This is a genomic window from Streptomyces sp. NPDC041796 (assembly GCF_055590785.1).
Genome location: NZ_JBVJAH010000011.1, coordinates 55,255 through 101,483, shown reverse-complemented (window position 1 = coordinate 101,483; position 46,229 = coordinate 55,255). Strand labels below are relative to the sequence as shown.

The 46,229-nt window shown below is 71.7% G+C and carries 39 protein-coding genes (1 of these 39 running past the window's edge); 26 read left to right on the top strand and 13 right to left on the bottom strand.

Annotation, left to right across the window (positions count from 1 at the left end):
• Nucleotides 1-142: 142 nt before the first annotated feature.
• Nucleotides 143-2,380 (bottom strand): transglycosylase domain-containing protein, encoded by a 2,238-nt coding sequence (locus ACZ6C1_RS23015; RefSeq protein ID WP_469243122.1) that lies wholly within the window; start codon nt 2,378-2,380, stop codon nt 143-145.
• Between the two features lie 566 nt (nt 2,381-2,946).
• Here ACZ6C1_RS23015 and ACZ6C1_RS23010 point away from each other — a divergent pair.
• Nucleotides 2,947-3,291, top strand: coding sequence for a WhiB family transcriptional regulator (locus ACZ6C1_RS23010; protein ID WP_058940833.1), 345 nt, complete (start codon nt 2,947-2,949; stop codon nt 3,289-3,291).
• Between the two features lie 327 nt (nt 3,292-3,618).
• Here the strand turns inward: ACZ6C1_RS23010 and bagB are convergent, their stop codons facing one another.
• Together bagB and bagA are read right to left on the bottom strand one after the other, a co-directional pair.
• Nucleotides 3,619-4,911, bottom strand: coding sequence for an ATPase BagB (gene bagB / locus ACZ6C1_RS23005; RefSeq protein ID WP_469243120.1), 1,293 nt, complete (start codon nt 4,909-4,911; stop codon nt 3,619-3,621).
• Nucleotides 4,908-5,870, bottom strand: a complete 963-nt coding sequence (gene bagA, locus ACZ6C1_RS23000) for an ATPase BagA (protein ID WP_469243118.1) — start codon at nt 5,868-5,870, stop codon at nt 4,908-4,910. Before bagA ends, bagB begins: the two co-directional genes overlap by 4 nt.
• A 299-nt stretch (nt 5,871-6,169) precedes the next feature.
• Between bagA and ACZ6C1_RS22995 the strand changes: the two genes are divergently transcribed.
• From ACZ6C1_RS22995 to ACZ6C1_RS22975, 5 genes are all read left to right on the top strand, one after another.
• Entirely contained in the window at nt 6,170-6,328 is a 159-nt protein-coding gene (locus ACZ6C1_RS22995; RefSeq protein WP_019992579.1) for a DUF4177 domain-containing protein, read from the top strand.
• Complete coding sequence (locus tag ACZ6C1_RS22990) at nt 6,325-6,795, top strand: RidA family protein (protein WP_469243116.1); 471 nt, start codon at nt 6,325-6,327, stop codon at nt 6,793-6,795. The genes ACZ6C1_RS22995 and ACZ6C1_RS22990 overlap by 4 nt, the downstream gene beginning before the upstream one ends.
• 579 nt (nt 6,796-7,374) lie before the next feature.
• Entirely contained in the window at nt 7,375-8,244 is an 870-nt protein-coding gene (locus ACZ6C1_RS22985; RefSeq protein WP_469243114.1) for an NUDIX hydrolase, read from the top strand.
• Nucleotides 8,241-9,071 (top strand): MBL fold metallo-hydrolase, encoded by an 831-nt coding sequence (locus tag ACZ6C1_RS22980; RefSeq protein ID WP_469243112.1) that lies wholly within the window; start codon nt 8,241-8,243, stop codon nt 9,069-9,071. Before ACZ6C1_RS22985 ends, ACZ6C1_RS22980 begins: the two co-directional genes overlap by 4 nt.
• Before the next feature lie 165 nt (nt 9,072-9,236).
• Nucleotides 9,237-10,121 (top strand): prohibitin family protein, encoded by an 885-nt coding sequence (locus ACZ6C1_RS22975; RefSeq protein WP_469243110.1) that lies wholly within the window; start codon nt 9,237-9,239, stop codon nt 10,119-10,121.
• Nucleotides 10,122-10,197: 76 nt separating this feature from the next.
• Here the strand turns inward: ACZ6C1_RS22975 and ACZ6C1_RS22970 are convergent, their stop codons facing one another.
• The gene (locus tag ACZ6C1_RS22970) at nt 10,198-10,872 is read right to left on the bottom strand and encodes a Crp/Fnr family transcriptional regulator (protein WP_014046869.1); all 675 of its coding nucleotides are present in this window, start codon (nt 10,870-10,872) and stop codon (nt 10,198-10,200) included.
• A 252-nt stretch (nt 10,873-11,124) separates the two neighbouring features.
• Between ACZ6C1_RS22970 and nth the strand changes: the two genes are divergently transcribed.
• The 3 genes from nth (at nt 11,125) to ACZ6C1_RS22955 (ending at nt 14,724) form a co-directional block, all read left to right on the top strand.
• Complete coding sequence (gene nth / locus ACZ6C1_RS22965) at nt 11,125-12,456, top strand: endonuclease III (protein ID WP_469243108.1); 1,332 nt, start codon at nt 11,125-11,127, stop codon at nt 12,454-12,456.
• 325 nt (nt 12,457-12,781) lie between these two features.
• Nucleotides 12,782-13,450, top strand: coding sequence for an NUDIX hydrolase (locus tag ACZ6C1_RS22960; RefSeq protein ID WP_469243200.1), 669 nt, complete (start codon nt 12,782-12,784; stop codon nt 13,448-13,450).
• A 74-nt stretch (nt 13,451-13,524) separates the two neighbouring features.
• Nucleotides 13,525-14,724: a MarP family serine protease gene (locus tag ACZ6C1_RS22955; protein WP_469243106.1), complete on the top strand. Its 1,200-nt coding sequence runs from the start codon at nt 13,525-13,527 to the stop codon at nt 14,722-14,724.
• A gap of 127 nt (nt 14,725-14,851) precedes the next feature.
• Here the strand turns inward: ACZ6C1_RS22955 and ACZ6C1_RS22950 are convergent, their stop codons facing one another.
• From ACZ6C1_RS22950 to ACZ6C1_RS22925, 6 genes are all read right to left on the bottom strand, one after another.
• Nucleotides 14,852-15,031 (bottom strand): hypothetical protein, encoded by a 180-nt coding sequence (locus ACZ6C1_RS22950; protein ID WP_469243104.1) that lies wholly within the window; start codon nt 15,029-15,031, stop codon nt 14,852-14,854.
• Nucleotides 15,032-15,180: 149 nt separating this feature from the next.
• Nucleotides 15,181-16,113, bottom strand: coding sequence for an alpha/beta fold hydrolase (locus tag ACZ6C1_RS22945; protein WP_469243102.1), 933 nt, complete (start codon nt 16,111-16,113; stop codon nt 15,181-15,183).
• Complete coding sequence (locus tag ACZ6C1_RS22940; RefSeq protein ID WP_469243100.1) at nt 16,110-16,604, bottom strand: phage holin family protein; 495 nt, start codon at nt 16,602-16,604, stop codon at nt 16,110-16,112. Before ACZ6C1_RS22940 ends, ACZ6C1_RS22945 begins: the two co-directional genes overlap by 4 nt.
• A 39-nt stretch (nt 16,605-16,643) precedes the next feature.
• Nucleotides 16,644-18,179 (bottom strand): Na+/H+ antiporter NhaA, encoded by a 1,536-nt coding sequence (gene nhaA / locus ACZ6C1_RS22935; protein ID WP_469243098.1) that lies wholly within the window; start codon nt 18,177-18,179, stop codon nt 16,644-16,646.
• Nucleotides 18,180-18,391: 212 nt separating this feature from the next.
• On the bottom strand, nt 18,392-20,347 hold the full coding sequence (gene acs / locus ACZ6C1_RS22930) for an acetate--CoA ligase (protein ID WP_469243097.1): 1,956 nt from the start codon (nt 20,345-20,347) through the stop codon (nt 18,392-18,394).
• 558 nt (nt 20,348-20,905) lie between these two features.
• Nucleotides 20,906-23,488: a bifunctional SulP family inorganic anion transporter/carbonic anhydrase gene (locus tag ACZ6C1_RS22925; RefSeq protein WP_469243096.1), complete on the bottom strand. Its 2,583-nt coding sequence runs from the start codon at nt 23,486-23,488 to the stop codon at nt 20,906-20,908.
• Between the two features lie 567 nt (nt 23,489-24,055).
• Between ACZ6C1_RS22925 and ACZ6C1_RS22920 the strand changes: the two genes are divergently transcribed.
• Nucleotides 24,056-25,315: a polysaccharide deacetylase family protein gene (locus tag ACZ6C1_RS22920; protein ID WP_469243199.1), complete on the top strand. Its 1,260-nt coding sequence runs from the start codon at nt 24,056-24,058 to the stop codon at nt 25,313-25,315.
• On the opposite strand, the gene ACZ6C1_RS22915 is transcribed toward ACZ6C1_RS22920, so the two are convergent.
• On the bottom strand, nt 25,303-26,289 hold the full coding sequence (locus ACZ6C1_RS22915; protein WP_469243095.1) for an ATP-binding protein: 987 nt from the start codon (nt 26,287-26,289) through the stop codon (nt 25,303-25,305). The two genes, ACZ6C1_RS22920 and ACZ6C1_RS22915, sit on opposite strands and share 13 nt — an antisense overlap.
• A 112-nt stretch (nt 26,290-26,401) precedes the next feature.
• Here ACZ6C1_RS22915 and ACZ6C1_RS22910 point away from each other — a divergent pair, with 112 nt between their 5' ends.
• Entirely contained in the window at nt 26,402-27,271 is an 870-nt protein-coding gene (locus ACZ6C1_RS22910) for a Fic family protein (RefSeq protein ID WP_469243094.1), read from the top strand.
• 453 nt (nt 27,272-27,724) lie between these two features.
• On the opposite strand, the gene ACZ6C1_RS22905 is transcribed toward ACZ6C1_RS22910, so the two are convergent.
• Nucleotides 27,725-28,555 (bottom strand): HAD family hydrolase, encoded by an 831-nt coding sequence (locus tag ACZ6C1_RS22905; RefSeq protein WP_469243093.1) that lies wholly within the window; start codon nt 28,553-28,555, stop codon nt 27,725-27,727.
• Between the two features lie 344 nt (nt 28,556-28,899).
• On the opposite strand from ACZ6C1_RS22905, the gene ACZ6C1_RS22900 reads away from it, so the two are divergent.
• The 8 genes from ACZ6C1_RS22900 (at nt 28,900) to ACZ6C1_RS22865 (ending at nt 34,157) form a co-directional block, all read left to right on the top strand.
• On the top strand, nt 28,900-29,172 hold the full coding sequence (locus ACZ6C1_RS22900) for a hypothetical protein (protein WP_469243092.1): 273 nt from the start codon (nt 28,900-28,902) through the stop codon (nt 29,170-29,172).
• A 21-nt stretch (nt 29,173-29,193) separates the two neighbouring features.
• The gene (gene ssd, locus ACZ6C1_RS22895; RefSeq protein ID WP_469243091.1) at nt 29,194-30,297 is read left to right on the top strand and encodes a septum site-determining protein Ssd; all 1,104 of its coding nucleotides are present in this window, start codon (nt 29,194-29,196) and stop codon (nt 30,295-30,297) included.
• Complete coding sequence (locus tag ACZ6C1_RS22890) at nt 30,294-31,445, top strand: TadA family conjugal transfer-associated ATPase (protein ID WP_469243089.1); 1,152 nt, start codon at nt 30,294-30,296, stop codon at nt 31,443-31,445. Before ssd ends, ACZ6C1_RS22890 begins: the two co-directional genes overlap by 4 nt.
• A gap of 11 nt (nt 31,446-31,456) precedes the next feature.
• Nucleotides 31,457-32,287, top strand: a complete 831-nt coding sequence (locus tag ACZ6C1_RS22885) for a type II secretion system F family protein (RefSeq protein WP_469243198.1) — start codon at nt 31,457-31,459, stop codon at nt 32,285-32,287.
• Entirely contained in the window at nt 32,284-33,045 is a 762-nt protein-coding gene (locus ACZ6C1_RS22880) for a type II secretion system F family protein (RefSeq protein WP_469243087.1), read from the top strand. The genes ACZ6C1_RS22885 and ACZ6C1_RS22880 overlap by 4 nt, the downstream gene beginning before the upstream one ends.
• Before the next feature lie 26 nt (nt 33,046-33,071).
• On the top strand, nt 33,072-33,278 hold the full coding sequence (locus tag ACZ6C1_RS22875; RefSeq protein ID WP_469243086.1) for a DUF4244 domain-containing protein: 207 nt from the start codon (nt 33,072-33,074) through the stop codon (nt 33,276-33,278).
• The gene (locus ACZ6C1_RS22870; RefSeq protein ID WP_469243084.1) at nt 33,265-33,630 is read left to right on the top strand and encodes a TadE family type IV pilus minor pilin; all 366 of its coding nucleotides are present in this window, start codon (nt 33,265-33,267) and stop codon (nt 33,628-33,630) included. Before ACZ6C1_RS22875 ends, ACZ6C1_RS22870 begins: the two co-directional genes overlap by 14 nt.
• A gap of 113 nt (nt 33,631-33,743) precedes the next feature.
• Nucleotides 33,744-34,157: an Rv3654c family TadE-like protein gene (locus ACZ6C1_RS22865; protein WP_469243083.1), complete on the top strand. Its 414-nt coding sequence runs from the start codon at nt 33,744-33,746 to the stop codon at nt 34,155-34,157.
• Here ACZ6C1_RS22865 and ACZ6C1_RS22860 read toward each other — a convergent pair.
• Complete coding sequence (locus ACZ6C1_RS22860) at nt 34,099-36,576, bottom strand: DEAD/DEAH box helicase (protein ID WP_469243081.1); 2,478 nt, start codon at nt 36,574-36,576, stop codon at nt 34,099-34,101. The genes ACZ6C1_RS22865 and ACZ6C1_RS22860 overlap by 59 nt on opposite strands.
• Nucleotides 36,577-36,655: 79 nt before the next feature.
• Here ACZ6C1_RS22860 and ACZ6C1_RS22855 point away from each other — a divergent pair, with 79 nt between their 5' ends.
• The 7 genes from ACZ6C1_RS22855 to topA all read left to right on the top strand — a co-directional run.
• Nucleotides 36,656-37,009, top strand: coding sequence for an STAS domain-containing protein (locus ACZ6C1_RS22855; protein ID WP_003967428.1), 354 nt, complete (start codon nt 36,656-36,658; stop codon nt 37,007-37,009).
• A 551-nt stretch (nt 37,010-37,560) separates the two neighbouring features.
• Nucleotides 37,561-38,019, top strand: a complete 459-nt coding sequence (locus ACZ6C1_RS22850) for an ATP-binding protein (RefSeq protein ID WP_469243080.1) — start codon at nt 37,561-37,563, stop codon at nt 38,017-38,019.
• Between the two features lie 236 nt (nt 38,020-38,255).
• Complete coding sequence (locus ACZ6C1_RS22845) at nt 38,256-40,646, top strand: sodium-translocating pyrophosphatase (RefSeq protein WP_469243079.1); 2,391 nt, start codon at nt 38,256-38,258, stop codon at nt 40,644-40,646.
• 190 nt (nt 40,647-40,836) lie between these two features.
• Nucleotides 40,837-41,502: a small secreted protein gene (locus ACZ6C1_RS22840; protein WP_469243078.1), complete on the top strand. Its 666-nt coding sequence runs from the start codon at nt 40,837-40,839 to the stop codon at nt 41,500-41,502.
• A 76-nt stretch (nt 41,503-41,578) separates the two neighbouring features.
• Nucleotides 41,579-43,117 (top strand): DUF7059 domain-containing protein, encoded by a 1,539-nt coding sequence (locus ACZ6C1_RS22835; protein ID WP_469243077.1) that lies wholly within the window; start codon nt 41,579-41,581, stop codon nt 43,115-43,117.
• A gap of 812 nt (nt 43,118-43,929) precedes the next feature.
• Nucleotides 43,930-44,127, top strand: coding sequence for a hypothetical protein (locus ACZ6C1_RS22830; protein ID WP_469243076.1), 198 nt, complete (start codon nt 43,930-43,932; stop codon nt 44,125-44,127).
• A 276-nt stretch (nt 44,128-44,403) separates the two neighbouring features.
• Nucleotides 44,404-46,229, top strand: the 5' portion of a protein-coding gene (topA, locus tag ACZ6C1_RS22825; RefSeq protein ID WP_469243075.1) for a type I DNA topoisomerase. 1,060 nt of this gene lie beyond the right edge of the window; the window shows 1,826 of its 2,886 coding nt (coding positions 1-1,826); the start codon lies at nt 44,404-44,406; its stop codon lies off the right edge, out of view.

Here is a 46,229-nt window from a genome sequence, read left to right as displayed (position 1 = left end):
CGTCCCCCCCCCCCCCCCCCCCCCCCCCCCCCCCCCCCCCCCCCGTCGCCCCCTCCTCCCACACCCCCCCCCCCCCCCCCCCCCCCCCCTCCCCCCCCCGCCCCTCTTTCTGGTGAGCGTGTCATCAGCGTCTGCGTCTGCGTCAGCGCCAGCCGCCGTTGCCGCCGCCGCGCTGGTTGCCGCCGCCGATCAGGTCCGGCGGGATGGTGATGCCGTCCCAGGGATCGTCGCCGCCCGGCTTGTCGTCGTCACCGCCGTCGTCACCGTCACCGCCGCCCGGCTTGTTGTCGCCGGGCTTGCCCTTGCCCTTGCCGTCCTTCGGGGCATCGGGAATGTGGACCTCGGCGAAGGGCGGCGCCTCCCGGCCGTCGAGCGCGCCGGTCATGGCGTCCCGCCAGATCGGGCCGGGTACCTCACCACCGAAGACGGCACCGTGGTACCGGCCACCGATCCTGATGGAGAACATCTCCACGTCCTGGCTCGGGCTGCCCACCCATACGGCGCCGGACAGGTTCGGGGTGTAGCCGACGAACCAGGCGTTCTTGCGGGCGTCCGTCGTACCCGTCTTGCCCGCGTTGTCGCGGCTGGTCAGGCCGGCCTTCTCACCCGTACCGGAGTCGACCACATCGCGCAGCAGCGAGTTGATGGTGTCGGCCGTCCGCTCCGACATCGCCTTGGTACAGCTCGTCTTCGGGACCTCGAGGCTCTTGCCGTCCGCCGTCTTGATCGACTCGATGGCGGTCGGGGTGCAGTACGTGCCGCGGTTGGCGAACGTGGCGTACGCGTTCGCCATGTTCAGCGGCGAGATGCCCTTCGAGCCGAGCGAGATGGCGGGCACCTCGGGCAGCTTCTCGTCGTTGCCCTGCACCACGCCCAGCTTGTTGGTCATCTCCACGACCGGGCACATCCCGATCTCGGCGATCATCTGGACGAAGTAGGTGTTGACCGACTTGGCCATCGCGTCCTTGAGCGCGTACGGGCCGACCTCCGACTCGTTCTCGTTCTCGACGTTGTCCCCCTGGTTCACCCAGGGCTTTCCGCTGCACGTCGACACGGACGACGGGTAGGGCATCTGGTACGGCGACGAGTACACCTGGGTCGGCGGCTTGCCCTGCTCCAGGGCGGCGGCCGCCACGAAGGGCTTGAACGTCGAGCCGACCGGGAAGCCGAAGTTCGAACCGCCCATGCGCTTGTTGACCGAGTAGTTGATCTGGGTCTCGTTCTTCCCGAAGCCGTACGGCCTCGACTGAGCCATCGCCATGATCTTGCCGGTGCCGGGCTGAACCATCGTCACCGCGGTGGCGACCTTGTCCGTCTGGTAGACGTGGTTGCTGATCGACTCCTGCGCCGACTTCTGCGCCTGCGGGTCGAGCGTGGTCTTGATCGTCAGACCGCCGCGGTTCCAGACCTTGCTGCGTTCCTCGCGGTTCTTCCCGAAGACCGGGTCGGAAAGGAAGACCTCGCGTACGTAGTCGCAGAAGAAGCCGGCACCGTCGACGGCCGTGATGCAGCCGTTCTTCGGCTTGCTGACCTTCAGCTTGATCGGGATGGCCTTGGCCCGCTCGGCCTCCGCCTCGCCGATGTCACCGACGGCGGCCATGCGCGACAGGACGACGTTGCGGCGCTTGGTGGCCTCCTGCACGTCGTTGACCGGGTCGTAGCGGCTCGGCGACTGGACGATGCCGGCCAGCATCGCCGACTCCTCCAGGGTCAGGTTCTTGGCCGGCTTGGAGAAGTACCGCTGGGCCGCGGCCTCGATGCCGTACGCCTGCTGCCCGAAGAAGGTGATGTTGAGGTAGTTCTCGAGGATCTTCTTCTTCCCGAGCTCCTCCTCGACCTGGATCGCGTACTTCAGCTCCTGGATCTTGCGGCCGAGGGTCTGCTGGGTGGCCTGGGCGACTTTGTCGGGGTCGTCGCCGGCCTCCTCCACGAAGACGTTCTTCACGTACTGCTGGGTCAGCGTCGAGGCGCCCTGGGCGACCCCGCCCGACTGGGCGTTCCGGTTGAGCGCGCGCAATACGCCCTTGAGGTCGATGGCGCCGTGCTCGTAGAAGCGCGAGTCCTCGATCGCGACGATCGCCTTCTGCATGTACGGGGAGATGTCCTTGAGGTCCACGACCGTGCGGTCACGGGAGTACACCGTGGCGATCTGCCCGCCCTGCGAGTCCAGGATCGTGGTGCGCTGGCTGAGCGGGGGGCGCTTGAGGTTGGCCGGGATCTCGTCGAACCCCTGGACCGTGCCCTTCGCCGCCAGCCCCAGCGCTCCCGCGGCGGGCAGGGCGATGCCGGCCAGTACGGCTCCGGCGAGCACGCTGACACCGACGAACTTGGCGGCCTGCTGGGCCCCGGTCAGGCCACCGCCCGAGCGCTTCTTTGGCATGGGGCAAGCCTAATCCGTCGGTAGTGGCGTTCCGAGGGAGCGGGTGGGTTACGGGATGTTCGCGTACCAGGTTGTGACATGGGCGCACGACCGGAGCGGTCCGGGAGCCCGAGGGCGCCTCGGGGCCTCCTCGGGGACTCCTCCGCGGCTCCGGGGCTCCGCGGCTCCGGGGCTCCGGGGCCTTCGAAGGGGCTCCCTCCTCGTTTTCCGGACACACGTACAGGCCTTGGCCTAAGCTGGTCACACCTGTCACAGCAGTCGCGCCCCCCGGTATGACCCGCGCGTTCCCGAGCCGCGCGGGACCATGTCCGTTTCCCCCTCATGCGTCAGCACGTGCCCTTTGTGGCTCACCCAGAACGCACCGCACTGCGTCATTTATTACGCATGTCCAGCGCTCACTCCCCTGGGTGATCTGCCGCGTACGCATAGTCCGTTCGGACCATTCAAGATTGGGCCCGAAGGGGGTGTTGCGCTGTGCCCACCTTCCGTAACGTCCTCAACTGGTGGCGGTGAATATGCCGCTGCCGCCGTGGGGGAGCCTCGATTCGGGAGAGGACGGCGCCGGTATGGGCTGGGTAGCTGACTGGAGTGCGCAGGCCGCCTGCCGCACTACCGATCCGGATGAACTGTTCGTACAAGGAGCGGCGCAGAACAGGGCCAAGGCCGTGTGTACCGGATGCCCGGTGCGGACGGAGTGCCTGGCCGACGCGCTGGACAACCGCGTCGAGTTCGGCGTGTGGGGCGGCATGACGGAGCGCGAACGCCGCGCACTGCTGCGCCGGCGGCCGACCGTCACGTCGTGGCGTCGGCTGCTGGAGACCGCGCGTACCGAGTACGAGCGGAGCGCGGGCATCCTGCCCGTCGCGCTGGACGACGACGAGACGTACGAGACGTACGCGGCAGTGGGATAGCCGTGGGACGGACGAGGTAGCAGCAGCAGGGGGACAGGCACGAGTCGTTCCCCGCAGGTCAGCGGCGCCCCGCGCAGTCGGCGGCGTCTTGCACGGCCAGCCGTGCCGTGTGCTGCCCAGTCAGCGGTGCGCTGCCCGGTTCAGCCGCTGCCCGCGCTGCGCGGTCAGGGCGTCTTGCTCAGTAGCTGTGCTTTGCGCGGCAGCGGTGCCTTGCGCCGTCAACAGTGCCCTGCACCGTCAACAGTGCTTGCCCAGTCAGCGGTGCGCGGTCAACAGCGCACTGCCTGGTTCAGCGGGCCCGGTGCCTCAGCGGTGTGCCGTGCGCGGTCAGCCGTGCCCTTCCGCGAGTCGGTCGCCGATGGCGCGGAGGCCCGACAGGTCGTGCACGTCGCCGGGGAGCGCCGGTACTTCCGTGACGGCCACCTCGGGGTGGAGCGCGGTGAAGCGGTCGCGCGTGCGCTTTTCCCGCGCGAGCACCTGCATCCGTTCGGCGTGCAGGCGAAGTAGACCCGCTGTCAGTTCCGCGACGGCGGGCGACGTGGTGTCGGCGGAGCCGACGGTGGCGGTGGCGACGCCGGTCGTGACGTCCGTGCTTGCTGCTGTGGTTTCGGGGGCCTCGGGCTCGGGAGAGGTGGTCTCGGGGCCACGAACACCAGTCTTCCCGGCCGCCTGATCCACAATGCGGCCCTCTTCAAGATTTTCCGCGGCGGCCAGCGCCCGCTCGGCGGACAACCGGACGGCCCCGCTGCCGTGTACGCGGTTGAGCACCAGCCCGGCCAGCGGCATCCGCTCCGCCGCCAGCCGCTCCACGAAGTACGCCGCCTCCCGCAGCGCGTCCCGCTCCGGCGCGGCCACCACGAGAAAGGCCGTGCCCGGGGCCTGGAGGAGCCGGTACGTGGCGTCCGCCCGCGTACGGAAGCCGCCGAACATGGTGTCCATCGCGGCCACGAACGTCTGTACGTCCCGCAGCAGCTGACCTCCCAACAGCTTGCCCAGGGTGCCCGTCATCATCGACATGCCGACATTCAGGAACTTCATTCCCGCCCGGCCGCCCACCTTCGCCGGCGCCATCAGCAGCTTGATGAACTTCCCGTCCAGGAACGACCCCAGCCGCTTCGGCGCGTCCAGGAAGTCCAGCGCGGATCGGGACGGCGGGGTGTCGACGATGATCAGGTCCCACTCCTCGCGCGCCCGTAGCTGTCCCAGCTTCTCCATCGCCATGTACTCCTGCGTGCCCGCGAAACCGGCCGACAGGGACTGGTAGAAGGGGTTGCCGAGGATGGCCGCCGCCCGCGCGGGCTCCGCGTGTCCCTCGACGATCTCGTCGAAGGTGCGCTTCATGTCGAGCATCATGGCGTGCAGTTCGCCGCCGCCCTTGATGCCGTCGACCCGGCGCGGAACGTTGTCGAGCTGGTCGATGCCCATCGACTGGGCGAGCCGGCGGGCCGGGTCGATCGTCAGGACGACGACCTTCCGCCCGCGCTCTGCCGCCCGTACGCCCAGGGCGGCCGCCGTCGTCGTCTTGCCGACACCGCCCGCGCCGCAGCACACGATGATGCGCGTCGCCGGGTCGTCCAGCAGCGGATCGACCTCCAGGCCGGGAGCCCCTTCGAGAGTCATGCACCCACCCCGAGCTTCCTGAGTTCCTTGGCCAGCCGGTAGAGACCGGCGATGTCCGCCCCTTCTCCGAGGAAGGGCAGTTCGTACGTCGGGACCTGAAGCTTCGCCAGCGCCTCCCGCTGCTCCCGCTCCAGCTCCACCCGCTGGGCGTGCTCGACGGCCTGGTCGAGGAGCGGGCCGACCAGCCGGGCCGAACCGCTGAGGCCCGCCGCGGCGAGCGCCTTGGTGATGTCCTTGCGGTGGTCGCCGGCGGCGGCCCGTACCGCGTCCTCGTCCAGTACGTGCGGGCGGACCATGTTGACCACGACGCCACCCACCGGCAGGTCCGCCTCACGCAGCTCGGCGATGCCGTCGGCGGTCTCCTGGACCGGCATCTCCTCCAGGAGGGTCACCAGGTGGACGGCCGTCTCCGGCGACTTCAGCACCCGCATGACCGCCTGGGCCTGATTGTGTATCGGGCCGATCTTGGCGAGGCCCGCCACCTCGTCGTTGACGTTCAGGAAGCGGGTGATCCGGCCGGTGGGCGGGGCGTCCATGACGACGTAGTCGTACACGAACCCCCCGTGTTTCTCCCGGCGGCGTACCGCCTCGCACGCCTTGCCGGTCAACAGGACGTCCCGTACGCCCGGCGCGATGGTGGTGGCGAAGTCGATGGCGCCGAGCTTCTTGAGGGCGCGGCCCGCCGAGCCGAGTTTGTAGAACATCTGGAGGTAGTCGAGGAGTGCGCGCTCGGCGTCGATGGCCAGCGCGTACACCTCGCCGCCGCCCGGCGCGACGGCGATCTTCCGCTCCTCGTACGGGAGCGCCTCCGTCTCGAAGAGTTGTGCGATGCCCTGTCTGCCCTCGACCTCGACGAGGAGGGTCCGCTTGCCCTCGGTCGCGAGGGCGAGCGCGAGGGCGGCGGCGACCGTCGTCTTACCGGTACCGCCCTTGCCGCTGACGACCTGGAGCCTGCTCACGTATTCGAGCCTAACCAGTAGTGCTGTGGGCCAGTCGCCCCCGGGTCGGTTTGGGCGGGTCAAGGCCGGGAGCCTCTCGTGCCCGAAGGGCGCCGGGGGAGAGGCGAGAACCGACTCCGGCGCGGAACGCGGGCGGCTGACGGCGGCGCAGACGGCGCATGGGGCGCAGACGGCACGTGCGGCGCAGACGGCACGTGCGGCGCATGCGGGGGGCGGCATCGGGAGGCGCTGCCGCCGCCCCGCTCGGGCTGGGGTGCCTGAGCAGGAGGCTGCCTTTGGCAGCGGCTACAGTCGGCTCCATGACCAAGTGGGAATACGCGACCGTGCCCCTTCTCGTGCACGCGACCAAGCAGATTCTGGACACCTGGGGCGAGGACGGCTGGGAGCTCGTCCAGGTCGTTCCCGGGCCGAACAACCCCGAGCAGCTCGTGGCGTACCTGAAGCGGGAGAAGCCGTGACCGGCCGCGTGGAGGCGACGCTCGCCGAACTCGGCCTGACCCTGCCGGACGTGGTGCCGCCGCTGGCGTCGTACCAGCCGGCGGTCCGGTCGGGCGTGTACGTGTACACGGCGGGCCAGCTTCCGATGGTGGACGGCAAGCTTCCGGTCACCGGCAAGGTGGGCGGCGAGGTCACCCCGGAGGAGGCCAAGAAGCTCGCGCGGATCTGCGCGCTCAACGCACTGGCCGCCGTGAAGTCGGTCGCGGGTGACCTGGACCGGATCGCCCGGGTCGTGAAGGTCGTCGGGTTCGTCGCCTCGGCGTCGGACTTCACCGGCCAGCCGGCCGTCCTCAACGGCGCCAGCGAGCTGCTGGGCGAGGTCCTGGGCGACAAGGGCGTCCACGCGCGCAGCGCCGTGGGCGTCGCGGTGCTCCCGCTGGACGCGCCGGTCGAGGTCGAGATCCAGGTGGAGCTGGTCGAGGACTGAGCGGCCTGTTCCGCCGGCCCGTGCGTCGGCCGGGCGCGCCCGGTGGGCCCCGGCCCTCCTCGGCGCGTGCGACGGCCGGTGTGTCGCCTGGCGCCGGGCTGGGTACGTCGGTCCGGTGCGTCGCCTGGTGCCGGGCCGGGTACGTCGGTCCGGTGCGCCGCCTGGTGCCGGGCCGGTACGTCGGTACGGTGCGACGGCCGGTACGTCCGGCGTGTGGGTCGGTTCCGTGTGTGGGCCAGTACTCCCGGCGCGTGCTCCGACCAGTGCGACGGCCGGGTACGTCGGTTCTGCCGGTCCGTGCGTCGGCCGCTAGGCCCGTCGCGTGGGTCGGTTCCGTTCCGCGTGTGGGGCGGGTGCGCCTGCTGCTCCGTGTGTCGGCCGGTGGTGCGCTGCGGTCCGGGGCCGCGGGGCCGTAGTCCGTGGGCCCGTGGCTCGTGGTCCGGCCGTACCCGCATCGGCGCCGCGTCGCGGGGGCGCGGGCCGGCCGCTTCCGGTCCCGTGCCCACGGCTGGGCGCGGGGCCGTTGCCGTAGCCACCTTTCCTCTCGAACATCTCGGCGGATGCGCATAGCATCCGGCCATGCCCAATGGTCAGTGGTACCCCCCGGAGTGGCCCGACCGCATCCGCGCGCTCGCCGGCGGCACGCTCACGGCCGTGACCCCGCGACGGGCCGCGACCGTCCTGCTGCTGCGCGACGGCGCCGGTGGGCCCGAGGTGCACATGTTGCGCCGGCGTACGTCGATGGCCTTCGCGGGCGGCGCGTACGCCTATCCGGGTGGCGGCGTCGACCCGCGCGACGAGAATCCCGTGCGGTGGGCGGGTCCGGCGCCCGCCGAGTGGGCGGCCCGGCTCGGCGTCGACGAGCCGGCCGAGGCGCAGGCCATCGTGTGCGCGGCGGTGCGTGAGACGTACGAGGAGTCCGGCGTCCTGCTCGCGGGCCCGACCGCCGACTCCGTCGTCGCCGACACGAGAGGCGACGACTGGGAGGCCGACAGGGCCGCTCTGGTGGCCCGTGAGCTGGCGTTCGCGGACTTCCTGGACCGGCGGGGCCTGGTGCTCCGCTCCGACCTGCTGGGCGCCTGGGCGCGCTGGATCACCCCCGAGTTCGAGCCCCGCCGCTACGACACGTGGTTCTTCGTGGCCGCCCTCCCGGCCGGCCAGCGGGCCTCCAACGCCTCGACGGAGGCCGACCGTACCGTCTGGATCCGCCCGGCGGAGGCCGCGGCGGGGTACGACCGCGGCGAGCTGCTGATGATGCCGCCGACGATCGCCACGCTGAGGGCCCTGGAGGGGTACGGGACGTCCGCCGAGGCACTGGCGGGGGCCCGGGACCAGGACCTCACCCCCGTACTGGCTCAGGCGCGTCTGGAGGGTGACCAGGTGGTGCTGAGCTGGCCGGGGCACGAGGAGTTCACCAAGCGGGTCGCCACGGGAGGTGGGGACGCATGACCGACGCAGCTTCCCTGCCCGGGCAGCCGCGTGGCGCCGTGGTCTCCGGCCCGGCGACCGAACGCGCCGTCAACGTCCTCGCGCCCAACCCGTCCGCGATGACGCTCGACGGCACCAACACCTGGATCCTCTCCGAGCCGGACTCGCCGCTCGCCGTCGTGGTCGACCCGGGCCCGCTGGACGAGACGCACCTGCGGCGGGTGATCGACACGGCCGAACAGCTGGGCAAGCGCGTCGCGCTGACGCTCCTCACGCACGGGCACCCGGACCACGCCGAGGGCGCGGGGCGGTTCGCCGAGCTGACGGGAACGGCCGTACGCGCGCTGGACCCGGCGCTGCGGCTCGGTGACGAGGGGCTGACCGCCGGGAAGGCCGTCGAGGTCGGCGGCCTCGAGCTGCGCGTCGTTCCGACGCCGGGGCACACCGCCGACTCGCTCAGCTTCCATCTGCCCGCCGACGGGGCGGTGCTGACGGGCGACACCATCCTCGGGCGCGGTACGACGATGGTGGCGCACCCCGACGGGCGGCTCGGGGACTACCTGGACTCCCTGCGGCGGCTGCGCTCGCTGACGGTCGACGACGGCGTCCACACCGTGCTGCCGGGCCACGGTCCGGTCCTGGAGGACGCCCAGGGGGCGGTCGAGTACTACCTGGCCCACCGTGCCACCCGGCTCGCCCAGGTCGAGACGGCCGTCGAGAACGGGTACCGGACGGCCGCCGAGGTCGTCGCGCACGTGTACGCGGACGTGGACCGGTCCCTGTGGCCGGCGGCCGAGCTGTCGGTGCGGGCGCAGCTTGAGTACCTGACGGAGCACGGCCTGATCTGAGGAGCCGCACGGCCCGAGCTGCGGGGCGGCACCGACCTGAGGGGACGGCACCGAACCGCGGGGCAACACAGCCCGACCTGGGGGGCGCGGTCTGGGTCCGGGGCGGCGATGGCCCATGCTTTACGCTCCGCTTACTTCTGTGCTCCGTCCCTGGGGGGATCTTCCGTGTTCGTCCTGTCCATCCTGTTGCTCATCGCCGCCGTGGTGCTGTTCTTCGTCGCGCGCGGCACCGAACGCCGCGGTCTGAGGCTCGGCGCCGCCGGTGCGCTGATCGCGGGCCTGTTCGCCGCCGTGACCAGCTGCGTACATGTGATCAGCGCGTACGAGGTCGGCGTCCCCGTCACGTTCGGCAAGGTGGGCGCGCCCATGACGTCGGGCATGAACCTCACGTCGCCGTTCACCAACGTCACCACCTTCTCCACGCGCCCGGTCGACCTGAACCTGTCCGACAAGGACGTCGTGGAGGTCCGTTCGTCGCAGGGCGGCGTGATGTACGCGGAGGTGACCGTGAAGTGGGCGGTCACCCCGGCCAAGGCGGTCGAGCTGTACAAGCTGGCCGGGAGCGAGGAGGCCATCCAGCAGCGCCTGGTCTTCCCGGACAGCCGCGAGATCATCCGTAACGTCTTCGCCCGCCACACGAGCGAGGAGGGCTACGCCTCCGCCCGTGAGCAGATCAACACCGAGATCGGCGATCTGATCAAGGAGCGGCTGGCTCCGCGCGGCATCGACGTGACGACCGTGAATCTGCGCAACGTGAAGCCGTCGGACCAGCTCCAGAGCCAGATCGACCGCAAGATCCAGCAGCAGCAGGCCACCGAACGGGCGACCGAGGCCGCGCGTACGGCGAAGGCGGAGGCGGAGCGGCGCCGGATCGAGGCGGAGGGCATCGCGCGGGCCAACAAGATCCTCAACGACTCCCTGACCGACAAGGTCCTGCTGAACCAGTGCATCGACGCCTACAAGGAGGCGTCCGCCAAGAACCCGGTGTACGCGGTCCCCTGTGGCGGCGGCAACGGCAACCCGCTGATCGTGGACGGCACGAAGAACTGACCCGGGCGGGTACGCGTACGACGAAGGGCCGCCCCGGTTCCCCCGGGGCGGCCCTTCCGCGTGTGCGGTGCGCGTACTAGCGCGAGCGCTTGGCGAGCCGCTCGACGTCCAGCAGGATCACGGCGCGCGCCTCCAGGCGCAGCCAGCCGCGGCCCGCGAAGTCGGCGAGCGCCTTGTTGACCGTCTCGCGGGAGGCGCCGACGAGCTGGGCCAGCTCCTCCTGGGTGAGGTCGTGCACGACGTGGATGCCCTCCTCGGACTGCACGCCGAAGCGGCGCGACAGGTCCAGGAGCGCACGGGCGACTCGACCCGGTACGTCGGAGAAGACCAGGTCGGACATCTGGTCGTTGGTCTTGCGCAGGCGGCGGGCGACAGCGCGCAGCAGGGCCGTGGCGACCTCGGGGCGGGCGTTCAGCCAGGGCTGGAGGTCACCGTGGCCGAGGCCGAGCAGCTTGACCTCGGTCAGGGCGGTCGCGGTGGCGGTACGCGGGCCCGGGTCGAAGAGGGACAGCTCGCCGATCAGCTCGCCGGGACCGAGGACGGCGAGCATGTTCTCGCGCCCGTCGGGGGACGTGCGGTGGAGCTTCACCTTGCCCTCGGTGACCACGTAGAGCCGGTCGCCCGGGTCGCCCTCGTGGAAGAGCGCGTCGCCACGGGCGAGCGTCACTTCACTCATCGAGGCGCGGAGCTCCGCGGCCTGCTCGTCATCGAGCGCCGCGAAGAGCGGGGCGCGCCGCAGAACGTCGTCCACGAGTTCTCTCCTATGTCGACCTGCTCAGGGACGTTGGGTCCCATGATGCCGGACGGTAAAACAGTGCGATCAATCACAACAAGTTTGACGCACTGGCACGCGTGTCCGTACGGCAGGGCCCCGATTGGGTCGTGATCGACCATGGTCGGGGCGGATGTCGGCGGTGGCGCTTAGGCTGGCCGGGTGTCCAATTCGCCGGTGAGAGCGCAGGCCGAGGGGGCCGGGAGAGTGTCCGGGGAACAGAATTCCGCTGTGGGCGAACACGTGTCGCCCGTGTCGACGAATGCCGCAAAAGCGGGCAAACCGACGAAGGGGACCAAGGCGGTCAAGGCGACCAAGCCGCCCAAACCGACCCGGTCGGCCGATGCGGCCGCGCCGCCCGAGCCCGTCCCGACGCCAGGGACCCCCGGGGCCGCCGAGCCGGCTGCGGCCCCTGCCGGGCAGGCTGAGCCGGCCGAGACCGCCAAGCCGGCCAGGGCGACCAGGACGCCTGCGACCGCCAAGTCGACAAAGGTTGCCGAGGCGGCCAAGGCAGCGAAGGCGACCAAGTCCGCGAGGGCAGCCAGAGCGACCGGGACGACCGGGACGCCTGCGACCGCCAAGGCGGCCGGGCCGACCACGGCGACCAAGTCGACAAAGGTCGCCAAGCCACCCACGACCACCAAGGCAGCCAAGACCGCCACGGCGACCAAAACCGCCAAGGCCGCCACGGCGACCGAGACCGCCAAGACCGCCAAATCAGCGAAGACCGCCAAGCCGGCCGCGACCACCCCGCCCGGCAGTGCGCCGCAGAAGGCGCCGCGGGCCTGGAAGGCGGAATCGCACCTGGCGATGGTGCGCCGAGCTCGCAAGATCAACCGCGAGCTGGCCGATGTGTATCCGTACGCCCATCCCGAGCTCGACTTCCGCAACCCCTTCGAGTTGCTCGTCGCGACCGTCCTGTCGGCCCAGACGACCGACCTGCGGGTCAACCAGACGACCCCCGCGCTGTTCGCGAAGTACCCGACACCGGAGGACATGGCGGCGGCGGTTCCGGAGGAGCTGGAGGAGATCATCCGGCCCACCGGCTTCTTCCGCGCCAAGGCCAGGTCCCTGCTGGGCCTGTCCGCCGCCCTGCGGGACAACTTCGGCGGTCAGGTCCCCGGCCGCCTGGAGGACCTGGTGAGCCTGCCGGGCGTGGGCCGCAAGACGGCGAACGTGGTCCTGGGCAACGCCTTCGGCGTACCGGGCATCACCGTGGACACGCACTTCGGCCGGCTGGTCCGGCGGTGGAAGCTGACCGAGCAGGAGGATCCGGAGAAGGTCGAGGCGGAGATCTGCGAGATCTTCCCCAAGTCCGAGTGGACGATGCTCTCGCACCGGGTGGTGTTCCACGGCCGGCGCATCTGCCACTCCCGGAAGCCCGCCTGCGGCGCCTGCCCGATCGCGCCGCTGTGCCCGGCGTACGGGGAGGGCGAGACGGACCCGGAGAAGGCGAAGAAGCTCCTGAAGTACGAGAAGGGCGGCTACCCGGGCCAGCGACTGGCCCCGCCCCCGGACTACCCGGGCCGCCCGGCGGCGCCCCTGGGGGCCGGTGACGAATGACGGAACGAATCAGTGGCTGAAACGCGTTGTGAAGCCGGGGGTGCCTATGACGCGCGCTGAAGAACACACGCACAACCGCGGGACCAACCGCCCGGCACCGCCGGCCGGTGCCCGGCCGACCCCGCCACCCGGCATCGAACCCACCGCCCCCCGCACCCCCCACCGCGGCCCCGCCCACCCGGAGCGCCCCGTCCCCACGCACCCCCGGGGCACCGCCCCGACGACCACCCCCGCGACCGCCACCGCCGCACGGGCCTCCACCGCCTCCGCTGCCTCCGCCGCCACCGCTTCCCGCCCGCAGCCGCCCGCCCGCGGCCGGGACGGGCTGGCATCGGTCACCGTGACCGAGGAGGGGCTGCCCGAGTGGCTGGAGCCGGTCGCGCGGGCGGCGCGGACCGTGGCGCCCGAGCAGCTCAGCCGGTTCCTGCCGCCCGAGCGCGGCGGCCGCCAGTCCGCCGTGCTCATCCTCTTCGGCGAGGGCGACCACGGCCCCGAGCTGCTGCTCATGGAGCGCGCCGGCAGCCTCCGCTCGCACGCCGGGCAGCTGTCCTTCCCCGGGGGCGCCCTCGACCCCGAGGACGGAGACCCCGACGCCGACGGGCTGCTGCGCGCCGCGCTGCGTGAGGCGGAGGAGGAGACGGGCCTCGACCCCGCCGGCGTACAGATCTTCGGCGTGCTGCCGCGGCTGTACATCCCCGTCAGCGGCTTCGTCGTGGCGCCGGTCCTCGGCTGGTGGCGTTCCCCGAGCCCGTTCCGTGCCGTCGACCCGGCGGAGACCGCCCGGGTCTTCACCGTGCCCGTGGCGGATCTCACGGACCCGGCCAACCGCGCCACCACCGTCCACCCCAGTGGACACCGCGGCCCGGCATTTCTGGTCGAATCGGCTCTGGTCTGGGGTTTCACCGCCGGAGTGATCGACCGGATCCTCCACTTCGCAGGCTGGGAGCGCCCCTGGGACCGGGAGAAGCAGGTCCCGCTCGACTGGCGCTCATGACAGGCTGACGCTGTGCTCCGCAGCCGAACGGGGCGACTGGGGCGACCGGAGACGAATCTGCGAGGCTAATGACGGTGAACGTGCTGGACATTCTGCTGCTGGTCGCCGCCGTGTGGTTCGCGATCGTCGGGTACCGCCAAGGTTTTGTCGTCGGCATCCTGTCGGTGATCGGCTTCCTCGGCGGCGGCCTCGTCGCGGTCTATCTCCTCCCGCTCGTCTGGGGGCCGCTGACGGACGGCGCCAAGGTGTCGACGACCGCCGCGATCATCGCGGTCGTCATCGTGATCGTCTGCGCCTCCGTGGGCCAGGCCTTCACCACCCACCTCGGCAACAAGCTGCGCCGTCACATCACTTGGTCACCCGCCCGCGCGCTGGACGCCACCGGCGGCGCCCTCGTCAACGTGGTGGCCATGCTGCTCGTCGCCTGGCTGATCGGCTCCGCCCTGGCCGGTACGTCCCTGCCGACGCTCGGCAAGGAGGTCCGGAATTCCAAGGTGCTGCTCGGCGTCTCGCGGGTGATGCCCGCCCAGGCCTCCACCTGGTTCGCCGACTTCTCCTCCGTACTGGCGCAGAACGGCTTCCCGCAGGTCTTCAGCCCGTTCGCCAACGAGCCGATCACCGAGGTCCGGGCCCCCGACCCGGCGCTCGCGGGCAGCCCGGTGGCCGCCCGCGCCAAGAGCTCCATCGTCAAGGTCGTCGGCACGGCGCCGAGCTGCGGCAAGGTCCTCGAAGGCACCGGTTTCGTCTTCGCCGAGCGCCGCGTGATGACCAACGCCCACGTCGTCGGTGGAGTCGACGAGCCGACCGTCCAGATAGGGGGCGAGGGCAGGCGGTACGACGCGAAGGTCGTGCTGTACGACTGGCAGCGCGACATCGCCGTACTGGACGTACCGGACCTGGAGGCGAAGCCGCTCCGGTTCACGGACGCGGACGCGCGCAGCGGCGACAACGCGATCGTCGCCGGCTTCCCGGAGAACGGCGCGTACGACGTCCGCTCGGCGCGCGTGCGCGGCCGGATCAACGCCAACGGCCCGGACATCTACCACCGAGGCGAGGTGCGCCGCGATGTGTACTCGCTGTTCGCGACGGTCCGCCAGGGCAACTCCGGCGGCCCGCTGCTCACCGCGGACGGCAGGGTGTACGGGGTGATCTTCGCGAGGTCCCTGGACGACCCGAACACCGGCTACGCCCTGACGGCGGACGAGATCCGCCAGGACATCGAGCTCGGCCGGACCGCCAACCAGCAGGTCGACAGCCAGGGCTGCGCCCTCTGACCGGCCGCCGCCCGGCAGGGCCCCGGCATCGGTGATCCGGGGACTTGCCGGAACGGCGACGCCCGATCAGCGCCCAGCGGCGCGTACGCCGGAGCAGCGTCGAGCCGCGCGTGCGCCGGAGGCGCGTTCAGTCGCGTGTATGCCGGAGGCGGGCCGAGACCCAGCGGGCTCGGCGGCGGAGGATGCGGGAGATCCCGAGTCGGGGATCCGGCCCCTGACCGGTCGGTGGACCGCTCCTCGGGGGAATCGGCGCAGAGGCCGAGCGGCGGTTCCGTGCTGAGTCAGCGTAGTCGTGCGTCCAGCCCATACCCCGACGTCTGCCCGGGCCCCAAGGTCGGTAACCGCCCCAGGGGCCGCCAATTGGCCTATGCGCCGGGCAATTGGCTGTTCGTCATACGAGCTGTTCGTCGTGCGGCTGTGTGCCCCCCCAGGCGCGGGGACGGGCACGGCGGGCGACTACCGGTCCGGCTCGGGGTCCTTGAGCCAGTTGATGAGCTCGGTGGAGAACGCCACCGGGTCCTCCTCATGGGGGAAATGGCCCAGCCCGTCGAACAGCCGCCACCGGTACGGAGCTTCCACGTACTCGCCGGAACCCGCCGCGCTGCGCGTACGCATCGCCGGGTCCAGGGAGCCGTGCAGGTGCAGTGTGGGAACCCGCACCGGGCGCTTCATACGGCGGTTGAACTGGATCCCGTCAGGACGGGCGAGGGACCGCACCATCCACCGGTACGGCTCGATCGAGCAGTGCGCGGTCGACGGGATGGCCATCGCCCGCCGGTACACGTCGATCGTCTCCTCACCCAGCTCCTGGCCCGGCCCCGACCAGTCGCGGATCAGCCGCCCGACCAACGCCGCGTCATCGGCCACGAGCTGACGCTCAGGCAGCCACGGCCGCTGGAAGCCCCATACGTACGAGCCGGCGCGCGACTGCGAGAAGTCCGCCAGCATCGCCGAACGCCACCGTCGCGGGTGCGGCATCGACGAAACGGCCAGCCGGCGCACCAGCTTCGGCCGCATCACCGCCGCCGTCCACGCCAGGTACCCGCCCAGGTCGTGCCCGACCAGCGCCGCGTCCGGTTCGCCGAGCGACCGCACCACGCCCGTGATGTCGAGCGCCAGGTTCGCCGGGTCGTATCCCCGAGGCGTACGGTCACTGCCGCCCACGCCGCGCAGGTCCATCGCGACCGCCCGGAACCCCGCGTCGGCGAGCGCGGGCAGCTGGTGCCGCCACGTCCACCAGAACTGCGGGAATCCGTGCAGCAGCAACACCAGCGGGCCGTCGCCCATCTCGGCGATATGGAAGCGCGCCCCATTGGCCGCCACGTCGCGATGTGTCCAGGGACCATCGATACGTACGGGACTGCCGGAATTGCTCTCAGGGACGGTCATGCAGACGAGCGTGCCACAACCTCGGCCTCGTCCTTGACCGGAAGGGCGGGACGAATCGGACGCCCGGCGGCCTCACGCGGGTGCGGCTTGGCGTTTCCGAACACGGCGGCGGTCCGCTTGGCCGAGGCCATGGACCGCTCCGGCGGCTTGACCTTCTTGAACTTGGTCACCGCGAGCAGCGCCAGCAGCCCGGCCAGCACCAGGTACGCGCCGCCGACGATCAGGAAGGACCAGGCGAGCCCGAGTCCCAGGTTGTGGATGCCGTACGCCGCGGCGAAGCTCAGCACGGGAAGCGAGAAGAGCGCGAAGACGCCCGCGACGCTGAGGGCCGCACCGCCCATCACGCCGCGCTTGACGTCCTGTCGCAGTTCGGCCTTGGCCAGCGCGATCTCGTCGTGCACCAGTGCGGACATCTCGGCGGTCGCCGAGGCGACCAGCTGGCCGAGACTGCGCTCCGCACCAGGTCCACCATTGTCGGCGGGGTAGCTCATCGTCTCGCTCCCTCTTCTCTCCTACGGTCCGACCTCAGATCATGCCGGACGGTCGCGGTCTGTGCGCGATCCCCCTGCCACATCGGCCCGCCCGGCCGTCTCCGCGTCCGTCTCCGTGTCCGCCTCCGCGTCCGTCTCCCCGCCCGTTTCGGCAGCCGTTTCCGGGTCCGTTCCGTCGGCCGTCCCCCTCTCCACAGCCGTCTTCGCGGCGGCCTCCTCGGCGAGTCGCCGGTGCTCGGCGGCCTTGTACTCGTGGATCTCCGCCATCCGCAGGTGGTACGCGGGGTCGTGCTGCTCGTAGATGTCCGGAATGCCGTCCATGTCTTCGTCCCGCTCCTCCTCCTCGAGGAGCGCCCGGTACTTGCGCACCCGCAGCTTCAGCAGGATCGCGGCGAGGACGGCGGCGATGAGCGAGCCCATCAGGACCGCCGCCTTGACCTGGTCGGTCAGCCCGGCGTTCCCGGCGAAGGCCAGCTCCCCGATGAGCAGCGAGACGGTGAAGCCGATGCCCGCGAGGGTGGCGACCGCGAAGAGGTCCGCCCAGGTGAGGTCCTGGTTGAGCGACGCCCGGGTGAAGCGGGCCGCCAGCCACGTACCCCCGAAGATCCCGAAGGCCTTGCCCACCACCAGGCCCAGCACCACACCGAGGGTCTCCGGCTTGGTGAAGACGTCGGCCAGTGCGCCGCCGGAGACGGAGACGCCCGCTGAGAACAGTGCGAACAGCGGCACCGCGAAACCGGCCGACAGGGGCCGCACCAGATGCTCGATGTGCTCGCCCGGGGATTGTTCCTCGCCCTCGCGGCGCGTGCAGCGGAGCATCAGGCCCATGGCGACGCCGGCGATGGTGGCGTGGACGCCGCTGTTGTACATCAGGCCCCAGATCACCAGGGCGAGCGGGATGTACACGTACCAGCCGCGTATACCGGTGCGCAGCAGCACCCAGAAGACGACCAGGCCGGCGAAGGCGCCCGCGAGCGCCGCGAAGTTCAAGTCGTTGGTGAAGAAGATCGCGATGATCAGGATCGCGAACAGGTCGTCGACGACGGCCAGGGTGAGGAGGAACGCGCGCAGCGCGGACGGCAGTGAGGTGCCGATCACGGCGAGGACGGCGAGCGCGAAGGCGATGTCGGTGGCGGTCGGGACCGCCCACCCGGCCGTCGAGCCGCCTCCGCCGACGCTGACGAGCGTGTAGACGAGCGCCGGGGCGATCATTCCGCAGAGCGCGGCGATCACCGGGAGCGCGGCCGCCTTCGGGTCGCGCAGTTCGCCCGCGACGAGCTCGCGCTTGAGTTCGATGCCGGCGACGAAGAAGAACACGGCCAGCAGCCCGTCCGCCGCCCAGTGCTGGAGGGACAGGTCCAGGCCGAGGGCGGCCGGGCCCATGTGGAAGTCGCGTACGGACTCGTAACTGCCGCTGATCGGGGTGTTCGCCCAGACGAGGGCGGCGACGGCGGCGAGGAGGAGCAGGACACCGCCCACCGTCTCCGCCCGCAGCGCGTTCGCAATGTACGTCCGCTCGGGGAGCGAGAGACGGGCGAGGAACGTGCGCGGGGGGCTGGAGTTCGGCGCGGCCACGGTGGCGGACCTCCGGTCGGTTCGGCGGGCATGACGAAACGCATTGCCGACCAGACTTCCCGGCGCACCTTGAGACTCGTGTTCATCGTGTTGACGCGGCTCTTACCGTACCCGGTGTACGCGAGGGCATATCCGGTGAAAGCCACTTTATGTGTGAAGAGGGCATCCGGCGCGTCGTCGACGGATGCCCTCTCCTGTGGGGCCGAGCCGGGTCAGTCCTCGCTGGAGGCCGTCGGCAGTTTGGACTGGATCAGGTCCATGACGGACGAGTCCGTCAGCGTGGTGACGTCACCGAGCTGCCGGTTCTCCGCCACGTCCCGCAGCAGTCGGCGCATGATCTTGCCGGAGCGCGTCTTGGGCAGCTCGGCCACCGGCAGGATGCGCTTGGGCTTGGCGATCGGGCCGAGCGTCGCGCCGACGTGGTTGCGCAGGTCGCCCACGAGCGCGTCGTCCTCGCTGGCCGTGCCGCGCAGGATCACGAACGCCACGATGGCCTGACCGGTCGTCTCGTCCGCCGCGCCCACGACCGCCGCCTCGGCGACCTTCGGGTGCGACACGAGAGCCGACTCCACCTCGGTCGTGGAGATGTTGTGGCCGGAGACGAGCATGACGTCGTCGACCCGGCCGAGCAGCCAGATGTCGCCGTCGTCGTCCTTCTTGGCGCCGTCACCGGCGAAGTACTTGCCCTCGAAGCGGGACCAGTAGGTGTCGATGAACCGCTGGTCGTCGCCCCAGATGGTGCGCAGCATCGACGGCCACGGCTCGGTGAGGACCAGGTATCCGCCCCCGCCGTCGGGGACCTCGTTCGCCTCGTCGTCGACGACGGTGGCCGAGATGCCCGGGAGCGGGCGCTGGGCGGAGCCCGGCTTGGTCTCGGTGACGCCCGGCAGCGGCGAGATCATCATCGCGCCGGTCTCGGTCTGCCACCAGGTGTCCACGACCGGGGTCCTGCCGCCGCCGATGTTCTCCCGGTACCAGATCCACGCCTCGGGGTTGATCGGCTCGCCGACCGACCCCAGGACCCGGAGGCTCGACAGGTCGAACTTGGCGGGGATGTCGTCTCCCCACTTCATGAACGTACGGATGGCGGTGGGAGCCGTGTAGAGGATCGTGACGCCGTACTTCTGCACGATCTCCCAGAACCGGCCCTGGTGCGGGGTGTCCGGGGTGCCCTCGTACATCACCTGCGTCGCGCCGTTGGCCAGTGGCCCGTACACGATGTACGAGTGGCCGGTCACCCAGCCGATGTCGGCGGTGCACCAGTAGACGTCGGTCTCCGGCTTGAGGTCGAAGACCGCGTGGTGTGTGTACGCCGCCTGGGTGAGGTAGCCGCCCGAGGTGTGCAGGATGCCCTTAGGCTTACCCGTCGTACCGGACGTGTAGAGGATGAAGAGCGGGTGCTCCGCGTCGAACGCCTCGGGGGTGTGCTCGGCCGACTGGCGGGGGACGATGTCGTCCCACCACACGTCACGGCCCTCGGTGAACGCGGTGTCCTGGCCGGTGCGGCGCACCACCAGGACGTGCTCGACCTGCGGGCACTTGGCGACGGCCTCGTCGATGGCCGGCTTGAGCGCGGACGGCTTGCCGCGCCGGTAGCCGCCGTCGGCAGTGATGACCAGCTTGGCGTCGGCGTCCTGGATGCGTGAGGCGACGGCATCGGCCGAGAACCCGCCGAAGACGACCGAGTGCGCGGCACCGATGCGGGCACAGGCCAGCATGGCGACGGCGGCCTCGGGGATCATCGGCATGTACACCGCGACCCGGTCGCCCTTGCGGACGCCGAGCTCGGTCAGCGCGTTGGCCGCCTTCGAGACCTCGTCCTTGAGCTCGGCGTAGGTGATGGCGCGGCTGTCGCCCGGCTCGCCCTCGAAGTGGATGGCGACCCGGTCGCCGTGCCCGGCCTCGACGTGCCGGTCGACGCAGTTGTACGCGACGTTGAGCGTGCCGTCGGCGAACCACTTCGCGAAGGGCGGGTTCGACCAGTCGAGGGTCTCGGTCGGCTCGGTGGCCCAGCTGAGGCGCCGTGCCTGCTCGGCCCAGAAGCCAAGCCTGTCCGCCTCGGCCTGCTCGTACGCGTCCGCCGTCACATTGGCGTTCGCAGCCAGCTCGGCGGGCGGTGCGAACCGCCGCTCCTCCTTCAGAAGGTTGGCCAGGCTCTCGTTGCTCACGACATCTCCCATTCCCGGGGCGTCCGATGTGTCCCAGCCCATAGCTCATCAGCCAGATGCCCGGGTGACAAGAGCTTCCAGCCGATTGGTTTAGACCTGTTGGCGGGTGGCTCGTACGGGTACCGGCTGACGGGGTGAACGGGACCAGGTGGTCAAGTGGCCCCTCCTCCCCGGGCGGTGGGGAGAAGGGGCCACCGACCACTCCCACGGATGCGGCCCGCCGGAGGTTCACGGTGCCGACGACATGCGGCCGGTTGGCGGCTTGGCCGGGTGCTCGGTCGGTCGAGTGATCGGTCGGGCGGTCGGCCCCTCGGCCAGTCCGTCCCTCGGCTGTTCGGCCGCTTGGCCGCTTGGCCGCTTGGCCGAGTGATTCGGTTGGCCGGGTGCTCGGTCGGTCGAGTGATCGGTCGGGCACCGGTTGGCTCGGGTGGCCGACAGCCGGCGGTCGGCGGGCGGGGTCGATGGTCGGGGCCGACGGCCAGGCCGACGGCCGGGTGGCCGATCTGCGGGTCCCGGCGCGGGCGGGTGGCCGATCGGCAGGTCCCGGCGCGGCGGCGGTCAGGCGGGTGCTCCCTCCTTCGACGAGGGCCGGGACGGCGGCCGGTTCGGCGAGTGGGAAGAGGAGGGAGGCACGGGGGACGTGGGGAAGGGGGTGACGGCCGTGTCGGCGGTGCAGAGGAAGGAACGGCTCGGCTTCGCGAGGGCCGTCGGGGCGACCCAGTGGAAGACGGAGCTCTCCCCGCCCGTACGCGTGCCGTCAGCCCGAGCGGTGTCCGCCGGCATGCCGTCCGCCCGTGTGCCACCGCTCGTACGCGTATCGGGGTCCGACAGCAGGTACGCCTGCGCCTCACCCACGTGGAAATACATCCCGTGCAGCTCCAGCGTCCCCTCCGCGAGGCGCCGCGCCACGGCCTCGTACGCCTTCAGATGCTCCAGTTGCTGGACCACGTTGGTCAGGCACAGTTGCTCGGCCGCGTCGGCGGGCAGTCTGCCCGTGCTGTCGCCGGACGGGCCGCCGGACAGCCGGGCCCAGGTGCGGTGCGTGCTCTTCATCCGCTCCAGGCTCGGCATCCCGTGCCGGAGCCAGCGCCGCAGCGGTGTCTGGGGCGCCGTGCGGGGCGCGTCCGGGTCGCAGCTCAGCAGGGTCTGCATCGCCCCGCAGTCGGAGTGCCCGCACACGGTGATGGACTGCACGCGCAGGACCTCCACCGCGTACTCGATGGCGGCCGCCACGGAGTCGTCCCCGCTCTCCGCGCCCGGCATCGGCACCAGATTGCCCACATTGCGCACGGTGAACAGGTCGCCCGGACCGCTCGCCGTGATCATGCTGGTGACGAGCCGGGAGTCGGCGCACGTCAGGAACAGCTGCGACGGCCGCTGGCCCTCCCTCGCGAGCCTGGCCAGCTCTTCACGCACCAGCGGGGCCGTGTTGCGCTGGAAGGAGCTGAGCCCGCTCGCCAGTTGATGCCCCTTCATGTGCAGCTTGGGCTCGGCCGCGGTGTGTTCCCCGCAGTGGTGGTTGCGCCAGGGCGTCCATGGGCGGCAGCAGGCGTGGGTGCCCGCGCCGGGCTCCGCGATCCGTACTCCGGTGCGGCCGGTCATCTCGACCTGCCCGCCCCGGGCCACATGGGACATCTGCCAGTCCTGGAGGGTCTCGTAGGCCGCGTGGTCCATGAACGAACCGTCCAGCTCGACGACGGCGCTCGCCCCCTGGGGAATCTGGTGCAGCGCCCGGCTCAGCCGGGGCACGGCCAGGAAGGTGAGCTGCCCTCGGACCTTGACGTGTTCCACGTCCCCCTTGGTCTCCTTGGTGATCCGTGTCCTGGTGAGCCGGTGCATGGCGACACCGCTGGCCACGACGATGCCGAGCGCCACGCCCTCCAGGATCCCGATGAGGACGACCCCGGACACCGTCACGGCGTAGACCAGCACCTCCCGGTGGCGGGTGACGCTGCGGATGTGGGTGATGCTGACCATCTGGATGCCGATGGCCATGACGAGGGCGGCGAGCGCGGGCAGCGGGATCAGGTCGATCACCGGTACGAGGACGAGGGCGGCCAGCACCACCCACAGGCCGTGCAGCATCGTGGAGTGCCGGCTGACCGCGCCCGCCGACACATTCGCCACGCTGCGCACGGCGACGCCCGCGACCGGCAGGCCGCCGAGCGCGCCGGAGACGATGTTCGCGGCCCCCTGCCCCCTCAGCTCCCGGTCGAGGTCGGAACGCGGCACATGGACCGTGGTGTCCTTGCGGGCGGCCACCAGCTTGTCGACGGCCACGGCCGACAGCAGGGACTGGACGCTGGTGACCAGCGTGATGGTCAGGACGCCCACGGCGATGCCCAGGACGGGCCCCTCCGGCAGCCCGGGAAGCGCGTGACTGCTCCAGGAGGGCAGGTCGACGCGGGGTACGCCGATTCCGGCGGCGACGGCCAGCACGGTCGCGGCGGCCACGGCCGCGAGGGCTGCGGGCACCTTCCGAAGGCCACCGCCCAGTCGTCCGGGGAGGCGCGGCCACACCAGCAGGACGACGACCGTCGCCACGCTCACAGAGACCGCGGCCGTGTGCAGGCCGGCCAACTGGGCCGGCAGCCCGAGGACGTTGTCCACGGCGGAACTCTGCGGCGTACCGCCGAGGACCACGTGGAGCTGGGCGAGGGCGATGGTGACACCGATGCCGGCCACCATGCCGTGCACGATCGCCGGCGACACCACGAGCGCCGAGCGGGCCACCCGCAGCGCCGACAGGGCGAGTTGGGCGAGCCCGGCCATGACGGTGATCGCGCAGGTGGTGCGCCAGCCGTACTTCTGGATCAGCTCGGCGGTGACCAGCGTCAGCCCGGCGGCCGGGCCGCTGACCTGCAGCGGTGAGCCGCCGAGCCGGCCGGCGACGATACCCCCGACCGCGGCGGCCACCAGGCCGGCCTGGAGGGGCGCGCCGGTGGCGAGGGCGATGCCGAGCGAGAGCGGTAGGGCGATGAGGAAGACCGCGAGGGAGGCGGAGACGTCGGCACCCGCGACGGGGAACCGGCGCCCGCCCCCGGACGACGGCGGGCTGTGCGGCCGCTTGAATCGTGGCCTCGCGGCGGCGCGGAACGTACGGCCGGGGCGGTTCGTGCGGGCCGGGATGCAGGCAGTCATGATTTCCCGTCTCCTCCGGGGCGGCGCGGTCGCGGTTACGTGCGGGTCGAACGAACGTGGGGTCGCGGCCGTGGGTCACGGCGTGCAGCGGCGGGAGTGTGCCAACTCTCTGTAAACAGATCGTAATGCAGAGTAAAGACTCCGGCATTATTTTCGATGCAAATAGGGCAATGTTTCACCTCATTCAGTGATTAGTCGTTCTAGTGCGGCTTGTCGTATCTTTATACCGCCTTCCGTGGTGCGACGTTGACGGCGCTCTCAGCAGAGACCTCCGTGGACCACGAGAAGGGTGGGCGGAAGATGGCCGCCACGAAGAAGACCGGCAGGCACGGGCGCCCCGCCCGGCGGACCCCCGCCCGCGCCGGCGCCCCCCAGCAGAGCACCGCGCACGGGCCTCTCACCCTGAGCACCGCACCGGCCCGGACCGCCCTGGGTGCGACCGCACCGGCCCGGACCGCCCTGGGTGCGACCGCACCGGCCCGGACCGTCCTGGGCACGACCGCCCCGGGCAGGCTCGCCCCGCGCAGGATCACCCTGGGCGCGACCGCCCCGGGCGGGCGGCGGCCGATGCGCTCGGTCGCCGTCGCGGCCGGGGTCACGGCGGCGCTGGTGGCCGGGCTGGCCGGGTGCAGCGGCTCGGATGACGCCGCCGAGGGCGCGGCCGGCCCCAAACGGGTCGGAGCACCCAAGAGCGCGGTCCGGCTCATCGGCGACGGGTCGACCGCCTACACCGGCGCCCAGCCCGGACTGCGCAAGCAGGAACCCCTCAAGCCCGGTGAGAGGCCCCCGCAGTTCGTGGTCTTCTCGTGGGACGGCGCCGGCGAGGACAGCCAGAAACTCTTCTCGCACTTCCGCGAAGTCGGCAAGAAGTACGGCGCGACGATGACGTACTTCCTCAGCGGCGTCTATCTGCTGCCCGAGCAGAAGTCGACACTGTACGTTCCGCCCGGCCACGCCCCCGGCCGCTCCGACATCGGCTTCAACGACACCGAGGGCATCCGCGACACCGTGCGCGAACTGCGCGGCGCGTGGCAGGAGGGCAACGAGATCGGCACCCACTTCAACGGCCACTTCTGCGGCCCGGAGAGTGGTGTCGGAACCTGGTCGGTCGAGGACTGGAAGAGCGAGATCTCCCAGGCCAAGTCCTTCGTGAAGAACTGGAAGACGAACTCCGGGCTGACGTCCGAGAAGCCGCTGCCCTTCGACTACGACACGGAACTCATCGGCGCCCGCACCCCCTGCCTGGAGGGCCGGGAGAACTTCGTGCGCGCGGCCAGTGAGTTGGGCTGGCGCTACGACACCAGTGGTATCAACAACCAGGTGTGGCCGGGGAAGGACAGGGGCCTGTGGGACCTCTCCCTCCAGATGATCCCCGTTCCGGGACGGGCCTTCGAGACGCTGTCCATGGACTACAACTTCCTGGTCAACCAGTCCGGGACGACCAAGGGCGCGCCGTCCATGCACCAGTACTGGGGCAACCAGTTCCGTGACGGGATGCTCCAGGCCTTCGAGCGCGCGTACAACGGCAACCGCGCCCCCCTGATCATCGGCAACCACTTCGAGTCCTGGAACGGCGGCACGTACATGCGCGCCATCGAGGAGACCATCGCCAACGTCTGTGTCCGCAGCGAGGTGCGGTGCGTGTCGTTCCGGCAGCTCGCCGACTGGCTGGACGCGCAGGACCCCGCCGTCCTGGCCAAGCTGCGGACCCTGAAGGTCGGCGAGGCCCCGAAGGACGGCTGGACGGCCTTCCTCGCCGCCCAGCCTTCCGCGGCCCCGGCGGCAGGCGCGGCCGCGCCGCCCGCCGCCCCCCGTCAGGCGGGCTGAACGGCGCCGAGCCCCTCACCCAGTACGAAGCCGGGGTCGACCTGCGCCGCCAGGTCGGCACCCGTCTTCGCGTTGCCCCAGCTCTCCGCGTTCTTCAGGTGGAAGTGCACCATCTGGCGTGTGTAGCGCTCCCAGTCCCGGTGCCGGTACGAGTCGTCCGCGGCGTTCTGCAGCGACTGCAGCGCCATCCGGTTCTCCGCCTCCAGCAGCTCGAAGCGCGCCGGACGGCCCTTCTCCATCGAACGGACCCAGTCCGAGTGGCCGACCGTGACGAGCAGGTCGTCCCCGATCTCCTCGCGCAGGAAGTCCACGTCCTCCATGCCCTGCACCTTGTTGCCGACGACCCGCAGCTCGACGCCGAAGTCCCGCGCGTACTCCTTGTACTGGCGGTAGACGGAGACGCCCTTACGGGTCGGCTCGGCCACCAGGAACGTCATGTCGAAGCGGGTGAACATCCCGGACGCGAACGAGTCCGAGCCGGCCGTCATGTCGACGACCACGTATTCGTCGGGCCCGTCGACCAGATGGTTCAGGCACAGTTCCACCGCGCCGACCTTCGAGTGGTAGCAGGCCACGCCCAGGTCGGACTCGGTGAACGGCCCGGTCGCCATCAGCCGGATGTCGCCGTCGTCCAGGCGCACGGGCCGGGCGCACGCCTCGTAGATCGGGTTGTCCTCGTCCACGCGCAGCAGCCGCGAGCCCTCGCCCGGCGGCGTCGTCTTGATCATCGTCTCGGCGGACGGGATCCGTGGGTTGGTGCCGCGCAGGTACTCCTTGATCAGCGGCAGGTGGGCGCCCATCGCCGGCAGCGCGGCTGCCTCTGTCTCGTCCAGCCCCAGTGCGGCTCCGAGATGCTGGTTGATGTCGGCGTCCACCGCGAGGACGGGGGCCTCGTTGGCGACGAGGTGGCGGATGAAGAGCGAGGACAGCGTCGTCTTGCCGCTGCCGCCCTTCCCTACGAAAGCGATCTTCATATTCAGGAAGCGTAGCGGTGCGTAGTGGCGCCCTTGCGTCAAGTTGCCGAGATGTATGACGAAGGCCACTCCAAGGTGGGGCCTCGGCGTCGGGCGCGTAGCCTCGCTACCTATGAGTACGAATCCCGCTGACCCCCTGGTCGCGCTGGGGGCGCTGCCCGGAGTGCCCGATGCCGTGGACTCCGTTCGCAAGGCCGTCGACCGGGTCTACGGGCACCGCGTGATGCGGCGCCGCAGCAATGAGGTGACCTCCGAGGCGGCCCTGCGCGGGGCCCGCGCGTCGGCGGCTCTGTCGGGTGCCGACTGGGCGCTGGAGGAGGTGCGCCGGCGCACCGACTTCGGTGGTGACGAGGAGGCGCGGACGGTCGGTGCCGCGCTGCGCCTGGGTGCCGAGGCGGGGCAGTTGCTGTCGATCTGGCGACAGTCGCCGATGCGGGTGCTGGCCCGGCTCCATCTGGTCGCGGCGGGTGATCCGGGGCGGCGGCCGGGTACCGAGGCGGCGCCGGAAGCGGTGGCGGACTCGATGGTGGACTCGATGGGCCGGCCGCGGCGGGACGGGGAGCCCGTCGACGAGCCGCTGATCGAGGCCCCGCTGCCGGATGCCACCGAGGTCGCGGGCCGACTGGAGGGGCTGGCGCAGCTGATCGTGGCGGGCAGCTCGGCTCCGGCGCTGGTGATGGCGGCGGTGGTGCACGGTGAACTGCTGGCGCTGCGGCCCTTCACCTCGTACAGCGGACTGGTGGCACGGGCGGCGGAGCGCATCGTGCTGATCGGCAGCGGGCTGGACCCCAAGGCGATCTGCCCGGCCGAGGTCGGCCACGCCGAGCAGGGACGCGCGGCGTATGTCGCGGCGTTCGAGGGTTATCTGTCCGGCACCCCGGAAGGCATGGCGGCGTGGATCGCGCATTGCGGTCGGGCCGTCGAGTTCGGCGTCCGGGAGTCGACTGCGGTGTGCGAGGCGCTCCAGCGCGGAGCGGCGTAAAAGCCGACTGAGGAAGGATTACGGGAGGCCGGGCCGGCGGGCCACCGTGGCCGGGCTGAAAGGCGAGGTGTCCGGACGGGGGTGCGGCGGGCTGAAAGGCCCGGGGTCCGGACAGGGTTGCGGCGGTACCGCTGGGCGGTACCGCCGCTGGCACGTCCGCCGAGTTACCATGCGTCCTCGATATGTGCCCATCAGGCGGGGAACTTTGCCCGACGCCTGGTGCGGCTGGCCCGTAATCGACGGGTCGACGTCGCGTGGGTGCTCAGCTTTCGTGCTGTTCGGTCCGTGGGGCCTTCTTGCTCAACAGGTAATCCTTTCGGATGTCCTCGGTCTCGCGGGCCGTTAAGTCCTTTGTACTACCGTCCGGGGTGATGCGAAAGCCCTGACTCCACTTTTTCCTCCAAGGGCGGAATGCCCGTTAAGTGCTTCTGCCTGCGGCTTCGTGGAGCGGGGTCACGCCGACTGCCGACGCCGGTTGGCGTACCAGACCAGGCCGGCGGTGGCCGCCGCCGCACCCACCGCCGCGGCCGCCACGAGCGCGGGGCGTGGCGGCATCCGGAAGGCGGGCAGGCGCTGCTTCAGCCGGACCGGGCGGTTGAAGACGAGGACAGGCCAGTCGCGCGCGGCGGCCTCGCGGCGCAGCGCGCGGTCCGGGTTCACCGCGTACGGGTGACCCACGGCCTCCAGCATGGGCAGGTCGGTGGCCGAATCGCTGTACGCGTAACAGCGGGACAGGTCGTACCCCTCTGTTTCGGCCAGTTCGCGAATCGCCTCGGCCTTGGTGGGCCCGTAGGCGTAGTAGTCCACCTCCCCGGTGAAGCAGCCGTCGTCGCCGACGATCATTCGCGTCGCCACGACCCGGTCGGCCCCGAGCAGCTCGCCGATGGGTTCGACGACCTCGGCGCCGGAGGTGGAGACGATCACCACGTCCCGGCCGGCGGCGTGGTGCTCCTCGATGAGGGACGCCGCCTCGTCGTAGATGATCGGGTCGATCAGGTCGTGCAGCGTCTCCGCGACCAGCTCCTTGACCTGCTGGACGTTCCAGCCCTTGCAGAGTGCGGAGAGGTACTCCCGCATCCGCTCCATCTGCTCGTGGTCGGCGCCGCCGGCCAGGAAGACGAACTGGATGTAGGCAGTCCGCAGTACGGCGCGGCGGTTGATCAGGCCGCCTTGGTAGAAGGACTTGCTGAAGGTCAGGGTCGATGACTTCGCAATGACCGTCTTGTCCAGGTCAAAGAAGGCTGCTGTGCGCGGCAAGGAGTGGTTTTCCACGAGCCCGAGCATAGGTGCCCGCCATTCGGCGTACGCTGGCGCGTGTGGGTTTGCCTGAGAAGGCTCTCGGGTACACCATGGAAGTCACGGATCGTTCGCGACCGTGCTAACCCGGTCCGGCTCCTCCCCCCCCGAGTCGGCCGGAGAGACGACCCCCGCTCTCCCCCCCGGCGGGGGTCGTCGCATGTCCGGATGCGTTTTCGCCCGTTCCTGGCGGCTCTGACCGATCATTCCGCCCCCCTTGTGTCGCGCCGGGCCGGCTGCCCGCCACACCCCTCACCATCACTCAGCGTAGCGGATCTGCTGCTCTGTGGAAGTCGCTGGTTAGGGCTACGGGGATATTCACAACCGGTGAGTTGTCCACAGTTTTAGAGCAAGATCCACTTTTTTTCCGGAAGTCGTACACCGTGATTCCGGCCGCGAAGTCCGCGGTTGAAGGAATCGCGGATCTAACGGCCGATGAGGGCGGGGCGGGTACCTCGCGCGGACCACGGCGGGACGAGCCGACGGTCGCGCCGATCACCGCCGCGCTGATCACCGTCGATCACCGCCGATCGCAGGTGATTGAGGCGATTGAGGCGCCTCAGGCGATCGAGGCGATCCCAGGCGAGCGAGGCGATTCCCGGTGAGACAAGGGAGGGGGCGGAATCATGGCCGGATCGATCACGTCCGACCGGGCACCGACCGTCGAGGGGCAGCGGGCCGGCCCGCTGATCGTGACCGAGGACGCGGAGCTGCTCGACGATCTGCTGCGGCTGTGTGCCGCGGCGGGCGCGCACCCGGAGGTGTACCACTCGGTGCCCGAGCGCGGATCGGGCTGGGACGCGGCGCCGCTGGTCCTGGTGGGCGACGACGCGGCGGCTCGGTGCCGGGGTGCGACACGTAGACGTGACGTGCTGCTCGTGGGCCGGGACCAGGACGATCCCGGGGTGTGGCGCCGCGCGGTGGAGATCGGCGCGGACTGTGTGCTGCGGCTCCCCGACGCCGAGAGCTGGCTCGTCGACCGCATCGCCGACGTCGTCGAGGGCGCGGGGCGGCGGGCGCTGACCGTCGGGGTGATCGGCGGGCGGGGTGGTGCCGGGGCGTCGACCCTGGCCTGCGCGCTGGCCGTCACCGCGGCGCGTGAGGGGCGGCGGACGATCCTCGTGGACGGCGACGCGCTGGGCGGAGGCCTCGACGTCCTGCTGGGCGGTGAGCAGGCCGAGGGGCTGCGGTGGCCGGATCTCGCGGCTTCCAAGGGCCGGGTCGCCGGTGGGGCGCTGGAGGAGTCGCTGCCTTCGCTGTGCGGGCTCCGGGTCCTGAGCTGGGACCGGGGCGAAGCGGTGGAGATCCGCCCGGAGGCGATGCGTTCGGTGCTGGCGGCGGCGCGCAGACGCGGCGGTGTCGTGGTGGTGGACCTGCCGCGCCGGACCGACGCATCCACCACGGAGGCGTTGGCGCAGCTGGACCTGGGGCTGCTCGTGGTGCCCGCCGAACTGCGGGCCGTCGCGGGGGCCAAGCGAGTGGCATCCGTGGTGGGCACGGTGCTCCGCGACCTGCGGGTGGTGGTGCGCGGCCCGTACGCCGCCGGGGTCGACGACCAGTGGATCGCGGGCGTCCTCGGCCTGCCGCTCGTGGGGGAACTGCCCTGGGAGCCGGGCCTGATGGCCGCACTGGACGGGGGCGCCCCGCCGGGCGACAGCGCGCGGGGGCCGCTCGGGCGGTTCTGTACGGCGTTCCTGGAGCGGGCGCTGGCCGAGGGGAGCGGGTCATGACGGCGGGGCTGTTGGAGGCCGTCCGGCAGCGGCTCGTGGAGAGCGGCACGGAACCGACTCCCGCCGGCGTGGCGGCGGCCCTGCGTGCGCAAGGGCGGCTGCTGGGCGACACGGAAGTGCTCGGGGCGGCCGCGGAGTTGCGGTGCGAACTGGTGGGGACCGGTCCGCTGGAGCCGTTGCTCGCCGATCCGGCGGTGACGGACGTGCTGGTGTCGGCACCGGACCGGGTGTGGGTGGACCGCGGTGCGGGACTGGAGCCGACGGGCGTCGCCTTCCCGGACGCGGCGGCGGTACGCAGGCTGGCGCAGCGGCTGGCGGCGGTGGCGGGACGGCGGCTGGACGACGCCCGGCCGTGGGTGGACGCGCGGCTGCCGGACGGGACGCGGCTGCACGCGGTGCTGCCACCGGTGGCTGTCGGTTCGACCTGCCTGTCGCTGCGGGTGGTGCGGCCCCGGGCCTTCTCCCTGGATGACCTGACGGCCGCGGGGACGGTTCCGCCGGGTGGGGACGAGGTGCTTCGCGCGCTGGTCGAAGCCCGGGTGTCGTATCTGATCAGTGGCGGTACGGGGTCGGGGAAGACGACGCTGTTGTCCACGCTGCTGGGGCTGGTGGGTGAGCGGGAGCGGATCGTCCTCGCCGAGGACTCGGCCGAGTTGCGGCCCGACCACCCGCATGTGGTGCGGCTGGAGGCCCGGCCGCCCAATCAGGAGGGCGCGGGCCTGGTGACGCTGCGGGACCTGGTGCGCCAGGCGCTGCGGATGCGGCCCGACCGGCTGGTGGTGGGCGAGGTGCGGGGCGCCGAAGTGACGGATCTGCTTGCTGCTTTGAACACTGGCCACGAGGGCGGCTGCGGGACCGTGCACGCCAACACCGCCGCTGATGTGCCGGCTCGCCTGGAGGCGCTGGGGACGGCCGCCGGGCTCGACAGGGCGGCGCTGCACAGCCAGGTGGCGGCCGGGTTGTCGGTCGTGGTCCACCTCGCGCGCGACCGGACCGGGCAGCGCCGGATCGCAGAGGTGCATGTGCTGGAACGGGACGCGCGGGGATGGGTCGTCACGGCTCCCGCACTGCGGTGGGGGGCCGAGGGCTTTCGGTACGAGCGCGGCTGGGAGCGACTGCGGTCGCTGATCGGGGGTGTGCGGTGGTGACGGGACAGCCGATGTACGCGGCGGTGTGCGCGGGCGCGGCGGCCTGGCTGGTGATGGACCGGGGGCGGGGGGCGCGGCGGGCGCGGTTGCTGTTCGCGGGCGGCGGTGACGTGCCGGTCGCGGGACCGTGGTCCTGGAGGCGGTGGGCGCCAGTGGTCCGGGGGCGGCGGGAGTGGCTGTGCCTGGTGGTGGCGGGCGTTCTGGCGGCGCTGGCTGAGTCGGTACTGCCGTTGGTCGCGGGTGCGTGTGCCGTACCGCTGGTGGGACGGCGGTTGCGGGCCCGCGAGCGTGCCCGGGACCGGGAGCGGCGGGCGGACGCGGTGATCGCCCTGTGCGGGGCGGTGGCGGGTGAGTTGCGCGCGGGGTGGCAGCCCGGTCAGGCGTTGCTCTGGGCGGCCCGCACCACTGGCGGGCTCGGCGGGGAGGAGGCTGCGGTCCTGGCGGCGGCGCGGTTCGGGGGCGACGTACCGGAGGCGTTGCGGCGCGCCGCGCGGGAGGACGGTGCGGACGGTCTGCTGGGTCTGGCGGCCTGCTGGCAGGTGGCCGTGGACGGCGGTGCCGGTCTCGCGGCGGGCCTGGACCGGCTGGAGGCGGCGCTCCGGGAGGGGCGCGACCGGCAGGAGCGGCTGAGGGCGCAGCTGGCCGGCGCCTGGGCGACGGTGGGGATGCTGGCGGTGCTTCCGGTGGTGGGGCTCGCGATGGGCTGGGCGCTCGGCGCCGATCCCCTGCGGGTGCTGTTCCACACCCCGGCGGGGCTGGGCTGCCTGGCCGTGGGTGGGCTGCTGGAGGCCGTGGGCCTGTGGTGGGCCGGCCGGGTCGTCCGGGCCGGGGAGGGGCCATGAGTGGGCAGTTCCTCCACAGCCTGGGGGTGGGCGGCGCCGTGGCGGCCGGTGTGGCATGGCTGGCCTGGACGGTGGCGGCGCGTCGGCGGGAGGGCCGGGTGCGCCGGCGGATCGCCGCGCTGCTCGGGACGGAGTACGGGCGGCGCCGATCCCGGCGGCCGGGGTGCGGGGCGTGGGTCCGGCGGTGGGCGGCGCCGGTGGGAGCTGCGATCAGCGGCTGGGTGCTGGTCGGCGGGATCGCCGGATGTGCCGTGGGCGCCGCCGCCGCGTATGGCGCATGGAAGTGGCAGCGGCGCCCGCGCCGGGCGGGGGACGAGGACGGTGAGGTGGAGCGCGGGCTGCCCCTGGCGGCGGACCTGCTGGCCGCGTGCCTGTCGGCCGGGGCGGGGCCGCGTGAGGCGGCGGAGGCCGTCGGGGAGTCACTGGGCGGCCCGGTCGGGGACCGGCTTGCGAGGGCGGCGGCCGAGCTGCGGCTGGGCGGCGAACCGGGGGAGGTGTGGGGCCGGTTCGGTGGCATACCGGGCGCCCGCCCGCTGGCGCGCTGCCTGGAACGGGCGAGTGCCTCGGGAGCCCCGGCGGCCGAGGCGGTCTCCCGGCTGGCCGGCGCACTGCGGGCGGATCAGGCGCGGCGGGCCACGGCCCGCGCCCAGCGGGCGCAGGTGCTGATCACCGCCCCGGTGGGGCTCTGCTTCCTGCCCGCGTTCCTCGCGGTCGGGGTGGCGCCGGTGGTCATGGGGCTGGCGAGCGAACTGATGTGACGGGTCGACATCTCTTGGGGGTCGGAATGGGAAACCGGATGGTGAAGGCACTGCTGGCTCGGGCGCGTGGAGCTGGAGCGCGCCGCGACGCGGGAATGACCACGGCCGAGTACGCGATGGGCACGCTCGCCGCGTGCGCCTTCGCGGCCGTGCTCTACAAGATCGTGACGAGTGACGTGGTGTCGGGTGGGCTGCAGGCGCTGATCGGGAGGGCGCTCGATGCCCAGTTCTGAGACCGGCGGCGATCGCGGGTCGGTGACCGCCGAGGCGGCCACGGTCCTGCCGGCGCTGGTGCTGTTCACGATGGCGCTCGTGTGGGCGCTGGTGGCGGCCGCCGCGCAGATCCAGTGCGTGGACGCGGCACGGGCCGGGGCACGGGCAGTGGCCCGTTCGGAGCCACCCGCGGAGGCGGTGGCGGCGGCCCGCTCGGCCGCCCCGGGCGGCGCGCGGGTGGCGGTGGAGCGCACGGGTGATCTGTGGCGGGTGCGGGTGGAGGCCCCGGCTCCGGGCCCCGGCCCGCTGCGCCTGACGCTCCGTGCGGAGGCGGCCGCACTGGCCGAGGACACCGTGGGGGTCGCGCCATGACTGGCCCGCCCGCCACCGCGGGCGCTCCGGCGGGTTCCTTCGCCGTCCGAGGCGTGGGCCATGGCCCGGGTCGGGGACTGGATTCCCGTGCGGCTCACGGGCCCGCGCCCGGGGTGGTTGCCGGCGCGGCTGCCCTGCCGCACGCCGGAGGCCGCTCGGGGCGGGGCTCGGCCGGCGATCGGGGGGCGGCGACGGTGTGGGTGGCGATGGCGGCCACGGTGATGTGCGCGGTCTTCGCGGCCGTCCTCGCGCTGGGGCAGGCGGTGGCCGCCCGGCACCGGGCGGGAGGTGCCGCGGACCTGGCGGCGCTCGCCGCGGCGGACCGGGCGCTGTGGGGGACTTCCGTCGCCTGCGAGGCGGCGGGGCGGGTGGCACGGGCGCAGGGGGCGGAGGTGGTGCGGTGCACGGTGCGCGGTGAGATCGCGGAGGTGACGGCTCGCGCCCGGTTCGGGCCGTACGCGCCCGGGGTCAGGGCGCGGGCGGGCCCTCCCGGGGCTCTTCCGGGGCTCCCCGCAGCAGTTCCGTGAGGAGGCGGACGGCGCCCCGCTTGTGCAGCGGGTCATTGCCGTTGCCGCACTTGGGCGACTGGATGCACGAGGGACAGCCCGCGTCGCACTCGCAGGAGGCGATGGCGTCACGGGTCGCGGTGAGCCACGCGCGGGCGGTGTGGAAGGCGCGTTCGGCGAAGCCCGCGCCACCCGGATGGCCGTCATAGACGAAGACCGTCGGCAGCAGCGTGTCGGGGTGGAGCGGGACGGACACACCGCCGATGTCCCAGCGGTCGCAGGTGGCGAAGAGCGGCAGCAGGCCGATGGACGCGTGCTCGGCGGCGTGCAGGGCGCCGCCCAGCTGCTCCGGATTCACCCGGGCGGCGTCCAGCTGGTCCTCGGTGACGGTCCACCACACGGCGCGGGTGCGCAGGGTCCGCGGCGGGAGGTCGAGTTTCGTCTCGCCGAGCACCTCGCCGGTGATCAGGCGGCGGCGGAGGAAGGAGACGACCTGGTTGGTGACCTCGACGGACCCGTAGCACAGGCGCCCGTCGCCCCAGGGGATCTCGGTGTCGGTGTCCAGCACGGAGATGGCGGTGGTGTCGCGGGCGGTGGTCGAGTACGGGGGATTGGCCTCCTCGACGAGGGCCACCGAGTCCTTCAGGTCCAGCCGCTTGACCAGGTAGGTGCGGCCCATGTGGAGGTGGACGGCGCCTTCGTGGACGGCGGCGTGGGCGGCCGACTCGTCGACCGTGCCCAGCAGCCGTCCCGTGCCGGCCTCGACGATCTGGACGGGGCTGCCGCCCTCGCCACGGATGTCGGTGAGGTCGGCGGCGCGCTCGCGGCGGGTCCAGTACCAGCCCGACGCACGGCGGCGCAGCAGCCCGGCCGCTTCGAGCTGGGGCAGCAGCTCGGGGACGGCGGGACCGAAGAGGGCCAGGTCGGATTCCGTGAGCGGGAGTTCCGCCGCCGCCGCGCACAGGTGGGGGGCGAGGACGTACGGGTTGTCGGGGTCCAGGACGGTCGACTCGACCGGTTGGCGGAACAGCGCCTCCGGGTGGTGGACGAGGAAGGTGTCCAGCGGGTCGTCGCGGGCCACGAGCACCGCGAGCGCACCCTGCCCGGCGCGTCCGGCGCGGCCCGCCTGCTGCCACAGCGAAGCCCGGGTGCCCGGATATCCGGCGATGACCACGGCGTCCAGGCCCGACACGTCGATGCCCAGCTCCAGGGCGGTGGTGGCGGCCAGCCCGAGAAGTTCACCCGAGTGGAGGGCGCGTTCCAGGGCCCGGCGCTCCTCGGGCAGGTAGCCGCCCCGGTAGGCGGCGACCCGGGCGGGCAGCGAGCGGTCCACCTCCGCGAGGCGCTCCTTGGCGATGACCGAGATCAGCTCGGCGCCACGCCGGGAGCGTACGAAGGCGACCGACCGGACACCCTGGACGGTCAGGTCCGTCAGGAGGTCGGCGGTCTCGGCGGTGGCGGTGCGGCGCACCGGGGCGCCCTGCTCGCCCTGGAGTTCGGTGAGCGGAGGCTCCCAGAGGGCGAAGACCAGTTCTCCGCGTGGTGAGGCGTCATCGGCGACCTCGCGCACCGGCAGGCCCGTCAGCCGACCGGCGGCCTGGGCCGGCTGGGCGGCGGTCGCGGAGGCGAGGAGGAAGACGGGGGACGAGCCGTAGCGGGCGCAGACGCGGCGCAGGCGGCGCAGCACCTGGGCGACGTGGGAGCCGAAGACGCCGCGGTAGGTGTGGCACTCGTCGACGACGACATAGCGCAGCGCGCGCAGGAAGGAGGACCAGCGCGGATGGGAGGGCAGGACGCCCCGGTGGAGCATGTCGGGGTTGGTCAGTACGTAATTGGCGTACTGGCGGACCCACTCCCGCTCCTCGACGGGCGTGTCCCCGTCGTACACCGCCGGCCGGATCCGGTTGCCCAGCGGGGCGGCGAGAGCCTTGACCGAGCGCCGCTGGTCGGCGGCGAGAGCCTTGGTGGGAGCGAGGTACAGGGCGGTCGCTCCGCGGCCGTTGGGCGCCTCGGAGCCGTCCAGCAGAGTGGACAGCACCGGCGCCAGATAGGCGAGGGACTTGCCGGACGCGGTGCCGGTGGCGATGACGACCGACTCGCCGTCCAGCGCGTGCTCCGCGGCCGTCGCCTGGTGGGCCCAGGGGTGCTCGATGCCCGCCGTATGGATGGCGTTGATCACTTCCGGGCGGATGCGATCGGGCCAGACTGCATGCCGACCCGCTCTTGGGGGCAGGTGCTCCGTATGAGTGATGCGCGCAGCCCGGTTCGCTCCCGCGGTGAGCCGGTCGAGGACCGTACCGGGGGAGGGGCGGGTGTCCCCGATCTCGGGTGGGCGACTGGGGCGGTGATTCATGGCCATCGGCACCGAGTGTGTCACCGGCGTGACGGACAATGCTCCCAAGGCGTCGTGCATGGCTGCTGGTAAGTGATTGAATGCCATCGCGGCTGGCGATCCGTCCCCTGGCTCCGTCCGGAGAATCCGAGGGGCGACCGCTCGATAGCAAGGTGCTGGAGGATCCGTGGACCTGTCCCTGTCGACTCGCAATGTGTCCGGCCCTGGTGGCGACCGTACGGTCGTCGAGGTCGGTGGCGAGATTGATGTGTATACCGCGCCCAAGCTGCGCGAGCAGTTGGTCGAGTTGGTGAATGACGGCAGCTACCACCTGGTTGTCGACATGGAGGGCGTGGACTTCCTCGACTCGACCGGCCTCGGCGTGCTGGTGGGCGGCCTGAAGCGCGTGCGCGCGCATGAAGGATCGCTGCGCCTGGTCTGCAACCAGGAGCGCATTCTCAAGATCTTCCGGATCACCGGACTGACCAAGGTGTTCCCGATCCACACCACGGTGGACGAGGCCGTCGCGGCCACCGACTGAGTTCTGAGTCGGCTCGCCGCGCCGGTCGGGTCCGGACCGATACCGGCCCGTCCGGTCGGCCGGGCTCCGGACTCCGGGTTCGTCGGTTCGGCTCGGTTCCGTCGGCCGGTTCGGTTCCGTCGGTCCGGGCTCCGGTTCCGTCGGCCCTGGTCCGGTCGCCGTTCCGGTCCGGCTCCGCCGGTACCGGCCCGGTTCACCCGGTATCGGTCCGCTCGGGCCCGTACCGGTCGGACCGGGCCGTTGCCCGGGCAGGGTCGCGGGCCCCGTACGTGGGGTCCGGCCCCGGCCGGGCTTCCGGCGCGGCGGCCAGGACACGATCGCCGGGCCGGGACACGGCCCGCCGGACCGGTCGGCTGTTGCCGACGGGTATCCGGTCGGGACGTGGCCGGGAGCGGAACGGAGGCGACCGAGCCGGTGAGGTCCGGTCGGCGCGGCAGGGCCGTCAGGTCCGACCGCTGACCGGCCGGCCGGAGGATCCGGGAGGAAGAGCAGGGTGCCGGGCGTCCAGCCCGGTTCTCTGAGAGGCACGCCCGCACGTCGAGGGGGATCGCATGGCCACCGTTGAACTCCGCTTCAGTGCCCAGCCCGAGCACGTCAGGACCGCCCGTCTGGTGGCGGCCGCCGTGGCGCGCCGGGCAGGGGTCGACGAAGCCGTGCTGGACGAGGTCAGGCTCGCCGTCGGTGAGGCCTGCTCCCGCGCCGTGGGGCTGCACCGCAGCAACCACGTGGTCTCCCCGATCCGGGTCATGCTGACCGAGGAGGAGAAGACGTTCTCCATCGAGGTCGGGGACGAGGTACCGGGCGCGGGCGTCGCGGCGGCCGATGCCGCCGGGGTGCCGGGCTCCCGCAGCGCCGCGCCGGTCGAGGAGTTCGACGACGCGGAGGGCGAGGACGAGATGGGCCTCGCCGTCATCACCGGGCTCGTCGACGACGTCGAGGTTTCGGCCGGTGAGGCCGGCGGCGTCATCCGGATGACCTGGCCGACGAACCCCGCCGCCGTGCTCCCCTGACCCCGCCCCCGGCGAAATGAAAGGCCCTGCTGAGCAGGGCCTTTTTGTTTTTCTAGATCGCTCCGCCCCGCGTCAATGGTTCAAAGTCATTACTGCTTTCGGGTGGATTTCATGCGGCCTGCATTTGCCGACTGGCAAGCAAAGGTCAATTCTGTTCTACGGCGCTCTGTTTTGATCAGGTTCTGCTCCCTACAATCCGTCCACGTCTTGAGCTCTTCTGACGTCAAGGAGGACGAATGGCGGGGCTCTTCACCACACAAGTGTCCGACCACCCGACTTCTCTCGCGGCCGCGGTACTCACCGATGAAAACCGGATCATCGTGGTCGTCATCGCGGCGGTTGCCCTGGCCGCCCTGATCGTCGCCCAGCTGCTCGTACGACAGGTACTGGCGGCCGGTGAGGGCACCGACGCCATGAAGAAGATCGCGGCGGCCGTCCAGGAAGGCGCGAACGCCTATCTGGCCCGGCAGCTGCGAACCCTCGGAATCTTCGCGGTTGTCGTGTTCTTCCTGCTCCTGCTGCTGCCCGCGGACAACTGGTCGCAGCGCGCCGGACGATCACTGTTCTTCCTGGTGGGCGCCCTGTTCTCGGCGGCCACCGGTTACATCGGCATGCGTCTTGCCGTGCGGGCGAATGTGCGTGTGGCGGCAGCCGCGCGTGAGGCGACTTCCGCCCCCGGAGAGCCGCAAAAGGACCTGACGACCGTCTCGCACAAAGCGATGAAGATCGCTTTCCGTACGGGTGGCGTGGTCGGCATGTTCACGGTGGGCCTCGGCCTGCTCGGCGCCTCCTGCGTGGTTCTCGTCTACGCGGCCGACGCGCCCAAGGTGCTGGAAGGTTTCGGCTTGGGCGCCGCGCTCATCGCGATGTTCATGCGTGTCGGCGGCGGCATCTTCACCAAGGCCGCGGATGTCGGCGCCGACCTCGTCGGCAAGGTGGAGCAGGGCATCCCCGAGGACGATCCGCGCAACGCCGCCACCATCGCCGACAACGTCGGGGACAACGTCGGCGACTGCGCGGGCATGGCCGCCGACCTCTTCGAGTCGTACGCGGTGACCCTGGTCGCCGCGTTGATCCTCGGCAAGGCGGCATTCGGAGACCTCGGTCTCGCCTTCCCCCTGATCGTGCCGGCGATCGGCGTGGTCACCGCGATGATCGGCATCTTCGCGGTCGCCCCGCGGCGCGCCGACCGCAGTGGGATGGCCGCGATCAACCGCGGATTCTTCATCTCCGCCGTGATCTCGCTCGCGCTGGTGGCCGTCGCGGTCTACGTCTACCTCCCGTCCTCGTACGCCTCCCTCGAAGGCGTCACCGAGGCCGCCATCAGGGCGCACGGCGGCGACCCGCGCATCCTCGCGCTGGTGGCGGTCGCCATCGGCATCGTGCTGGCCGCGCTGATCCAGCAGCTCACCGGCTATTTCACCGAGACCACCCGCCGCCCGGTCAGGGACATCGGAAAGTCCTCCCTGACCGGCCCGGCGACCGTGGTCCTCGCCGGCATCTCCATCGGTCTGGAGTCCGCCGTCTACACCGCGCTGCTGATCGGCCTCTCGGTGTACGGGGCGTTCCTGCTGGGCGGCGCGTCGATCACGCTGGCGCTGTTCGCCGTCGCCCTGGCCGGCACCGGACTGCTCACCACGGTCGGCGTCATCGTCGCCATGGACACCTTCGGCCCGGTATCCGACAACGCCCAGGGCATCGCCGAGATGTCCGGCGACGTCCAGGGCGAGGGCGCGCAGGTCCTCACCGACCTCGACGCCGTCGGCAACACGACCAAGGCCATCACCAAGGGCATCGCCATCGCCACGGCCGTACTGGCGGCGGCCGCGCTCTTCGGGTCGTACCGGGACGCCATCGCCACCGCCGTGCGCGACGTCGGGGCCAAGGCGACGGAGATGAACCTGACCATGGACATCTCCCAGCCCAACAACCTCGTCGGACTGATTTTCGGCGCCGCGGTCGTCTTCCTCTTCTCCGGACTGGCGATCAACGCGGTGTCGCGGTCGGCCGGAGCGGTGGTCTACGAGGTGCGCAGGCAGTTCCGCGAGCATCCCGGGATCATGGACTACAGCGAGAAGCCGGAGTACGGGCGTGTCGTCGACATCTGTACCAAGGACGCGCTGCGCGAACTGGCCACACCCGGTCTGCTCGCCGTCATGGCGCCCATCGCCGTCGGCTTCACGTTCGGGGTGGGTGCCCTCGGGTCATTCCTCGCGGGCGCCATCGGCGCCGGCACCCTGATGGCCGTCTTCCTCGCCAACTCCGGAGGCGCCTGGGACAACGCGAAGAAACTCGTCGAGGACGGCCACTACGGAGGCAAGGGCAGTGATGCCCACGCCGCCACCGTGATCGGTGACACGGTCGGTGACCCCTTCAAGGACACCGCGGGCCCGGCCATCAACCCGCTGCTGAAGGTGATGAACCTGGTGGCGCTGCTGATCGCGCCCGCGGTCGTCGAGTTCAGCTACGGCGACGACGCCAGCGCGGGCGTACGGGCGGTGGTGGCGGCGTTCGCGATCGTCGTCATCATCGGCGCGGTGTACGTGTCCAAGCGGCGTACGGTCGCCATGGGTGACGAGGACAACAGCACGGCCGGGCGGGTGGCCGGCAAGGCGGCGACTCTGTAACACCCGGTCAGAGTGCGGGCGGGCGGAACGCGGTGACGTTCCGTCCGCCCGTTCGGCTCATCCGGCGGTGAGCCTTCTCTCTCTTGATACAAATGGTTGTAAAAGCGTACGAAACGGTCGCACGCCATGCGAATGTCCCCCACTTGGCGTGTATGTTCCGGGGCCGAGAGCCTTGGAAGGGACCAAACCGGTGAACAAGAAGCTTGCGGCCGCACTGTCCAGCGGTGCGGTAATGGTGCTCGCACTGTCGGGTTGCAGCGACGAAGACGGCGGCAACGGCGAGAACAAGGTGGACGCCTGGGCCAAGAAGGTGTGCGACCAGGCGCAGCCGCAGATCCAGAAGCGGGCCAACGCCCAGCAGACCATCATCTCGACGGCGGCGGACGGCAAGCCCGCCGACATCCAGGCCGCCGACTCGAAGGCCTTCCAGGACATCGCCGACGCGGACAAGGCGCTCGCCAAGGCGGTGCAGGACGCGGGCGTACCGCCCGTCGACAACGGGGAGAAGCTCCAGCAGGACGCGGTCAAGGAGCTCAACGCCACGGCCGCGGCGTACGAGGGCCTCAAGAAGCAGGTCGACGCGCTGGACCCGAAGAACCAGCAGAAGTTCGCCGACGGGCTGCAGGGCGTCGCCGAGGGCCTGAAGAAGATCGAGAAGATGGACCAGGACGCACTGGCGAAGCTGCAGTCCGGCCAGCTCGGCCAGGCGATGGCCAAGCAGCCCGGTTGCCGCAAGGCCGAGGCGTCGGTCTCGCCGACGATCCCGCCGGCCAAGCCGGGCCCGGCCGCGTCCGCTTCGGCGGGCAACTCCGCCAAGCCGGCCCAGGCCTCCGCCTCCGCCCCCGCCGCCGAGTAGGGACTTCGGCCCGGTTCCCGTGTTCGGGGGCCGGGCCGACGCGTCGATTGTCAGTGGCGGCGGTCACAATGGGCAGGTGAGTACGACCAGCCTTACCGCCAGCCTCCCGGTGCCCGACCGCGCCGACCGCCTCCGCGACGCCCTGCTCGCCGCCGACTTCACCGCCGACGGCCTGCTCGAGCTGCTCGGCGCACCCGCCTACGCCGCGCTCGCCCGCAGCGAGACGGTCCCCGCCCTGCGCGCCACCCGTGCGGACGGCCCGCTCGCCACGCTCGTCCGGCTCTTCCTCCTCCAGCAGCCCGTGCCGCACGAACGGGCGGGCGCCGTCCTGCCGCTGGACGAGGCGCTCGCCGACAGGTGGGTCGTGGAGGACGACGGCGGGATCCGCGCCACGGTGGACGTACGGCCGTACGGCGGGCCGGAGGGACAGGACTGGTTCATCGTCTCCGACCTGGGCTGCGCCGTGGGCGGTGCGGCGGGTGCGAGCGGCCGGGGCGAGGGCGTGGTCCTCGGCGTGGGCGGCGCGTCCACGACGCTCGCCGGGATCACGGTCCGTACGCCCGTCGCCTCGGCCCTGGACCTGGGCACCGGGTCGGGCATCCAGGCGCTGCACGCGGCGCAGCACGCCACGCGTGTGACGGCGACGGACCTGAACCCGCGGGCGCTGGAGTTCGCCCGGCTCACACTCGCGCTGTCCGGGGCGCCGGAGGCGGACCTGCGCACCGGTTCGCTGTTCGAGCCGGTGGCGTCGGAGACGTACGACCTGATCGTGTCGAACCCGCCGTTCGTCATTTCTCCCCTGGCCTCCGGCACGGGGGACACCGGCGCCCGGCTGACCTACCGGGACGGCGGGATGGGCGGCGACGATCTGTGCCGGTCGCTCGTCCAGCGGGCGGGAGAGCGGCTGAACGAAGGGGGGTTCGCGCAGTTCCTCGCCAACTGGCAGCACGTGGAGGGCGAGGACTGGCAGGAGCGGCTGCGTTCCTGGGTGCCCCGCGGGTGCGACGCCTGGATCGTGCAGCGCGAGGTGCAGGACGTGACGCAGTACGCCGAGCTGTGGCTGCGGGACGCGGGGGATCACCAGGGCGATCCGGAGCGGTACGTGGAGCGGTACGAGGCGTGGCTGGACGAGTTCGAGCAGCGGAAGACCAAGGCGATCGGCTTCGGCTGGATCACGCTCCGCAAGTCCGGTGCGGAGAAGCCGTCCATCGTCATCGAGGAGTGGCCGCACCCGGTGGAGCAGCCGCTCGGTGAGACGGTACGGGCGCACTTCGCGCGCCAGGACTATCTGCGGACGCGCGACGACGCGGATCTGCTCGCCGACCACTTCGTGCTGGTACCGGAGGTGATGCAGGAGCAGGTCGGGCTGCCGGGCGCGGAGGATCCGGAGCACGTGGTGCTCCGGCAGAACCGGGGCATGCGCCGCGCCACCAAGGTGGACGCCGTCGGCGCGGGCTTCGCGGGTGTGTGCGACGGGACGCTCAGCGCGGGGCGGATCCTGGACGCCATCGCCCAGTTGATGGGCGAGGACCCGGTGCTGCTGCGGGACCGCACTCCCCAGGCGATCCGGCTCCTGGTGGAGGAAGGGTTCCTGGAGCCGGCGACCGGGATGTGACGACGGCGACGTCCGTCGGCGCGGTAGACCCCGGGAGGGGACGTGAACCGGCCAACCTTCGCCTCGCGCCCGGGCGGCCTGCCGCGACGGTGGCCGCCCGCCCTCCGAGGTGGCCGACCGGGACGGCGACCGCCCCGTCGCACGCCGCGCACCCGTGCGCCCCGGCCCCCGCGCCGCGGCGTGAGGGGCGGCTCCCTGCCCGGAGCGCCGCGCCCGAGCGGCTCCGACCGGGCCGCTTCCGGCCAGGGGCGGGCGGCCACGGGGGCGCCTGCCGCGGACGGCCCGGTCCCGGAGCGGGCGCCCACCCCGAGACGCATCCGCCCCGGACCGCGCGCCGCCCCGGACCGCGCGCTGCCCGGACCGCCCGTACGCCCGGGAGCGGCGCCCCGAACCCGCGCCTGCCCGTACGCCCGGGAGCCGCGCCCCGGACCGTGCCCCGCCCCCCGCGCCTGTGCCCGCCCCGCCTCCGGACCGCGTCCCCCGGTACCGGCCCCGGCACCCGCCCGTCCCGCACCCGCCCAGACCCCGTCCCGCACCGCCCACCCACCGGAACCCGCCCCGCACCCGGCCCGCCCCGCTCCCGCAACACCCCCACGCACGCACCCCGCCCCACCCCAGACCCGCCCCCCAGATCCGCCCCGCCCCACCCCGGACCCGCCCCGCCCCGGACCCGCCCCCCGCGGCGGCGCCGCGTGGGTGAACGCGTGGTGCGTTCACCGTGCCGTTCACCCGCAATTCGCGCTCAGGATGCCCGGAGGTGTCAGCCTCCCCCTCGGGGCAACCAGGGGATCACCGAGGAACGGGGTACGGACATGGAGAGCGGACCGGCAATCTTCGCCGGCGCGGCGTTCACGCTGTTCGGCGCGGGGCTGCTGCTGTGGACCGCGACACGTGCGCTGCACCGGGCGCCGGTCGCGCTGGGCGTAAGTCCGCTGGCGGCGATCACGTTCGCGACCTCGATGGGAGCGGCTTTCCTCATCCTCGGGGTGTGGTGTTTCGGCCGCGCCTGACCGTGCGGCGGAACAGGGGGCTCCGGGTCCGGAAACGGGTCTGAAGGGAGTCCGGGCGGCAGGAATGCCCGGACTCGGGTTACCGTTCGAGTGGCCGTTGCGGTCTTTTGCCGTTTGACACGGGGGCGGGTTGTACCGTCACACTCCGCAGCGACAGCAGCGTAAGCAGCGCCAGAGCACAGCGTCACGGCAGTGCGCAGTGCGCAAGGAGTGCACGCGGTGGGACCACACCGCGCGGCACGCGCCACCGAGCGTCGACCGGAGAGAAGAGCGAAGTTGTCCCCGACCAGCGAGACCGCACAGGGCGGCCGCCGACTCGTCATCGTCGAGTCGCCTGCCAAGGCGAAGACGATCAAGGGCTACCTCGGCCCTGGCTACGTCGTCGAGGCGAGCGTCGGGCACATTCGCGACCTCCCCAACGGCGCCGCCGAGGTGCCCGAGAAGTACACCGGCGAGGTACGCCGTCTGGGCGTGGACGTCGAACACGACTTCCAGCCCATCTACGTCGTCAACGCGGACAAGAAGGCCCAGGTCAGGAAGCTCAAGGAGCAGCTGGCCGAGTCCGACGAGCTCTTCCTCGCCACCGATGAGGACCGCGAGGGCGAGGCAATCGCCTGGCACCTCATGGAAGTCCTCAAGCCCAAGGTCCCGGTCCACCGGATGGTCTTCCACGAGATCACCAAGGACGCGATCCAGGCCGCCGTCGCCAACCCGCGCGAGCTGAACAAGCGCATGGTCGACGCCCAGGAGACCCGCCGTATCCTCGACCGCCTCTACGGCTACGAGGTCTCGCCGGTCCTGTGGAAGAAGGTCATGCCCCGGCTGTCCGCCGGCCGTGTGCAGTCCGTCGCCACCCGCCTCGTCGTCGAGCGGGAGCGCGAGCGCATCGCGTTCCGCTCCGCCGAGTACTGGGACCTGACCGGCACGTTCGCCACCGGCCGCGCCGGTGACGCGTCCGATCCCTCGAACATCGTCGCCCGCCTGGCCACGGTCGACGGCCGCCGCGTCGCGCAGGGCCGCGACTTCGGCTCCGACGGACAGCTGAAGGCGTCCTCCGGCCAGGTCCTGCACCTGGACGAGGCGAACGCCCGCGCCCTCGCCGCCGCGCTCGCCGACACGTCGTTCAGCGTCCGCTCCGTCGAGTCGAAGCCGTACCGCCGCTCCCCGTACGCGCCCTTCCGCACCACCACCCTCCAGCAGGAGGCCAGCCGCAAGCTCGGCTTCGGTGCCAAGGCGACCATGCAGATCGCGCAGAAGCTGTACGAGAACGGCTTCATCACGTACATGCGTACGGACTCGACCACCCTGTCCGAGACCGCCGTCGCGGCGGCCCGGGCCCAGGTGACGCAGTTGTACGGTGCCGACTACCTGCCCGACACGCCGCGCGTGTACGCCGGCAAGGTCAAGAACGCGCAGGAGGCGCACGAGGCGATTCGCCCTTCGGGTGATCGTTTCCGCACGCCCGCGGAGACCGGCCTGACCGGTGACCAGTTCAAGCTCTACGAGCTGATCTGGAAGCGGACGGTCGCCTCCCAGATGAAGGACGCCGTCGGAAACTCCGTCACCGTCAAGATCGGCGGCCGGGCGAGCGACGGCCGGGACGCCGAGTTCTCCGCGTCCGGAAAGACGATCACCTTCCACGGCTTCATGAAGGCGTACGTCGAAGGCGCCGACGACCCGAACGCCGAGCTCGACGACCGTGAGCGCCGGCTGCCGCAGGTCGCCCGGGGCGACGCGCTGACCGCCGAGGAGATCACGGCGGACGGCCACGCCACCAAGCCGCCGGCCCGCTACACCGAGGCCTCGCTGGTCAAGGAGCTGGAAGAGCGCGAGATCGGCCGCCCGTCGACGTACGCGTCGATCATCGGCACGATCCTGGACCGCGGGTACGTCTTCAAGAAGGGCACGGCCCTCGTCCCGTCCTTCCTCTCCTTCGCCGTCGTCAACCTGCTGGAGAAGCACTTCGGCCGGCTCGTCGACTACGACTTCACCGCGAAGATGGAGGACGACCTCGACCGCATCGCGCGCGGCGAGGCGCAGGCCGTGCCGTGGCTGAAGCGGTTCTACTTCGGCGAGGGCGACGGCGCGGCGGCCGGGGGCGC

What these genes read in the sequence shown, in the direction of transcription:
- bagB (WP_469243120.1), bottom strand. Translation starts at nt 4,911, where the DNA reads ATGACTCTCGAAGGGGCTCCCGGCCTGGAGGTCGATCCGCTGCTGGAC.
- ACZ6C1_RS22915 (WP_469243095.1), bottom strand. Translation starts at nt 26,289, where the DNA reads ATGAAGATCGCTTTCGTAGGGAAGGGCGGCAGCGGCAAGACGACGCTG.
- ACZ6C1_RS22875 (WP_469243086.1), top strand. Translation starts at nt 33,072, where the DNA reads ATGGGAAACCGGATGGTGAAGGCACTGCTGGCTCGGGCGCGTGGAGCT.
- ACZ6C1_RS22950 (WP_469243104.1), bottom strand. Translation starts at nt 15,031, where the DNA reads ATGGGCTGGACGCACGACTACGCTGACTCAGCACGGAACCGCCGCTCG.
- ACZ6C1_RS22910 (WP_469243094.1), top strand. Translation starts at nt 26,402, where the DNA reads ATGAGTACGAATCCCGCTGACCCCCTGGTCGCGCTGGGGGCGCTGCCC.
- ACZ6C1_RS22890 (WP_469243089.1), top strand. Translation starts at nt 30,294, where the DNA reads ATGACGGCGGGGCTGTTGGAGGCCGTCCGGCAGCGGCTCGTGGAGAGC.
- ACZ6C1_RS23010 (WP_058940833.1), top strand. Translation starts at nt 2,947, where the DNA reads ATGGGCTGGGTAGCTGACTGGAGTGCGCAGGCCGCCTGCCGCACTACC.
- ACZ6C1_RS22860 (WP_469243081.1), bottom strand. Translation starts at nt 36,576, where the DNA reads ATGGCATTCAATCACTTACCAGCAGCCATGCACGACGCCTTGGGAGCA.
- ACZ6C1_RS23015 (WP_469243122.1), bottom strand. Translation starts at nt 2,380, where the DNA reads ATGCCAAAGAAGCGCTCGGGCGGTGGCCTGACCGGGGCCCAGCAGGCC.
- ssd (WP_469243091.1), top strand. Translation starts at nt 29,194, where the DNA reads ATGGCCGGATCGATCACGTCCGACCGGGCACCGACCGTCGAGGGGCAG.
- ACZ6C1_RS22995 (WP_019992579.1), top strand. Translation starts at nt 6,170, where the DNA reads ATGACCAAGTGGGAATACGCGACCGTGCCCCTTCTCGTGCACGCGACC.
- ACZ6C1_RS22925 (WP_469243096.1), bottom strand. Translation starts at nt 23,488, where the DNA reads ATGACTGCCTGCATCCCGGCCCGCACGAACCGCCCCGGCCGTACGTTC.
- ACZ6C1_RS22850 (WP_469243080.1), top strand. Translation starts at nt 37,561, where the DNA reads ATGGCCACCGTTGAACTCCGCTTCAGTGCCCAGCCCGAGCACGTCAGG.
- ACZ6C1_RS22845 (WP_469243079.1), top strand. Translation starts at nt 38,256, where the DNA reads ATGGCGGGGCTCTTCACCACACAAGTGTCCGACCACCCGACTTCTCTC.
- ACZ6C1_RS22940 (WP_469243100.1), bottom strand. Translation starts at nt 16,604, where the DNA reads ATGAGCTACCCCGCCGACAATGGTGGACCTGGTGCGGAGCGCAGTCTC.
- ACZ6C1_RS22885 (WP_469243198.1), top strand. Translation starts at nt 31,457, where the DNA reads ATGTACGCGGCGGTGTGCGCGGGCGCGGCGGCCTGGCTGGTGATGGAC.
- ACZ6C1_RS22880 (WP_469243087.1), top strand. Translation starts at nt 32,284, where the DNA reads ATGAGTGGGCAGTTCCTCCACAGCCTGGGGGTGGGCGGCGCCGTGGCG.
- ACZ6C1_RS22920 (WP_469243199.1), top strand. Translation starts at nt 24,056, where the DNA reads ATGCGCTCGGTCGCCGTCGCGGCCGGGGTCACGGCGGCGCTGGTGGCC.
- ACZ6C1_RS22905 (WP_469243093.1), bottom strand. Translation starts at nt 28,555, where the DNA reads ATGCTCGGGCTCGTGGAAAACCACTCCTTGCCGCGCACAGCAGCCTTC.
- ACZ6C1_RS22985 (WP_469243114.1), top strand. Translation starts at nt 7,375, where the DNA reads ATGCCCAATGGTCAGTGGTACCCCCCGGAGTGGCCCGACCGCATCCGC.
- ACZ6C1_RS22980 (WP_469243112.1), top strand. Translation starts at nt 8,241, where the DNA reads ATGACCGACGCAGCTTCCCTGCCCGGGCAGCCGCGTGGCGCCGTGGTC.
- ACZ6C1_RS22830 (WP_469243076.1), top strand. Translation starts at nt 43,930, where the DNA reads ATGGAGAGCGGACCGGCAATCTTCGCCGGCGCGGCGTTCACGCTGTTC.
- ACZ6C1_RS22870 (WP_469243084.1), top strand. Translation starts at nt 33,265, where the DNA reads ATGCCCAGTTCTGAGACCGGCGGCGATCGCGGGTCGGTGACCGCCGAG.
- ACZ6C1_RS22945 (WP_469243102.1), bottom strand. Translation starts at nt 16,113, where the DNA reads ATGACCGTCCCTGAGAGCAATTCCGGCAGTCCCGTACGTATCGATGGT.